This window comes from Kolteria novifilia (genome assembly GCA_007748055.1).
GTDB classification, from domain to species: domain Bacteria; phylum Planctomycetota; class Planctomycetia; order Kolteriales; family Kolteriaceae; genus Kolteria; species Kolteria novifilia.
This window is the reverse complement of record CP036279.1, coordinates 6,805,239-6,862,909: the sequence shown is the minus strand read 5'-3', so window position 1 is coordinate 6,862,909 and position 57,671 is coordinate 6,805,239. Positions and strand designations below refer to the sequence as shown.

The window sequence follows — 57,671 nt, the reverse complement described above, 5'->3', positions numbered from 1 at the left end:
TAGTTGCGCTGGTCGGTGACGAGCCAGAAGAAGGCGAAGACGCCGGCGCTGATGAAGAGGATCGACCACGCGATGGGAGCCAGCTTCGAGGAGCGATCACGGGCCAACAGGATCATGCCCCATGCGGAGAAGATCCAAATTGGCGTGAGCGAGAAGATGCCGTGGTGGCCGATTGTCATGTTCAGGAAGTAAACGACAAGGTGCTCGGGGTGGTCGTTGAGCGCGTCAATGCCCGACTTGGCGCTGGAGGTCCAGTAGCTGCCCGAGTAGTCGTAGAGGTTCTTTTGGATGTACGCGGGAAGGAGCGAGTCGACCGCGAGGTAGTTCGTCCAGAACATGGCGCCGATCACGAGGCCCAACGGCGGCAGGTAGCCGAAGATGGCCTTCTTGGGATCGCGAACCAATAGCAGGGCGAAGACCGCGATGATCAACAATCCCGCCGGCAGTTCGTTGGCGAAGGTCCAACCGGCGCAGAGCCCGGCCAGCGCGTAGCGCCACGGTTCCTCGGCCCGATCACACCAGATGCTCAGCACCATCGAGTAGGTCATGAATCCGAAACAGCCGGCGATGACGTGATTGTTGAGCGTGACGAGATAGCCGGTCAGCAGGGTGCCGAGCGCCGCCGCCAGCAAGCAGAAGACCCACCCAAAGTCGGTGGTCGCGTATTGGTCGAGGTAGCGGCGATAGAGGATCAGAAAGATCGCGAACGGCAGGAATTGAAAGAAGTAGAGGGTCGCTTTCGAATAGATCTCGAAGCTCCCCTTGGTCGGGTCTTTCTTGTCGCTTAGCGACCACTCCCGCCCGAAGACCAGACGCAGCGCGTGGACGTATCCGGCGATCAGCGTCGGCATCAGCGGTGGCTTGCTGGAGCGCAGACCATCCTCGGTGCGGACCTTGTCGATGGTCTTGAATTGTCGGGGCTTGCCGGCGGCTTTGGCTTCCTCGTCGGTGTCGTAGATCCGGTAGGTTCCGTACTCGACGAGGCTCCAGACGGTATTCCAGCGAGAGCGATCGTTGGGACTCCACGACGACTTCGCTCGCCAGGTGTATCCCGCTAAGAGGGCGAGCACGGTGATCAGGATGCCCCAGAACATCGCCCGGCGATCGAGCGAAAGGGTCAATGGATTCAAGGGCTTCGAATCGGCCTGACTCATCCTTCGTGATTCCCCCGCGTCATCCCACGGACGCGACCTTCCTCTTGTTCGCCGTAGAGCTTCAGTCGCAGCGGCGAGAGTCGTCGTTCGGCGACGCTGTAGACGTGCATCTCGTCCTGGCTACGGGCCGTGATCAGCTCGGCGATCAGGCCGATCGACAACATCTGAATTCCCAGCAGCAGGGTCGTGGCGGAGAACATCAGCAGCGGTCGTCTTCCGATCGGCCCGAAATCGAAGATCCCCATCCACGTGATCAGCCAAATGAGCGTCAAGTACGCAAGTCCCGAAAGCCCGAGGGCCGAGAAGATCAGGCCGCCGGTACCGAGCAGGTGCTGTGGTCGGTTCTGATAGGCGGTGAGAAACTTGACCGTCAGCAGGTCAAGGAAGCCCTTGATGAACCGTTGCCAGCCATATTTCGACACGCCGTGCTCGCGCGGTCGATGGTTGACGACGAGCTCGCCGACGCGAAAGCCCTTGGCGTGGGCCAGGACTGGGGCAAAGCGGTGAAACTCGCCGTAGAGCTTGATCTCGTCGAGGACTTCGTCGCGGTAGCACTTGAACCCGCAGTTGTGATCGTGGAGATGGACGCCGGTCATCCAGCTCACCATCCCGTTGAAGACGCGACTGGGGATGGTCTTGTGAAACGGGTCGTGACGCACCTTCTTCCAGCCGGAGACGATGTCGAACCCGGTCGCCATCTTCTCTAGGAATCGCGGAATCTCTCCAGGGTCATCCTGGAGATCGGCGTCGAGGGTAAAGACGAAAGCGCCCCGCGCGATCGAGAACCCGGCGGTCAGCGCGGCGGCCTTGCCGAAGTTGCGGCGAAAGCGCAACGAACTAATCCGGGAGTCGTGGCACTGCAACTCTTCGATGACCTTCCAACTCTCGTCGCTGGAACCGTCGTCGACGAAGATGATTTCCGACGGATTGGGGAGCTGGACGATCACCTCGTCGAGTTGGGCATGCAACTCGGGGAGACTCTCGGCTTCATTGAAGACAGGGATCACAAAACTGAGCAGTGGCGGCTCATCATGCTCGCGGCTCAACGACGACCTCCCAGATATAACACGGCGGCAAGTCCCGCCTCCACAAAGAGCGTCAAGACGCGAAACAAAAGCGAAGCCGCGACGGCACCTAGATTTCCAACGACCGGTTTGAGGGCCTCGATCAGGATCAGCTCCCGAACGCCGGCCTGTCCCGGAATCATGGAGAGAAAGCCTACCACGATCGAGAGCGCAACGCACGTGATTGTCATCGGCCAGGCTTCCAAGCCGAGCGGTTCGGGGAGCACGGCGTTGAGCGTCGCCAGATAGCTCAGCCCCATCACCGACCAAGCCACCAGGCCCACCGCGAACGCGCCGAGGACCGTGGCGACGCGAATGCGGCGATCCGCGAGGACGCGGGCGTCCTTGAACGGCGCGGTGACGATCTTCGAGAAGAACTGATATCCCCAGGGAGTGATCACGCCGAGGAAGCCGGCGCACATCCCCATGATGCCGAGGATGAGCCAAGGATGAGACGAGAAGGCTCCGGCGAAGCCCTCCGGTGTCGGCAACGCCAACAAGCAGACGATCGCCGCGCTCGAACCGCTGGCCATGGTGATGAACGTTTCGAAGAGGGTGGTCATGAAGACCGTCCCGAAACCGATTCCCAGGCTGCTGACCAAACCGTAACGAATGACGATGACCATCATCTTGCCGGGAACGTACTTGCCGACATGGCTCACCAGGTAGGCACGTTCGGAGCGGAGAAACGGGACTGGAAGGTCCCAGTCACGATTCACCAGAAACCACGGAATGCCCTGAATGGCGAACCCCACGAGATAGCCGAGCGAGGCAAGCGCGACCCAACCGACGTTGATGCGGAACTCTTGGTGCCGGAGCTCGTTGGCGGCTTGGATCACGTGTTGTCCGACCAGCACCACGGTGATGCCCAGGACGGCCAGATGCACGAGGCGTTTGATCCAAGGCAGCTTGTACCAGGGGATGGGGGGATTCGTCGATTCGCCGTCGACGGCGCTCATATCGCTTCCTTTTTCGGTCCGCACGCTGTTGGTGGACCTCGTCGCACCTGGTTGGAACAGAGGTACACCAACCCGCGATCACGTCGCGGCGAGCGAGCCCTTCGTTGACAGATAGCTTTCGGAGTCCACGACGACAAGGTGGGTCGGAAAGAGGCCTTGTTCGATTCCGGAAGGTCGACTCAAATGCGGCCGAAGGAGCCCCATAAGGCTCAAGATAGCTGTGCTGGCGTCCAACGGTAGTCAAAAAAGGGCTGGCACGCAAAATCGACCACTCATTTGGCGACGCAGTCCTTACCCTCGCGCCGACGGCACGGATGTCGGCCTATGGGAATCCCGGGACGTCGCCCGGAATGGCTCTCCATGGTTGGATTGGCTCGCCGATCGACGATGCGCGCATCCTTGACAGGGAGATTCCGCCTTCCCGCCCCGCTCATGACGGCGTTCATCGTCTTCTTTCTCGTTGTGGGTACGTACTACGTCGTCGTCAAGGGAACGCGTCGCAGCGCCATCAACCGCTGGAAACCAATGGTCGCCGAACTTCTCGCGGGTGAGGACATCTATCGCAAGTTCGCTTTTCCCACCCCGCCGATCATGGCTCTCGTCTTGGTTCCGTTCACGTCCCTGGCCGGCGCCTGGACGATGGGCGCCTGGTACCTGCTGCGGGCGCTGCTCGCGATCGCCGCGCTGATCCTCCTCCTCAGGATGGTCCAGCCGATCTACCCACGGTGGTCCCTCTCGGCGCAACTGGGCCTCTTTCTGCTGATCAGTCGTCCCATCATGGGCGACCTTCTCCACGGCAACGTCAATCTCTGGATTCTGTTCCTGGTCGTCGCGGGGTTCGCGGCGTTTCGCCAGGGATGGGACTGGACGGCCGGGGGGGCGATCTCGCTGGCGGCGGCTTGCAAGCTGACGCCGGTGCTCCTGGTTCCCTATTTCGCGGTCAAACGCCAGTTTCGCCTCGTGGCGATTGCGTGTGTCGGGCTCGTGGCGTGGACCTTTCTCGTGCCGGGCATGGCCCTTGGGATGGTGCGCAACGCCGAACTCGTTCGACACTGGGCCGAGGCAATGGTGGTTCCCTACGTCGTACGCGGCGAAGTCACCACCGAGCAGATCAACCAGTCGGTTCCCGCGCTGATTCACCGGTTCACCACGGCCAAGCCTGCGATCTTCCCCGACGATGGGCGGCCGCCGATCACCTTGAATCTGGTGGCCCTTTCCGGCACGACCGTCACTCTCGTGACGAAGGGAGTAAGCCTCACCATCTTTTTGGCGTTGCTATGGGCGTGCCGGACGAGGTGGCCGGAACGTCGTCATGTGGGCTACCTCCATGAGTTCGGGTTGGTTCTGATCGCGACGCTTTGGCTCAGCGAGCGGACGTGGAAACATCACTACGTGCTTCTCGTCCCATCCTTTGTTTTCTTGGTGGCGACCGTCGCTCGGTTGTTGGCCGAGGGGGATCGGCGTCGCGGCGTGTTCCTCGCGAGCGGCCTGGGTTTCGCGGGAATGGCGATGGCGTCGACAAGTAACGACCTGGCAAAGCCGCTCTTCGGGGAGGATGGCCCGAAGGTGATGCAGGCCTACGGCGCCTATTTGTGGGCGTCGCTAGCGGTGGCCGCCTGCCATTTGAACTGCATCGTCCGGCTTCGGGACCGCAAGATCAATCCTCCGGAAGGGTCGTCGTTTGAAAGAATTACAACGTGCCCGGTCGATACAGACCTCCCAGCGGACCGGTTGGTCGGGCGATTTCCGGGCTGCGGCTTGAGCAATCGTTCTTGTCAGACCCGTGCGAATACCCGTCAAGCCTCAGTCGAGACGGGATGGAACTCGAGAAAGTCCGAGCGAAGTTGATCGCCGAGCTTCGAGCGGCACGCGAGATGCTCTTACGTTGAGGTGCGGTAAGATCGTGTGCCTGGGTGTGCGAGTCGCGCCGTCCTCTGGTCCCGAACATGAGGAGTGATCGATTGATGCGAAGTGTCCTCGCTTGGCCGTTGCGAATCTTGATGAGTGGCTCGACCCTCGGCTTTCGCCTGACGGGTATCTGCATTATTGGAGCCTTGCTCGCGCCCGTGCTGGTGTTGCAGGCTGAGAACTCCTCCGAGGGGCCGGAAGTGGTGACGCGGGCCAAGCCACCCGCGCCAGCCCACGTGGTGACCTCGGCGGCGCTTCCGGCGGGGAAGCCGAACGTTGCCGCCGCGCCCGACGGAGCCCATCCGATCGACCAGGCTTTGTTGCTCCTTGGCAAGAGTGAAGAGCGGCTGGCGCAAGTCGCCGACTACGAAACCTTGTTCGTGATGCAGGAGCGGATCGGGGGAACGCTTCGTCCTCCGCAGTACATGCAGGCGAAGTTCCGCATCGAGCCGTTCAGCATTTACTTGAAGTGGCTCGATCCCGATCCCGGTAAGGAAGCGATCTACGTCGAAGGCAAGAACGACAACAAGATCGTCACCCATACGACCGGAATCGCCAAGGCTCTCACGGGAACGCTGCGGATCGATCCGGACAGCTCGCTTGCTCGCAAGGGCTATCGCCACTCGCTGCGGGACATGGGGATCGTTGACTTGGTCACCAAGCTCCGCCACCATTGGGAATTCGAACGTCAGTTCAACGTCGCCGACGTCAAGGTGACGCAAGCGACCCTGAACGATCGCGACTGCTACGTGGTGACGGTGGCTCATCCGATTCCCAACGACGGCCGGTTCATGTTCCATACCGCGAAGGTCTACTTCGACAAGCAGCAGATGTTGCCGATCCGGATCGAGGGTTACGAATGGCCTGCGCAGCCCGGATTGACGCCCGGACCGCTGCTGGAGTCGTACACCTATCTCGATCTGAAGGTGAATAACGGCTTAAAGGACTTGGACTTCTCGGCGACGAATCCCGAGTATTCCTACTCTCGCTTCTAAGGATCATCCGAGAGGTAGAGCTGGAAAGAGTCGAGCGCATGGCAAAGCCCACCGTTGGAGGTGGGCTTTTGGCGTTTTTCGTTCGAAGCCTGGAACCGCGCGGCGCGAGTCCCAACCTCTCCTGACTGGCTGGCAAGCAGCCAGCGTGACCCGAAACTCCGGTGACGACCGCTAGAAGCCTTTGACCAGCTCCGTGATCGTGAGATTGAGCGCCTTGCAGAGTTTAAGGAGCGTCGTCACCGACGGGGACGACTGTCGGAGTTCGATCTGGCTAACTTGCGAAGTCGACATGCCGCAGCGGGAAGCGACTTCCGACTGCTTGAGGCCCAGGGCAATACGTGCTTCACGGAGGCGGTGCGTGACGGTCTCCAGGAAGCGGTCCGAGAAGGACTCATCGCGTCCGAGCACCCGCTCAAGGGCGTCGCGAACCACGCGCGCCTCGAAGGGTTTGGGGAGGAAGTCGGCGATTTTGTACTGCAGCGTGCTGCGGAAGACTTCGTGATCGGAGTACCCGGTCATGACGATGACGGGGATCGCCGAATGCGACTTGCGCATCTCATGGAGGAACTCGAGTCCGTCCATGTCGGGCATGCGGATATCGAGGAAGACCGCGATTGGCGCGACTTCTTCCATGTGTTTGAGGGCGGTTTTCGCCGATTCGAAGGTACGGCAAGAGTATCCCTCGCCATCCAAAATACTCGTCAACGTGTCTCTGACGCTTTGCTCGTCGTCAACGATGACAATTTCTTCTCGACTCACCGTACGTCCCCCGTCGCGATTCCGTTCTGCATCTTGAGTCCTAACTCCTTGGCCATTGCTGATCTAGGTCAAGGAATCGATGCAAGTACCAATTGTATCCTAGCGTAAGCTACTAAGTAATATAGCTTTCCGTTTTCGCCCAAGTCGGCGTTGACCCCAAATGAAACAGAATCCCGCTGGAGACTGATACGCGATCTCGGCGCCGAATGGTCAATCTTGGCGAGTTTTTCTCAAACGGTTATTGTGTCAGAAGCTAGCCGCCCTGGGGAGCCTTCGTTCGCTTTCTGGGAAGATTTTCGACGAGCACGCATCGTCCGGTGGCTGGTGGCATCTTGTAAGTCCTTGTTGTCGTGTTGGTTACGGCTAAATCTCTTCGCGGCCATCCGCTTCGTTCGCGAGCCGAGAGGGCCGGTGACGAACGCGGGTGGCCACACTGGTGACCGAGGTACGTGGCGATGGTCTCCTCTGAAGGGCTGCGAAAGGCGGCCATCTTGATCGTCAGTCTGGACACAGAGACTGCCTGCAACCTGATGGCGCACCTGGACAAGGACACCATCGAACGCATGACGTTCGAGATCGCTCGGTTGGATGACGTCTCCAATGAGGAACGGGATCGGACCGTCGAGGAGTTCTACACCATCGTCATGGCCCGGCAGTACATCGAGCGTGGCGGTCTGCACTACGCTCAGGAGCTGCTCGAGAAGACCCTCCCGACCGACGAAGCCAAAGCGATCATCGATCAGGTCCGTCTTTCGCTCGAGGCGACGCCGTTCTCCTTCCTGAGAAAGACCCCCTCGGAGACCTTGGCGACCTTTCTCTCCGACGAGCATCCGCAGACGATCGCGCTGGTCCTGGCCCATCTTCTGCCACGCCAAGCGAGCGACCTGATCAAGAGCCTCTCCCCCGAGAAGCAACTCGAGGTCACGCGGCGGATCGCCAACATGGAGCAGACCTCGCCGGAAGTCGTTCGCGAGGTCGAACGCTCCCTGCAAAAACGCCTCTCCTCGGTGATCGGCGAGGATCTCGAGCAACTTGGGGGCGCTAGTACCGTCGCCGAGATCCTCAACTACACCGATCGGACGACGGAGAAGGCGATCCTCGAGAACCTCGAGGCGGAAGATCCCGAACTCGTCGAGGAAGTTCGCCGCTTGATGTTCGTCTTCGAGGATGTCGCGTTGGTCGATCAGCGTGGCATGCAGGAAGTGCTCAAGGAGATCGACAACGACACCTTGGCCTTGGCCCTCAAAGGGACCACGCAGGAGTTGCGTGAGAAGTTTTTCGCCGCGATGTCCAAGCGAGCGGCCGAGTTGGTCCAGGAGAACATGGAGTTCCTCGGCGCCGTTCGCGTCAGCGAGGTCGAGCGGGCCCAGCAAGAGATCGTCGACGTGGTTCGCCGACTCGACGAAGCGGGGGCGATTCATCTCCGCAAGCGTGGGGCCGAGGAAGAGGAACTCGTCGAATAACAGGCTGTGGAGATGAGCGGGCCGTTCCGGTCGTTCCAATTCTTTTCAGGTAACCGCGTGATTCAGCCCCCTATTGCGGGGTGAATTCCCCATCCTATCGCTGTATGCTAGCCAGCATGGGCCTCGTCGACGGCGACTCGACGGCCGAAGCAAGTGCTCCCTCCTCGGCGAAGGACCTTGATGATGAACATCACCTTTCTCTGTATCGGCCTTGCCGTGCTCCTGTTCGGCGTCTGGATCATCGTGGCGCGCTCACGCATGAGCGGCTCCGATTCGATCGTTCTACTCGCGGGACTAGCGCTCTGTTTTCTCGGGGCGTTTCTGCTGGCTCCCGCCGTCGAAGAGGAGTTCGAAGTCATCGAACAGGCGGTCAGCTCCAAGCAGGATCAGCCATCCAACGCGACGAACACGGATGAGCCGGACGGCCCCGCCGAGGCCAACTCGCCCGAAGAGGTCGCGGAACTCTTTGTGCCGGAAGTGGCTCAGCCTCCGATGAAGAAGGAGGTCGTGGAAGAGAGCGTCGACGTCACGGTCGCCAAGCTGTCGCCCTCTCGGCCGACGCCTGTCTCCAAACCCGAGGCGGTCGCCGAGGACAAGCCCGCGACATCGTCCGGCTCCAAACCCAATCCCGAGCCTGAGCCCGTGGCGGTCGCGGTTTCCACGCCAAAGACGCCGCCTGCCGCCAACGCCAAGAAAATGACGACTCCTCCGGCCGAGGAGCCGCGGACGCCCGTCGTCTCGACGCCGGCTCCCAAGATGAAGCGGCCTGACGCCGAGCAAGAGAAGGGCCCCACCGAGGCCAGTCTTCTGTACGTCAAAGGACTCGAGCACTATAAGGAAGGCCGCTACCCGGAGGCGATCGAGACGTTCGACCGCGTTCTCGAGCTCGACCCCAAGAATCCCAATGCCTTCTACTGCCGAGGACTCGCCCGTTATGTCACCGATCGCTACGCGCCAGCGATTCGTGACTTTAACAATGCGATTCGGCTGAAGCCCGACTACGTCGACGCCTACTACAACCGCGGTTTCTGCTTCTACGTGCTCAATGAGTACGAGCGAGCCATCGCCGACTACCAACGGGTCGCGGAACTGAAACCGAACGACGCTCAGGCCTACTTCTATCTCGCGCAAGCCTACGAAGCGATGGGCGATCGAGAGAGCGATGTCGAACGCAACCGCGCTCGTGTCCGCGAACTAAACCCGTCGTTGCTCGGCAACTGACGCGCTTCCGTTGGTTCATCGCGTTTTCTCTTCGCTCGCGCAATCGTTTGGATGCCGATGGCACCTTGTCGTTCCTTGTCAACGGGTGGCGATCGAGTCGCCGCGCCAATCGGTTGATACGTTGCTCGTACCCCGCCAAGACCTAGTGTTCGGATGCCAGTGGCTGCTTGTCAGCTAGTGAGAACGAGTTACGTCGCCGGCAGCCCGAGGGTAGACGTCTGATCGTGCACTAGGCTCCGTCTCAAAAGTCGGCTCTGGCTTCGGCTGGCTACGTTGCCGCGGGACTTTGTCGGTCTGCATCGACGAATCCAACGGATTCGGCTGTTTCGACCTCCTCGTCCTCCACCAACGCGCTGTGCCTCGGGCCGACGATCAACCTTTGAGACGAAGCCTACTCTCCTCTACCCTCGCGTCTTCGTAAGTCGCTCTATTTCGGCCATTTCTCTTTCGACAACTCCTGGAGAACGTGCGTAACAATCTTGTCAGGCACTCGTGCGTATTTCAGTAGTGTTGACACGGTGTTCTCTAGATCTTAAGAAAGCTTAATGTAATTCCTCTGTTGCTGGTTCGGACGATGTAAGGGTTTGGGGAGGTGGCCCGTGCATCCGTCGGAAAGACTCTTTCGTCGATGCCTCATGAAGTCGGCGGATGGGTGCGGATGGTGACCGATCGAGTCGGGGCCATACGGTGCAGTAAGTAGGGAAAGGATTCTCGAATGTCGCAGGAACGCGAGACCACGGTGTTGGTCATCGACGATTGCGAAGCGAAGCGCGATCTCGCCTCTCACATCCTCCGGAAAGCTGGTTTTCGTGTCTACGCGGCCGAGTTCGGCCAGGAGGGGCTCGAAATCAGTCGCCAGTGCGATCCGGACATGATTCTTCTCGACTTTCAGCTGCCCGACATCGACGGCGCCGCGGTGCTGAAGGGGCTCCGGCGCGAGCCGGCAACCAAGGATGTCCACGTCGCGTCGATCAGCGTCTCCTCGTCGTTGGTGGAGGAGGTTGACTATCGCTCGGTCGGGTACGATAGTCGGTTTGACATGACCAAGATTCGCGAGCTTCCTTCCTTCATCGAGGCCACGCTCGAACGGCGCGGGACTGACGCGGATCCTCTGGAAGCCGTTTGGGATCGGCGTTAGCCGGCTTTGCTCAAGACGGAGTCGGGGTGACCGACGCCGCCGCGAACACTCGCGACATCAGTGAGTGTCGACGACGCAAGGCGAGGTTTCGAGAAAGGGCTTCCACGAGCGGTAGCGTCGGTGGGAAAGCTTGCTGTTGACCACGGGATTGGTCTTCGGTTTGATTTCCTTGCGATGGAGTTTCATCCCCGCCTGTTCGGGCGTTCTCCCTCCTTTTTTGACATTGCAGCGGACACAACAGGTGACGACGTTCTCCCACGTCGTCTTGCCGTTCTGCGATCGTGGAACGACGTGATCGAGCGTCAGTTCGCCTACCGAGAAGTTCTTGTGGCAGTAGGCGCAGCGATACTCGTCGCGGGCGAAGATGTTGCGCCGATTGAACTTTACTGGATGTTTGGGAATCCGGTCGTAGCTCAAGAGGCGGATGATTCGGGGGGCTGGGATGTCGAAGGAGACGGCCCGGACCCAATCGGCCTCGGCGTCGGGCTCGTCTCGGAATTGGTCGCCGGCGTCGAGCCAACTGGAGAAGTCGTAGGTCTCCCATTGGCCGTCCTGGACGGAGACGACCTCGGCGAGATCTTTGACGAGAAGGATGAAAGCACGACGGACCGAGATGATATGCACGGCCATATAGAGCTTGTTGAGGACCAGGACACTTAGACGAAGACTCGAGGAGGGATGTGCCTCGACAATCATGGCCCGCGGTCTCCTTACGCATCACAACATCATGCGACGTCAAGAGGTTACGTCATCCGCCGCCACGTTGGCGAACGGTTCACTCACCCGCAAGTCAAGGACTCAACTAGGCCGCTGGCCTTCGCGCAAACTCCTTCCGGTTCACTCGCTCGTCGTCAAAACCGTCCAAACCGTCGATCATCGCCCCAAGCTGGCTGGCTTAGAGCGCCTCACACACCAGATCGCCGATTTGGGACGTCGAGTGTCCCATCCGGCCGGCGGCCATGCTTTGCATTTTCGTTCCGGTCACTTTTGTGATCGCTTGCTCGACGCGCTTGGCGCTCGCTTCCTCGCCGAGGAAGTCCAGCATCATCGAGGCGGCGGCGATGGCGGCGATCGGGTTGATCACGCCTTGGCCGGTGTATTTGGGGGCCGAACCACCCATCGGCTCGAACATGCTCGCTCCGCCCGGACGGATGTTACCGCCGGCGGCGACGCCCATGCCGCCTTGGATCATCGCGGCCAAGTCGGTGATGATGTCGCCAAACATGTTCGTCGTGACGATGGTGTCGTAGTACTCGGGATTCTTGACCATCCACATGCAACAGGCGTCGACGTGGTTGTAGTCGGCCTCGATGTCGGGATACTCGGTCGCCATTTCCTTGTAGGCCCGATCCCAAAGATCGTGGGCGTACGTCAGCACGTTGGTCTTCGCGACGAGCGTCAAGCGTTTCTTGTCGTTGCGCTTGCGGCAGAGTTCGAAGGCGTAGCGGAGGCAGCGATCGACGCCCTTGCGGGTGTTGACGCTGGTCTGGGTCGCGACTTCGTCGGGGGTGCCCTTCTTGAAGTTGCCGCCCACGCCCGCGTAGAGATCCTCGGTGTTTTCGCGGACGACGACGAAGTCGATGTCCTCGGGTTTCTTGTCGGCGAGCGGGGTTTCGACGCCGGGATAGAGTTTCACCGGACGCAGGTTGATGTATTGGTCGAGTTCGAACCGAAGGGTGAGCAAGAGCCCCTTTTCGAGGATACCGGGGGCGACGTCGGGGTGGCCGACGGCGCCGAGATAGGTCGCGTCGAATTGCTTGAGCAACTCGACGCCGCCCTCGGGAATGAGTTCGCCGGTCTTGAGGTAGCGGTCGCCGCCCCAGTCGAGTTCTTGAGTTTCGAAGGTGAAGCCTTCGAGATCGGCAACGGCCTTGATGACCTTGATGCCTTCCGCAACCACTTCGGGGCCGGTTCCGTCCCCACCGATTACCGCGATTTTGTAGTGTGCCATCGACGCGTTAGATCCCATCTCCACATGCAAGCTCGCGCGACGTGGCAACCTGTTAAGAGAAAGGGCGAAGTTTGCTCCGGCTGCTCGAATTCACAGCATTTCCGGACCGATTCGCGGTGCTATCGTCGCTTCAAGGCATCCATTCAATCTGGTTGTTCGTGCGGCCAATCCGTCGAGCCGTTCGCGTCGTTGTAGGAAAAGGGCGAGGAAACGGCTTCCCGGGGAGCGGAAGTCTCCAAATGCCGGTCTCCGCGGCTTGCGCCGGAATGTTCCCCCGCGAGGGGGGCGACGATGGTGCCGCGATCGGCCTGGCGCGCGAGGCTCCACGCCGCGACTATTGCTTGAGGGCGTAGAGAATCACGTTGGACGCGAGCTTCAGCGCCGCTTCGTGCGTGTAGCCCTTGCAGTCGCTCCCCTGGTGACGCTCGAGCGCGCAGCCGATGTCGTAGGGGCTGAAAATGATCGCGTAGCGACCATCGATCTCCAGGCCTTCGAGGACCGGAGCGACTTCGCGCGATCCAAGGGCCTTGCTCAACTTGACCTTCGACAGATCGTAGCCGATCTCTTGGGTGAAGAGTTCGTGCTCGACCGGAATCGGCTTCAGCTTCTGGCCAGGGAAGAGTTCCTCGACCATCTCTCGGAACGAGTCGGCAAATCGCTCGCTCCCGCAGCAGGCGTCCGCGAAGAGGACGCCGCCCGATTCGAGGTAGTCGGTGAGCGTCTCCTTTTCCTTCTTGGAGAGCGTGAAGGCGTTGCGGCCGTGCATGTAGACCAGGGGGTAGTTGAAGAAGTTGGGATCGAGAATCTCGATATCGCGCTGCTGGCGAATGACGTCGATCTTGGCGATTTCCTGAAGCGAGCTCATCAGGTTTTGGATCGCGCGCGGCGCCGGGTTCCAGTCGCCGTTGTGGCGAACTTTGGCGATGTGGAGGTAGCCTCGCTTAATCTCGTCCTCGGGGACATCGTCGAAGACCTTGCGGACGTCGAGCTTGTCGAGCAAGTCCTCCGGCCCCACGGCGTACGCGATGATGTTCGCCCCCAGCCGAAACGCGGGGAGCGATGCCTCCTCGGTCGGGAATTCCCAACGGCACGACATGTCCTTGGGGCTGTAGAAGACGCCCGTTCGACAACCGACGTCGATCCCGAAGAGGGGCCAATCGTCGGCGAGATTGCGAAGGTCGAAGAGGCTCGTCCAGACGGGGTGATCGGGCTCGAGTCGTTTTAGTTCCTGCCCCGGCCCGGGGAAGAGATCCTTGCAGAGGGTGCGGAAGCCTTGGTCGAAGCTACCACAACTACAGTTGGAATCGGCCATCAAGAGGCCGCCCTGTTCGACGAATCGGCGTAGCAGCGTTCGCTGCGCCACCGGCAGCCGGGGGGCTTCGTGCCCGCTCATTTGCAGGATGGGGGCCTGCAACAGCGCGGCGACGTCCGCGACCTTGAGGTCGACCGACTGCCAGTTGAGCCTCTTTTTCCAAACCGTCTTCGACATGAACTCCGTCAGGTTATTCACGTCGTTGGGGGCGTTGTTCCAATCGTCGCCCGCTCCCCACTGCGCCTTGTTGACCAAGATCGGGATGCGGCCGCGAGTGAGAAAGAGCAGGCTAAACGCGGTGTTGCAAAGGAGGTAGGGCCCTTGGGCGGCTCGCGGCGTCGACCACGACCCATCGAGTCGCTGCTGGGTGAGGAGAAAGCGGACACCGAGCCGGTACCAGTCGTGGTTGCCGAAGAAGCGTTGCCCGGTCAGCCGTCCGGCTCGTTCGAGCCCGTAGAGATAGTAGAAGAGCCAGACCTCGTTCCCGCCGGCGGGATTGCGACTGACGGAGAAGTTTCGCCCTATCCAGTCAATGGCCCGACGCAAGTTTTCATCGATGAGGGCGCCGTCACAACGGACGGCGCGACCATCGACGAATCCCTTTTTCACCGAGGCGAATTGCCGGCTAGTGATGATCAGGCTCGAGATGCCCGCGACGCTCATGCTCCCTGTCGCGTCGCCGATGCCGCGATAGCCCCAGGAGCCGACGTTCGATTGCGAGTTGACCCAGTGCTGGCGCGACTTCTTCCAGAACTCCTCGTTGATATTGACGCCCGCGTCGGCGGCCGCCTTGAGGCCGAGCAGCGCGAACTGCGTGTTGGAGTTGTCCCCGGCGCCCCCTCGTCGGCCGTAGCTCCAGTTGCCGGAGGGGAGTCGGGTCTCCATCAGCCACTTGGCGTTGCGGCGAATCAGGCCGAAGTCGGACTTGGCTTCGGCGAAGACCATCGTTTGCAGGGCCACGACGTAGGTGTACTCGGGGGGGACTTGCCGCAGATAGACGAGCGCCTTCTTAATGCGGTCGTCATCGGGAGAGACGTCGGCCAGTAGCATCGATAGGACCACGAGGCTGGTGACCCCGCCTTTGTAGTCCCCCATTTCCTCCCAGTTTCCAATGCCGTGGCGCTGCTTCGACTTGAGAAAGTCGACCGCGCGTTCGATCGCTCGATTGACGTCTTCGGGGGCTTGCGCCTGGAGCGTGCCGACACAGGGAAGGCTCAACAGGGAAAGAGAAAGGAGCAAGGTCAGGCCCGCTCGACGCAAGATCATGAGGATGGTTCTCCTTTTCGACGGATCGAGCCCGATGGGAATCTCCGGCGATGGGTGACCGGTGCCCCGAGTCACCCCGCCAGTTGGCCGGGACATGGCGATGCCGTCAGCCGCGACCGTCGTTCGATGCTCTCGTTACGTTGATGGTAAGCACTCGTCCAGCGCTTGCCCAGTCTGCTCGCGACGCGCATTCCCCGTCGGGGCAAGCGAGTTGCAGCGAGCGGGTCCAAAGGGCGTTCGCCGACGGCGGCAATTTGTCAGGTTTTTTAGTTGAGAATGGCGATGGACGTTGTTAGTTTTCTTTCACCTGGTTGTCACCCCTCGCGACGGACTCGCGAGCGACAGCCAAACTGGTCACATGGACGCGACCAGGACATCACGACACTCCACGGAAGGAGCCGCCATGAAGCCCGTCATTGGGATCTGTTCTGACCTCATCCAAACGAAGAAGTCAAATCAGCCTCATCTCGTACTCGATTCCGGGTACGCCGACGGAATCAATGCCGCGGGCGGTCTGCCGCTGATCATTCCTCCTTTCACCCGTGACGAAATCCTCGAAGAGTATGTCGGTCGTCTGGATGGTTTGCTCTTGACGGGCGGGGCCGATCTCAACCCCCGCAAGCTCGGCAAGAAGCCGCATCCGTCGGTCAAGACGATGCACATGCGACGCGAAGAGTCCGATCGCATCCTTTGCCATCTCGCGATCGACCGCAAGATCCCGACCCTCTGCGTCGGCGTCGGCATGCAACTGATGAACGTCATGTTCGGTGGCTCGATCTACACCCACCTGCCCGAAGACATGCCTCGCGGCATGCCCCACTGCGATCCCATCGAAGGGTCGCTTCGCCACGGCGTCTTCGTCACGCCCCGCACCCGGCTCGAGGACATCTACGGCGAAGGCGAAATCCGGGTCAACAGCAGCCATCACCAAGGCATTCGCACCCTCGGCAAGGGCCTTCGCAGTGGAGCGCTGGCTCCCGACGGCTTGATCGAGTCCATCGAGTGCACCGATCCCGATTGGTTCATGGTCGGCGTTCAGTGGCATCCCGAATCGGACACCGCCTCGGCTCTTGATCGTCAGCTCTTCGAAGGCTTTGTCGAAGCGGCCGCCGAGTCGATCGCCGAGCCGACCATTCTCCCGATGGCCGCGTAAGTCGCGCGTCAGACGACCGCCGACTCTTCTCAGGCGTGGACCATTCCCGACGTTGCGCCCTCGATGGCGCTGGCTGCTCGTCAGCCAGTGCCGGGAAGTCGGGACCTTGGCGGACACAAGCCTGAATCCAAGAACTTCGGCCAACTGCCAACAAGGAACCGACACCAGACCTCGGTCGGTTCCCTCGTCAACTCGAGAGCGAACCTCGACCCTCGTGTCCAAGGACGGACACTCGTCATGACGATCGAGATCCCCGTTTGGAGCACCGCTCTTCCCACACGGGTCTTTGCCGGCGCGAGCATTGGTCGCACCAGCAAACGGCTCAAGCTCGCCCTGCTGCGCTGCCGGGGGGAGGGACGGCAGCTCCGCGTCTTGGCCGTCGACGCACTCACGCTTCCCCCCATCGACAACAATGGTCGGCTCATCGCCGACGCCGTCGAGCGGGCCTTGCGGATGCTCGCCGAGAGGAGCGATGTCCCCCTAGAGGCGGTCGACTGCTTCGCCCTTGAAGGGGTCGCGCCGGCCAGTGCTCTCGGGCTGGTGGAAGCCCTTCTCGCGGAGCGGACGGGGCTGACCATCGTCAGCAATTTCGCCCTTCGCGACATCGCCGCGGGTGGCAGAGGCGGCCCGTTGAGCCCCGTTCCCGATTGGTTTCTCTTCCGTTCCCCCCGACTTCATCGACTCCTGGTTCACCTTGGGTCCGGGCTACGAACGACGTTCATTGAGGCCGGATCCTCGCCTTCGGAGGTAGTTGTCTTTGATGCCGGCCCGTGTTGTCGATTCCTTGACGAGCTGACCCGCCAGTTAAGTCGGGGCCGGCACGCCTACGATCCCAATGGCCGTTTCGCGGTTCAAGGGAAGCATCGCGATGGATTGATTCGGCAGTGGTCGAGTCATCCCTTTTTGCTTCGGCCCGTGCCTCGCTTTCTGGATGGCAACGAGTTCTCCGGGGGCTTCCTCGACTCATCGTTGACGCTCGCCCGCGAAAACCACTACTCCGCCCGCGACGTTCTTTGTTCCGCCAGCCAATTCGTGATCCAAAACCTTGAGGAGGCGGTTCAGCGCGTTCTGCCGGCGGGGGTGGAGATCGACGAAGTCTGGGTCAACGGCGGCGGGATACGCAACGGTTTTCTCTGGCGGCTGCTTCAGGACGCGTTCGGCCGAAAGCCGGTACGGCGCTCCGACGATCTCGGCTTTCCCTCCGAAGCACGCCGGGCGACACACGCGGCACTACTCGGTTTTTGCATGATGGAGAACATCCCGGGAAGTGTCGTCTCCGCGTCCGGTGCCACCGCGCCCAGGGTACTGGGCCAGATCACTCCGGGAGACCGGATGCATTGGGATCGCTGGGTCTGCCATGTCGCCGACCGCTTCGACGAGGAAGTCAGTCGCCAAGCGGCCTAATGCTTTGTCAGTTCGAAAAGTTCGGGTGGCATTGGCTGCTTGTGAGACCGTGAGAAGCGATCGTGGATTCACAATCCGAAATCGAGCCGGGTGCCATGCCCACGTTCGGCGTGGGCATGCGCGGGGAACGTCGTTGCACGGATCGAGCAATCGCCTTCGTATTACCGCTGAGTTGCCAGTCCTCGCTGCCTGGCTGGCCAGCAGCCAGCGGCACCTGAAGAATGATGTCGAATCAGGGTCGCCGCGGCGTTTGTGCCTAGAGGTGCATGACGACCATCTTCTCTTCGGTCATCTCGCGGATCGCGTAACTCGGTCCTTCCTTGCCCATGCCGCTATCCTTGAGGCCCCCGTACGGCATCAAGTCGACCCGCCAAGCCGGCCCCCAGTTGATCTGAAGCGTTCCCGCGTCGACCTCTTGAGCGAACTTCATCGCTCGCCCAATGTTCTCGGTGAAGATGCCTGCGGAGAGCCCGAAACGAGTGTCGTTGGCGGCGGCGATCGCCTCGTCAATGTCGTCGAAGGGCATCACGCCCACCGCCGGCCCGAAGAGTTCGTCGCGGAAAAGTTTCATGTCGGTCTTCATCCCCGCGATGATCGCGGGCTTGACCATCGCGCCGTCGCGCTCGGATCCGGTGAGGAGTTCGCCTCCTTGAGTCACCGCCTCACTAAGCCATTCGGTGACCCGTTCGGCGTCGCGTTGCCGAATCATCGGGCCCATTTTCGTTTCTTCGAGCAGGGGATTGCCGGTGACGATCCCCTCGACGCCCGCCTTGAGTCCGTCGAGGTAGTCGGCGTAGACGCGGCGATCGACGAGGACGCGTTGGGTGCTGATGCAGACTTGGCCGGCATTGCCGTAGCCGGTCACCAACGTCGCCGCGATCACTTTCTCGAGATCGGCGTCGTCCATGACGATTAGCGGCGAGTTGGACCCGAGTTCCATTGTCACCTTCTTCATCCCGGCGACGCGACAGATCTTGTCGCCCACCTCGAAGCTTCCCGTGAAGCTGATCTTGCGCACCCGTCGATCGCCGCAGAGGGGATCGCTTAGCGTTCCCCCCGATCCGGTGATGCACTGCAGCGCGTCGGAGGGAACGCCCGCTTCGAGCATCAATTCAACGAGCTTGATGCCCGATAGAGGCGTGTCCGAGGCCGGCTTGAGGATGACCGAGTTGCCTCCGGCGATCGCGGGGCCGAGCTTGTGCGCGACGAGATTGAGCGGAAAGTTGAACGGGCTGATCGCGACGACGATGCCGCAGGGGACGCGGATAGTGAAGCCGAAGCGGCCCTTGCCTCCGGAAGCCCCTTCGAGCGGAACCGCCTCGCCACAGAGTCGCTTGGCTTCCTCCGCGGAGAGGACGAGTGTTTCGACCGAGCGGGAGACTTCCGCGAGCGACTCGCCGAGCGTCTTGCCCTCTTCCAGGCTGATGGTACGGGCGAAGTCGTCTCGGCGCTCTTCGAGCAGTTGAGCGGATTTTTGCAGCCACTCGTAGCGTTCGTAAGCGGTCGTCTTTCGCAGGCGCACGGCGCCAGCCTCGGCGATCGACAACGCTCGTTCGACGTCTTTCGGCGTCCCTTTGGGGATGACGTCGACGACGCTGCCGTCGAAGGGGTTGGTCACTTCGATGTGCTCGTTCGCGTCGACCCGTTCTCCGCCCAGGATCATGGTTGCCATCGTCTTCCCCCTCGGTCGCTGGTGTCATGTGTTGTCGATGGTCGTTGTCGCCGTTGAGCCTCTCTCGAACCCATCGGGCCGTCAGAGCATCGTGTCGCCATGGCACGATACGAAGAGAGTTCACCGCTAGTTCGTACGAATCGGCGGCGCAACGATGTTGGCAATCGTATAGGAATTGGATCGCCGTCGCGCGCGGAAGGGTTCGCGCCGACGCTTGTTTTCGGACGAGTTTGGACTCCGTGCGCACGCGACATTTGTCAGTGGCGTGGGGGCGGCTTCGACAATCCCGGTGCCCCTGGCTGCTTGTCAGCCAGTGAGAACCATCGGGTTCGCTGTTGCCCGAGCGCTTGCGTTTCGCAGAACACTGGCGATCGATGACCGATGGGGTTGTTTGTTCGCGAAGCCCCGTCCTCCTTCACTGGCCCGCGAGCGGCCAGTGGCATCCGCAACCATTGGGAGGGTCAAGGTGCCAAGGCGAAAGCAGCATCGAGACCACGTCCTCGTCAGGGGGAGATGACACCGATGAAGTTCGTTCTCTTGGGGAGCGACCCGCATACCGATTCCTTTGTGCGGGCGGCCCAAGATGCGTCGCACGAGATGATCGCGTTCATGGCCGACGATGGCGAAACGCCCGAGGTTCCATCGAGCGCCCGCCGGCTCGACGGCCTCGCCGATGTCGTCCGGCTTACCGATGTCGGCTACGCCGTCTTGGCGGGCGACTTCGACTATCGCGCGGAGCAGGCTCTCGCCCTTGTCCGGCTCGAGCCGATGCCCCTGGTGTTGAGCGTTCCCCTCGCCGAGAAACCGGACGTCTACTACGAGCTTGGACTCTATCGCGTCGAGTCGAAGCTTCCGATGCTGACGCTCTTGCCCGAGGCGGCGCATCCCGGACTCGCGAAGCTCCGCGAATGGACCGGCGAAACCTCGCCGCAGTGGATGGAGTGGACACTCCCCTTCGATCCCGAGCAGAAGGGCTCGCTTCGGTTTCACGAGGGATGGAGTTGGATCCGAAGCCTCGGCGGTGAGATCGAGGAGATCTCCGCGACCGGGGGCGACGAGTCGGGCGGCGGCTCGCAACTCCTCGTCAGCGCCCGGCATCAGTCGGGTATTTTGACGACGATCCGCTGGCGGGCGCTTCCTTCGGAAGGCTACGGTTTTCGTTTGGAGACGACGGCGGGAACGATTGAGGGGACTTTCGAACGGGGCTGCCAGGGGCCCGTCACCCTTATCGATCGCCGTGGGGGCCAATTGCGAACCGAGACGCATGAGCCGTTCGATGTCGGCCCCACTTGGGTCGCCGAGTGGGAGGCGCTGAGGGAAAAACGCGACGACGAGGCGTGGCATCGCGGACTGCGTCAGATCGAACTGGCGTCGGCGACCAACGAGAGCCTCGAGCGACACCGAGCGGTGAGCCTCGAGTACTCCGACGTTTCCGAGCAGCAGAGTTTTCGCAGCATCATGACGCTCACCGGTTGTGGGATGCTGATGGGGCTCGTCCTGGTGGTGATCGTCGCAGCGATCATGACGTCGATGGGCGTCTTCGGGAATTGGCAGCCGCCGATTTTCCTGGGGATTCTCGGTGTGCTTGCGCTGTTTTGTTCGCTTCAACTCCTCGGGCTTCTCTTTCGACCCGCGAAGCCGCCCAAGCCCTCCCCGCGAGACGAGGACTCTCTCTCGCATCCCGATTGATCGATTCATTGCGAAAGGAAGACTCTTGGGTGGCATGCCCACGCTCGCCGTGGGCATGCGGGGAACGCCCTTGATTCAGCACAATCGCGCACAAGTCGTCGTCAACCGCCTTGCCGATCAGGAGAGTCGCGTTCCGATCTGTCCGCGGTCGATAAACCGTGGGAAGCTTACAGCGGCCACACGAAGTAGATGACGACGAGCGACACCAAGCAGCAGAGGACCGACAACGGCGCCCCGACCCGGACGTAGTCCATGAAACGGTAGCCGCCCGGCCCGCGAACCATCAAGTTTGTTTGGTAGCCGATGGGCGTCGCGAAGGCGGTCGACGCCGCGATCGCGACCCCGATGACCAAGCCGCGGGGATCGAACTGGAACTGGTCGGCGGTCGTGATCGCCAGTTGCCCCATGAGGGCCGCCGTCGCGACATTGCTCAGGAACTGCGACATGATCGAGGTCGCGAAGATGAAAACCGCGAGGAGTAGGAAGGGGCTGTTGGCCCCTCCGAGAGAGATCAGCATCTTGTTGATCAGTTCCGAGACGCCACTGGAGTCGAGCGCGCTGCCGACCCCGAGGGTTGCGGCGATCAGGATGAGGACCGGCAGTTCGATGGTGCGGATCACGTCGCGCGACGCCACGCACTTGGTGAAGATCATCAAGCCCGCCCCGACCAGCGCCGGGATGGCGATCCCCGCGTTGCCGAACGTGATCCCGAGGACCGTCAGACCGAAGATCCCCAACGCGAGCCAACTGCGCTCATAATCGACCGGCGCGCTGTCATCGACGCCCGAAACGAGCACGAAATCGGACGAATTGCGCCATTTCGAGACGAAATCGGGCCCCGCGTCGAGCAACAGCGTATCGCCCGGCGAGAGGACGATCTGCCCAATCTTCTGCTGTAGGGCGGTCCCGCTGCGATGCACCGCGACAATCGAGGCCTGGTAGCGAGCACGGAACTGGGAATCGCGGATGGTCTGGCCGACCAAAGGCGAGGTGGGAGCGACGACCGCTTCGCAGAGTTGGGGGCCGATCCGCGGCGCGGGCCGCGGAGGATCGGGGGTCGGGACCCCTTCGAGGGAGTCCAGCGACTCATGGATCCGCTGGGCGTTGGAGTGTTTTGGGTGCGAGCTGCCGTCGGCATCGACCGGTTCGAGGCCGCGAATCTTCTGCAAGTCGACGACGGTGGAAATGACGCCGGAAAAGTGAAGCAGGTCGCCGGCGAAGATTCGCTCCTCGGGGGCGACGGGACTGATGACGTGCGAGAAGCGTTCGATCCGATAGAGGTAGAGTCCAGGGAGATCGCGGAGTCCGGAATCGCGGACGGTCTTCCCCGCCAATTCGCAGTCACGCGCGACGAGCATCTCGACGGAATATTCGCGCAGATTGGCTCCGATGTGTTCGAGCAAGTCGGTGCGCTCGGGCAGCAAGCGTTGCCCGGCGGTCGACAGGTAGACCAAGCCGGCGATCGAGAGCGGCAGTCCGACCCAGGTCAGCTCGAACATGCCGAGCCCGCGTTGGCCGGAGTTTTGCAGGACTTCGTCGACCACGAGGTTGGTGGAGGTCCCGATCAGGGTACAGGTGCCGCCGAGCATCGAGGCGTAGGAGAGCGGAATCAGGAGCTTCGACGGCGAGATCCGCAGTCGTTTGGCGCGATCGACGAAGACCGGCACGAAGATCGCCACCAGCGGCATGTTGTTGAAGAAGGCCGAGAGCCCGCAGACCGGAGCGGTCAGTCGGTAGAGGGCTCCCCCCGGCCTCGGTCGCCCGAAGACCTTCAGTCCGATGTAGGCCAACGCTCCGGTCGAACGCAGTCCCGCCCCGATCACGAAGAGGGCCCCAAGGGCGACCACGCTAGGGCTTGAGAAGCCCGAGAGCGCATCGCCGACGCCGACGACGCCGAAGAGCATCAGCGCGGTCAGCCCCGCGAGCATGATGATCTCGGGGCCATGCTTCTCGCGGACCAATCCGACGAGGATTCCCACCAGAATGACAAGGGTCACGAACACGGCAAAGGTCAACGAAGTTCTCCAGTAGTCTGGTTCGACCCGCGCGAATGTCGGCACGCGTTTCGATCGAGCCTCACGTCTCGCGACGAACGAGCGCCCGTGGGTTCGAAGCCGGCACGTCTCGCTTCCTCTTGAGCGACCGAGGAGGCGGCTCGGCGGTTCGCGCCGCGATTCCTCCGAGTCCAGGTCGCACAATGGCGGCGCTGCGAATAATCTAGCAAGGGAGCCGAGGGAGCGACCATTTTTTGAGGTTCATCCGCCCAATCGTGGCGGAGAAGAGACGAAAGAGCCCTGGGGTACGCGGAAGGGTAGGCAGGCGTGGCGAGTGATGGTGCCAAGTCGAGAGTGAGCCGTTGGCGCTTTGGCGTGGCGTCTCGATTCGCGTGGAGTCTCGTCCTCTTGGGCGGGCTGTTCGCGCCGGATTGCCGGGCCAACGACGACTTGGGGGAGACGCCTCCACTCTCGCCGTTCGGTTCGCGGGCGGACGCTTTTCGCTATCTCTTCGCGTTTCATCGCTTGACTCCCTCCTCGCTGGAAGAGTTTCGGGCCGCGCCGCGCGAGGACTGGGATCGGTGGATCATCGTTCTCGTCGGAGCGCCGGAGCCGCTGGCTCGACTGACCACGATGCCGCTGGAACCGACGGACTTCGTGGAGAAGGGGGGGGCGCTCCTGATCGCCAGCGACGACGATTGGTCCCAGTTCGTCGTCGACATCGAGTCTGGACCGCTCGGCGTGCTCGATCCACGCGAAGCCTACATGGGCCGAACGAGTCTGCCGTTGATCGACGATTGGAACCTCGCCAACCCCGACGCGCAACGGCTGACCCAGGGGGTCGACACGATCGTGATGAACTTGCCCGGCTACCTCGCCGGGCTCAAAGCCAACGAGTGGGCGGTCGGCTATCTGCCCCCCTCGGCCGCGATTGGGCAGCGGCCGCTACGAGGCCATCGGCCCGTCATCTCGGCCGGAAGTCTCGGCAAGGGCCGGGTCATGGTGGTCGCCGATCAAACCCTCTTTCTCAATGAGATGATCCAGGAGGAGGACAATCTCACCTTCGCGCTCAACACCGTCGCGTGGCTGATCGGCGATCGCTCGCCTCAGGATCTCCACGTCCTCTTCGTCAAGGATGTCGATGTCATCGGCGAGTGGGTCGACCCTCGGTTTCGCGACGGCTCGTTCAATCTTCCCGGGATCGAGGAACTGATCGCCGTGGCGAACAGTCTCATCAGCGGGTTGGAGGACGAAGGGGTCTTCGACGAACAGATCCAGCGGGTGCAGTCGCGGCTGCCGATCGTCCCGTTTCAGCGCGCGGTGGCGATGTTGACAAGTCTGTTTCTGCTGTTGCTCCTCGGCTGGTGGCTGATGGGCGTGCGGGCTCGCCATCTGCCTCGCAAGCGATCCCGGCGGAGGAAGGAGCGGGCGCAACCGGTTCCGTTGGGAAACCTGCTGGAGCAGCGGCGGACCGATTTGGTCGGCACGGGCGACTTCACCGACCCGGTCGTGCGCTTGGCTGAGCAGTTCTTCTGCCATACACTGCGAGCGGACGTCCACGAGCCTAAAATGCCACCGGTTCGCGTTCGTGGGTCGCTTTGGCGGCGTTGGAAGCGTTGGTGGCAACTTCGCTATCTTTGGCGATTGCTGCGACGCTCGTCGAGCCGTCCCGTGTCGCGACGAGAGTTTCGGCGTGTGCAGATACTCGTTGGCGAGTTGGAACGAATGGTCCGCGATGGGTCGCTGACGCCAGTCGACTCGGAACCCTCGCGTCGGACCGGGCAACCAGGAAAGAGTTCCGTTTGACTACGACTCACGAACAACTCCCCGAAGAGGTCCGGGCCGAGATCCACGAGTTCGCCACGAAGGTGCAGGGCGCCGTCAGCGAAGTGGTCGTCGGCATGGAGGATGTCGTTCGCCAATTCCTCATCGCGATGATCGTCGGGGGCCACGTCTTGCTCGAGGGCGTTCCCGGCACCGCGAAGACGACGCTCGCCAAGGCGCTGGCCGGCGTGCTCGGCATCGATCATCAGCGGGTTCAGTTCACCCCCGACCTGCTCCCCTCGGACATCACCGGGACCTACGTCTTCGACCGCTCGTCCAACGAGTTCACGCTTCGCAAAGGGCCGCTCTTTTGCCAGTTGCTGCTCGCCGACGAGGTGAATCGTTCGCCCGCGAAGACCCAGGCTGCCCTCTTGGAAGCGATGCAGGAGCACCAAGTCACGATCGAGGGGACGACGCTTCCCCTGCCCGCTCCCTTCATGGTCCTGGCGACGCAGAACCCGGTGGAGCAGGAGGGAGTCTACCGGCTCCCCGAAGCGCAGCTCGACCGTTTTCTCATGCGCGTCGTGATGGACTACCCCACGCGGGAGACGGAGATCGACATCCTCAAGCTTCACGGCGGACCGAAGCGGATCGTGGTCGAGCGGGAGCATGAGTCCGACGACGGTGAGGAGAGCCACGGCTCGACGGTCATCAGTGGTCCTCCCATGCCGGAGTCGGTCTTTTCGACGGATATGATTCTTTCGATCCAGTCGCGATTGGGCGCGGTTTACACGGAACCTTCCTTGCTGCCCTACATTGTCGACCTCGTTCGCGAGACCAGACGCCATCCCGACATCGCGCTCGGCGCGAGTCCTCGCGCCGCGATCTATCTTCTCCAGTGTGCCAAAGCTCACGCGCTGCTCGATGGTCGTCACTACGCGACTCACGCCGACGTTCACGAGGTCGCCCCCTCGGTGCTGGGCCATCGCCTTATTCTTCGGCCCGAGGCTGAAGTGGAGGAGCGTTCGGTTTCCGAATTGCTCCCGGAACTGTTCGAACGGGTGAAGATCATCCCGGACAACGACGCGTTTCCCTCGTAGTGCTCTGTTCCAACTTGAATTTGGTGTTCGCGCAACCCTAACCCTTTGGCACTAGCTGACAAGCAGCCAGTGGCGTCCGAAACTTCGATGGACCAGTGCGGTAGCAGGGTGACGGGCTATTTGCTCCGGCCGACCGTCTAGTTTCTAGAATGGCGGCCAGGGGAGTCTTCTTGTCGCGTTTGGGCCGACAAGCAACAATCAATCCGATGCGAACGGCTCGACACGGATGCGAGACATCCTTTCGCTAAACTTTCGACCCATGATTTCTCGGGGTACACGATGCTACAGACAGGCAGCGCCACGGTCCGCGATCAATTGGACGAGCTGCTTCAGGAACGAATCCTGGTCCTCGACGGCGCGATGGGGACGATGATTCAGACCCACGGGCTCGAGGAAGCGGACTATCGGGGCAGCGAATTCAAGAGCCATCCCAATGCGCTCAAGGGCTGCAACGACCTCCTGGTCTTGACACAACCGAAGATCATCGAGGAGATCCACGGGGCGTTCTTCGAGGCCGGTTCCGACATCATCGAAACCAACACCTTCAACGCGACGTCGATCTCGATGGCCGACTACGGCATGGAGCCCGAGGTCTACCGGATCAACAAAGTCGCCGCCGAGCTGGCCAAGGGGGTCGCGGAGCATTGGACGGCGCGCAACCCGGACAAGCCACGCTACGTCGCCGGTTCCATTGGACCGACGACCAAGGTCGCCTCGCTGTCGCCCGACGTCAACGATCCCGGCTTCCGCGCCATCAACTTCGATGAGTTGGTCGAGTCCTACACCGAGCAGATTTCCGGGCTCGTCGACGGCGGTGTCGACTTGCTCCTGCCCGAGACGACGATCGACACGCTCAATCTGAAGGCCTGTCTTTTCGCGATCGATCGTTACTTTCGCGAGCACAAAGTCTCGCTGCCGGTGATGGTGTCGATGACGATCACCGACAAAAGTGGTCGTACCCTATCCGGGCAGACGATCGAGGCCTTTTGGAACTCGGTCAATCACTTCGACATGCTCAGCGTCGGGCTCAACTGCGCCCTCGGCCCGGAGGAGATGCGGGCTCACTGCGAGATTCTCGCGAAGCGCGGGACGGTCTACACCTCGTGCTATCCAAACGCCGGTCTTCCCAACGCGATGGGCGAGTTCGACGAGACCCCCGACGCGATGGCCGCCGTCCTCGCCGAGTTCGCCTCCAACGGTTGGCTCAACTTCGTCGGCGGTTGCTGTGGCACCCGGCCGGAGCACGTCCACGCGATCGCCGAGGCGGTCGCCAAATTGCCGCCGCGCACGCGTCCGGAGCCGACGCGCTACGCGACCTATACCGGGCTCGAACCGCTCGAGCTTCGCGAAGAGACGAACTTCATCATGATTGGCGAGCGGACCAACGTCACCGGTTCGCGCCGTTTCGCCCGACTCATCAAGGAGGGGGATTTCGACGAAGCGCTCGACGTCGCCCGTGGTCAGGTCGAGGGTGGCGCCAACATCATCGACATCAACATGGACGAAGGGATGCTCGATGGCGCCGAGGCGATGACTCGGTTTCTCCATCTGATCGCCGCCGAGCCCGACATCGCCCGCGTCCCGATCATGATCGACAGCTCCAAGTGGGAGGTGATCGAAGCGGGGTTAAAATGCGTTCAAGGCAAGGCGATCGTCAACTCGATCAGTCTCAAGGAAGGGGAAGCCAAGTTCCTCGAACAGGCGCGGCTGGTCCGTAGCTACGGCGCGGCGGTCGTCGTCATGGCCTTCGACGAGGAAGGGCAAGCGGTCGACAAGGACAACAAGGTCGCGATCTGCCAACGGGCCTATCGCCTGCTGACCGAGGAAGCCGGCTTTCCCCCCGAAGACATCATCTTCGACTCCAACATCTTGACGGTCGGGACCGGGATCGAGGAGCACAACAACTACGCGGTCGATTTCATCGAGGCGGTCCGCGAAATCAAGCGGCTCATGCCACGGGCGAAGACGTCCGGCGGGGTGAGCAACGTCTCCTTCTCCTTCCGCGGCAACAACACCGTCCGCGAGGCGATGAACGCCGCCTTTCTCTATCATGCGATCGCCGCCGGCCTCGACATGGGGATCGTCAATGCCGGCCAACTCGAGGTCTACGAGGAGATTCCCAAGGATCTGCTCGAGTACATCGAGGACGTCTTGCTCAATCGGCGTCCCGACGCGACCGAGCGATTGGTCGACTTCTCCGAGACCGTCAAAGCCAAGGGGAAGAAGGATGGCCCCGACTTGGCGTGGCGCGACACGACCGTCGAGGAACGACTCAAGCACGCGCTGGTCAAGGGGCTCGTCGAATTCATCGACGAGGACGTCGAGGAGGCCCGTGCCAAGCACGAGCGGCCGCTGCACGTCATCGAAGGCCCGCTGATGGACGGCATGAACGTCGTCGGCGACCTCTTCGGCGAGGGAAAGATGTTCCTCCCGCAGGTCGTCAAGTCGGCCCGCGTGATGAAGAAGGCCGTCGCCTACCTGATGCCCTTCATGGAAGCCGAGAAGGAAGCGACCGGGACCCATTCCGCCCGCGGCAAGGTTCTCATGGCGACCGTCAAGGGAGATGTCCACGACATCGGCAAGAACATCGTCGGCGTCGTGCTCGGTTGCAACGACTACGAGATCATCGACCTCGGCGTCATGACCCCCAGCGACGAGATTCTCAGCAAGGCGCGCGAGCACGAGGTTGACATGATCGGCCTCTCCGGACTGATCACCCCCTCGCTCGACGAGATGATTCACGTCGCCAAGGAGATGAAACGCGAAGGGTTTACGATGCCGCTGTTGATCGGCGGCGCCACGACCAGCGCGAAGCACACCGCGGTCAAGATCGCGCCGCACTACGAGAACATCGTGATCCACGTGAAGGATGCCTCCCGCTCGGTGGGCGTGGTCGACAAGATCATCAACCCGAAACTGCGGCCCAAGCTCGACGAGGAGAACCGGGCCAATCAAGAGCGCGAGCGTCAAAACTACGAACGCCGCGTCGAGCGGACTTATGTTCCCTACGCCACCGCGCTGGAGCAGCGTTTCCAGGTCGACTGGGATGCCTCGCCGATCGACACGCCGGAGTTTCTGGGAACCCGCATCGAGAAGGAGATCGACCTCGCCTCGATCGTCCCCTTCATCGACTGGTCTCCTTTCTTTCTCTCGTGGGAGCTGAAAGGGAAGTACCCGAAGATTTTCGACGACCCCAATCTCGGCGAAGAGGCTCGCAAACTTTTCGACGATGCCAAGCGGTTGCTCGATCGGATCATCACCGACAAGCTGTTGACGGCGCACTCGATCCACGGCTTCTTCCCCGCCAACAGCGTCGGCGACTCGATCGTCCTCTATACCGACGAGCAGCGTTCGGCCGAGCGTTGTCGCTTCCACATGCTCCGGCAACAGTGGCAGCGGAAGGGGCAGACGGAGTTCCGTTCGCTTGCGGACTACATTGCTCCGCTGGAGACGGGCAAGCTCGACTATCTCGGCGGTTTCGCGGTGACGACCGGACACGGGACCAGCGAGTTGGCGGCGAAGTTCCAAGCCGATCACGACGACTACAACTCGATCATGACCAAGGCGATCGCCGACCGTCTGGCCGAGGCGCTCGCGGAGAAGCTTCACAAGGAAGTGCGCGAGAGTTGGGGGTTCGGCAAGAGCGAAGGACTCAGCAACGACGACCTGATCGCCGAGAAGTATCGCGGTATCCGTCCCGCGGCCGGCTACCCGGCATGTCCCGACCACACCGAGAAGCGGACGCTTTGGAGTCTGCTCGATGTCGAGGCGGCCACGGGGATCACCCTCACCGAGAGTTGCGCGATGATGCCCGCCGCGTCGGTGAGTGGGCTCTACTTCGCCCATCCCGAGTCGCGTTACTTCGCGGTCGATCTGATCACGCGCGATCAGGTCGAGGACTATGCCGCGCGCAAGGGGATGAAGCTCGCCGACGTCGAGAAGTGGCTCTCGCCGAATCTTTCCTACGATCCCAAGTGAGCGATCCTTTCCCGTCTAGGCTCCGCCAAGACCTGGCTTTCTCGTGCCACTGGTGCGCTGTCAAGACCTGGGTTTCGGGTGGCACTGGCCGCTTGTCGGCCAGTGCCACCGAGTTGAGTGACCGTCAACTCGAATTTGGGACGCTTGACCGTTCGCACGCATCTCGCAAGGAGCCCACGAGTCGTCGTGGGCTTCTCCTCGTTGCTCATAGGATCGTGGCAAGTCGATACCTCTCACTGACGCCGACGAAATCGACGTGATTGGGTTGAAACAGACGCTTCCATCGCCTAATTACATTGTTGAGATTGAGACGGGTTCTCAATTCCTGCCGTACTCCCCGCCAGCTCTTCGCCAGCCACCTAGGACGGTAGTCGAACCGCCGTTCCGTGCTGTCGACAAGGCCATCCGCGGTATCGTCCCGACAACTTGAGAGATCTCGTCGAACGCCTCGCGCCCCCGTCATGGGAGTGGGAAACAACGTGACGGTGCCTCTTGTTGACTCGTTGAGGCCAGGGCCGTTTCGTCGTGATGGAGACTCGGAAATTCCCGCAGGAGTAGGTGCTTTCATGAAACGCCGTCATGCTTTTACGCTTGTCGAGTTGTTGGTGGTGATCGCCATCATCGGGGTCTTGGTCGCGATGTTGCTGCCCGCGGTCCAGCAAGCCCGAGAGGCGGCCCGGCGGATGCAGTGCCAGAGCAATCTCAAGCAGATTGGCACCGCGATGCACAACTACCATGACGCCTACGCCCGCTTCCCCATCAGTCAGAGTTGGGGTCAGCTTGGACCGCAGTACGAGATCTCCGCGTGCTGGGCACGGAGCCTGCTGCCCTACGTCGATCAAGAGCAGATCACGAGCAACTACAACGACAGGGTGTCGCACCTGCATCCCGACAATCGTCCGTTGGTGGGAAAGTCGCTGGGAGTGTTCAAGTGCCCTTCCTCGACGGCCCCAGGCGTCGTCGATATTACCGTCGATCATTCCAGCCTTCCGTTTGTCGACACGACCGATGGCGAGACGATCCCGCTCGGGATCAACGAGTATGCGTGTTCTTCCAATGTGTACGACGGCACGACCTCCGAGCACGGGTTGATGCCCTACAACAGCTACTCGACGAAGATCGCCGAAGTGACCGACGGCTTGAGCAAGACCATCCACGTGGTTGAGATCACCGGTGGCGGCGGCATCGCCCACGACCGAGCCCGCAACGTTCTCAGCGTGACGGGAACACCGCACTGGGGGATCTGGGCCGGGTTCAACCGCCTATCGTTAAGAGGCTTCAGCAGAGATGGCGTTACACAGTTTGGCGGAAACTGTGTCGTCAACTGCAATAGTGGTGGCAGCAACCCCTACAGTTTTCATCCCGGCGGCGCCCAAATCTTGTTCGGGGACGGGGCGGTTCAGTTCGTCGACGAGCAGATCGATGTGGGAACGATGGAACGTCTCGTCAAGCGTGCCGATGGGGAGAGAGTCGAAGGTCTCTAGGCTCATCGTGGGACGAACCACTTTCAACGGGAACGAACAACCTATGTACGCCAACATGCGAAACGCCGCGATCATCGCTCTTGCCACCACGACGATTCTCTCGGGGTGCGGTAGCGCGCCCGACGACGGGCTGATCAAGCATCAAGTGACCGGCCAAGTGCTGGTCAACGGCAATCCCGAAAAGGGCGTTGTCGTCCGGTTCAACCACACCGACCCCTCGGTGAAGAAGAACGCCGCCCGCCCGATCGCGGTTACGGACGAGGACGGCTGCTTCGTCCTTTCCACCAACGGCGAGGACGACGGAGCGGTCGCCGGGACGTATGATGTCACCTTCTTCTGGCCGGAAGGTGGCAACAGCATGCAGGAGTTCTTTGAAGGCAAGTACGTCAAGCCGAACGGGCCGGAGTTCCAAGTGAAGGTCGAGGATGCCGACGCCCTGATTCCTCCGTTCCGGCTAGAGGCCCCCGCCGCCACGGTCGAGAAGGCACACCAGGCGTTGAACAAGAACCGCGCGCAGCCGATCAACTAGGCTCCGTCTCAAAAGTCGGCTCTGGCTTCGGCTGGCTACGTTGCTGCGGGACTTTGTCGGTCTGCATCGACGAATCCAACGGATTCGCCTGTTTCGACCTCCTCGTCCCCCACCAACTCGCTGTGCCTCGGGCCGACGATCAACTTTTGAGACGAAGCCTAGAGCGCCTAGATGGAGACAGGGCCGTCAACGCGTCGACCGAAAACACTGAAGCGGGGGAGGACTCCGCCAAGCGCCGACAGCGATTCAACTACCGCAAACTCTTCTGGAGATGGCACAAGCTCGCGGGGCTCCTCGGTGGGCCCTTGCTGGTGTTGATCGCGCTGACCGGCGCGATTCTGGTCTTCTCCCCCGAGATCGACGACTGGCTCCGTCCCGACCTCAAGGTCATCGAGAGCCCGATCCCCAACGCCGAACCCATCTCCGATCAGGCGATGATCGACTTGGTTCGCGAACACGTCCCGGACAAACGCTTGCTCCTCTACTTCCAGGGGGAACACTCCCACGAACCCTACCAGTTCCTGCTGATCGGCAACCCGAAAGAGGGGCTCCACGACGTCTGGGTCAATCCCTACTCCGGGGAGATCGTCGGCGACCGCATGCGCGAGACGGCATTCGTTCGCATCGTTGAACAGATCCATCGTCGTTTGCTCACCGGCGAAGTCGGCAGTTCGATCGTCGAGTTCATTACCGGCTGGGGCATCGTGCTCGTGCTGACGGGGCTCTTTATGTGGTGGCCGCGAAACCTCAAGGCGCTACGGCACGGACTGACGGTCCCTTTTCGCGGCTCGGGCTACAAGATCAACTGGCGGCTGCACAACGCGGTGGGCGCTTGGATCGCGGTCTTCATCTTGTTGATGTGCCTGACCGGCATGGTCTTCTCCACCTACTCGGGGAAGATCTATCGCTCAATCATGCAAGCGACCGGGGGCGCGTTCGGCTCTTCCGTGACGTCGACGCCGACTCCCGGAACGGCGACGGTCTCGGTCGACAAGGTGCTCGAGGTGATTCGCAATGAGGTAGGCCAAGACGCACCGCTGACCGTCTTCTTGCCGAATGGGGAGAAGGCGTGCTACGTCGTGCAATCGCGGAGAGAGGAACGGCCGGTCTGGACGAACCGCCACGACTACCGGCGCTGGTCGTTCGATCAGTACTCCGGGGAAATGCTCAAACGCGAGACCTGGCATGATGTGCATCCGATGATGCGATTCTGGATCCTGAGTCTGACGATTCACTACGGCTCGTTCATCGGATGGCCGACGAAGATCCTTGCCATCGTCGCGTGCCTGACGCTGCCGATCCTGGCGGTGACCGGCTACCTGATCTGGTGGTGGAAGCGGCGAGCACGAGTGAACTCCGCGTCGGGGCCATCGGCGGTCTCCAATCGTGTCGCCGCTCGAGCTCCCGCGCCGGTTCCCAAGGGACTCATCGTCTGTCTCGTCGGCGTGGGAATCGTCTTTCCGACCATAGGAGTCTCCTTCTTGGCGCTCCTTGGCTGGGAGGGACTCGTTCGCGTCGTTCGCGGGAAGCCGGGACAGAGCTCGTTTCCTCCTCGTTCATGATGGCGACGAGTGGCCCGCGGCCGATCTCCGCGCAGTCGTCAACGGCAGCGTTGCGACGGCCTTGGCCGGTCGGTACGATACGGCCACATCTGAACCATTTTGTTCGAGGAGAGAGAGTTGATGAATCGCCGAAAGTTTCTCGCCGCTGGCGCGATGGCCGCCACCGCCCCGCTCCTTTGGAACTCCGCGCGGGCGGGGGACCCCGCCACCTCCACCGGCGCGAAGTTCAAACTCAAGTACGCGCCGCACTTCGGCATGTTCAAGGCGCTCGCGGGCAACGACCCGATCGACCAACTCAAGTTCGCCGCCGACCAAGGCTTCACCGCCTGGGAAGACAACGGCATGATGCGCAAGCCGGTCGAACTCCAGGAAAAGATCGCCAAGACGATGGGCGATCTGGGGATGACGATGGGCGTCTTCGTCAGCTTCTCCGGCTTCGGCAAGAGCGACTTCGTCTCCAACACCTCGAAGGACTACCAAAACACGCTGCGCGACTCGATGAAGAAGGCGGTCGAGGTCGCCAAGCGGGTCAACGCCAAGTGGTCGACCGTCGTTCCGGGCAACACCACCCAGAAGCTCGAGTACGACTACCAGATGGCCAACTGCGTCGAGAACCTCAAGGTGATGAGCGAGGTTTGCGAGCCGGCCGGGATGGTCATGGTCCTCGAACCCCTCAACTGGTGGGCGAACCACCCCGGTCTCTTCCTCACGAAGATCCCGCAAGCCTACAGCATCTGCAAGGCGGTCAACTCGCCCTCGTGCAAGATCCTCGACGACCTCTACCACCAGCAGATCACCGAAGGCAACCTCATCCCCAACATGGACAAGGCCTGGAGCGAGATCGCCTATTTCCAAGTCGGCGACAATCCCGGCCGCAAGGAGCCGCTCACGGGCGAGATCAACTACCGCAACGTCTTCAAGCACATCTATGACAAGGGCTTCGACGGCGTCGTCGGCATGGAGCACGGCGTCAGTGGCAAGGGCAAGGAGGGCGAACAGACCCTGATCGAAGCCTACCGTTGGTGCGACAACTTCTCTTGAGGGTCGTCGTTCTCGCCACCTCGGCCCGCTGACCCTGGGTGCCACTGGCTGCTGGTCAGCCAGTGTGCTGGTCGCATGAGCGGCACTCGAGGCGTTCGGCGTCCCGAGTGTTCGGCATGCTCCCGCGCGGTCACGGGCCGCCACCACATGAAGAATACTGGTCGATCGGGACACTAGAAGAGTCCGGTCGTCATCTCCAGCGCCTTGGTCGCGAGGTAGCAACCCTTGTCGAGATGGCGGCAGGCGATCCGATAGAGTCGATAGCCCTCTTCACTATCGCTCTGGGCCCGGTAGGTGTCGAGGCAGGAGTCGGCGATCATCCACTCCATCTCCGCCTCACGCAGCAGGTGCATGACCTCACTCTCACGCTGTGTCAGGGAGAGTTGGTCGAGGCGACACAACTGCTCGGCCAGTTGCGAGCGCAGGTCCGGTAGGGAACTGGGGGTCGCGTCGGCGAAGGAGGACGCCAGCTCGAAGATGGGGCTGAATTTCGTTTGGTCGATCCGGGAGCAGCCGATCCCGAGTAGGCCGATCATCGCGAACGCAAAGAGTCGGGGCGTTCCGTCGAGCCGCCGCCGTGGAGGCTCCGGGCGAGGTTGGGAACGGACCACTCGGTCCCGGTCTATCGCGTCGTCGATCATCAAAAGACCGAATTCCCTTCCGTCAACAGTCGGGCTTTCTGAACGTACTCGTTCGCTTTGTCCAGGTAGGCTTGGGCGTATCGCAGCCCCGCGAGACGGTGTTCCTCCTCGCGGCCCCTGCGGTAGTGGTCGAGTTGAACATCCGCCATCAACCATTCCGTCGCGGCGAGATCGAGCAAGCCGACCACCCGTCGCTCACCAGGAGTAAGCTCGTTGTACTCGAGTTTGGCCAATTCCTTGCTGAATTTGTTCCGCAGTTCCGTGATCGTGTCCGGGGTGGAGTCCTCGAGCGCCGCCCCAAGTTCGAGCAGCGGTGTGATCTTCTCGGCGTCGATCTCGGAGCAGCCGACCGCCAAGGGAAGACAGAGCACCAGCAAGGACCAGCGTACGTTCTTCATCTCGCTATCTCCGGGAGGGTGACGCCGACGTATCCGTTTTGGGGTTGGATACGGGGCCGCAAGCGAGGCGAAGATCGTCTTGGCGGGACCGATTCAAAAAAAGAACTGCCCGCTCAGATGTCGCCTGGCCTTGCGTATACAGTCGAGACCCTCTTGCAGAAACTCGTTTCCTTTTTCCAAGTGATCGGACCGTCTGAGGGGCTGCCTGGAGCCCCGGTAGCCGTCGAAACGGGCATCGGCGTAGAGCCAATGTGTTCCCGCCTGTTCGAGGATCGCCAAGACATGTCGCTCTCGCTTGGAGAGAGACTGCCGCTTGAGTCGCTCGAGTTCCTGATGGAACGTGTCCCGTCGTCCGGACAGGTTTTCTGGCTCGGCCGACTTGATCGCATCCGCGGCCGCCAACACTGCGTCGAATCGCCCCGGATCCAATGGGGAGCACCCGATGGCGGCAAACGCGATGATGGCGACAATCCAGTGCCGCGACATGTTCATTCCCTCGGTCCAGCGCTGACGAGTCGTCCCGCTTTTCCCGAGAGATGATCGCGACCGGCAAATCGACGATTCGAGGTACCGACATTCGATCACACGATCCATTGAACACCGCCCTTCCCGCGGAGTTTCTCTCGGAGAGAAAGTTTTCGGCTCTAAAAGCGCGTCGACTCCATCACCAGACGCCGGGCCCGACCAATGGACTCGGCTCCCTTGTTCATGCACGAGCGCCATTGCCGCAAGGTCACCTGCCGCTCTTCGGCGCTCCCGGAACGGTGGTACGCGTCGGCGCTGAGATCCGCGTACATCCATTGACTCGAGGCCTGACGAAGCAACTGCATCACCGTCCGTTCGGAACCGTGAGGCCGCTCTTGCTCGAGCTGTTTCAACTCCCGCTCGAACCTGGCTCGGTGTTCGGGCAACTCCGCGGGGGTTGCGGTTCGAACCGATTCGGCAAGGTCGAAGACTTGGGCAAACTTCTCCGGATCGATGCGCGAACAGCCGAGCAAGGCGATCGCTCCGATGGCAAGGAGAGGTGATGTTCGCATCTTCTCTTGTTTCCGATGGGGTAGGTTCCGGATTTGGGAGACCGCCTTCTTCTGGCGACCGCGATCGGGATTCTCTTCGGGGCGTCGGCTCTCGGAGTGGACGACTCCCGCGAACTGGTCGCGACGTATCGTCCCAAATGCTTCGAAAAGGATACCGGTGCATGGTCGAACGCCTAACGGCCCATTGATCAATTCGCTGCCGGCTACGAACGGCCCTTTTGGCCAATCTCCCCGTCGACGAAACTACGGATTCGCCTGTGTCTCTTCTCCTTGATCTTGGCCAACGTTGCTCATTCTCGCCTTGGCCCGCTTGGATCAACGGACTGCTAGCGTCGAGCTTCCGGTCATGTCGCTTGTTCTTACTGACAGGCAGCCTGAGACAACCGAACATCAGGTCTTGGCGGTGCACCCGTGTCCTGATTGGCAAGTTCCATCCCTGAAACCTCGTTCCCCAAATGCGGGAACGTGCTCAATGAGAGGCCTTTCACGCATGCCCAAGGCGAGCGTGGGCACGGTACCCAAGAGTCTCTTGGGCAATGAATGGACCTAGGCAAACGCCCATGAAGGGACCATCCGACTCAGAAGGCCAACCAGCCCCCCAGTTGGAAACGGGCGCGCGTGAGAATGGCGCTTCCTGACGCGATCAACTCCTTGGCGACCTCTTGGCACGACTCGCGGCCTTCTTCGCTCGTTTCCGATCGGCAGCGGTCGAGACAAATATCGGCGAGCCGCATCTCCGTCTCGGCTTGGCGAAGAATCGCTAGGATCTGCTTCTCCGACGTCGTCATCGTCACCGATTCCAGGGCCAAGACTTCGTTCGCGAACAACTCACGATACGACGTGAATGAGACGATGTCGGCCTGCTCCAAGGCTTGGGCAGCATCGAACGCCGCCTTGAACTTCTGAGGATCGGCGTCAGTGCAGCCGCAGGGCAGCGCGATGACGATCAGCGAAAGGATCCATGTCCTACGCATGTCTAAGGAATCTCCTGCGCGATAAAGTCGCGCCTATGATACCTCTTTGTGTTGGGGATGCCACTAGTGAATCGGTTCTTTGGTCCACTTGCTGGGCCGAGGACCGATGAAGAGCCGTTTGGAGTTCCTGGTGCCGCCCTCTCCTTCGCGCGGCTCTCCTTCCTATCACCTGTGGGATTCGCCGCGCCGCCCCAATTCTCAGGGAAATTTATCAACGGTTTGGCGAATTTGTTTCGTCGTGTCAGCTCGGTTGGTGTTGGCCTCTACTGGCGGCGAGGGATTCCTAGGGTTGACGGTGGCGTCGTGATCAACCGTCCTCTCGCGTCGACGAGTGGGGACGTTCGAGGGATTGCAAAGTCGGTGCCGCTTCGATGGGAGTTTTGGTGTGATGGGAGGAAGGACGCCGACCGATCCCGAGTCGTGCTCACATCGGGCAAGGGGTGATCGGCGTTGGCTGGCATGAGTCCGAGGCCCTGTTGCCTTGGGATCGAAGCCTCGTCGCATTGGCGAGCGATCCTCTGGGATTTAGGGGATTCTGCCATTTGCCGCTGGCGCGACACCCCACGCACAATGAGCGGAATGCGAGGAGAAGAAGGTCGAGGAGTCCGATGCCTCGTCATCCACCATTGGGCAGGGGTAAGGACGCTCGAATCGGTTCGCTTCCAGCTCGCTCGTTTCGCCGGGAGCCGGTCCTGACGTCGACGAAGTGAACATCATTGCCCACTGACTCGGCAGCGGGCTCGTTCGATCTTCGCTGAGGAAGGATAGCCGTCAAAGCGGACGTTGCGATGTGCTGAAGAACAGCCGGCAACGTGTGTTCGGCCAACGAGCGAACTTCCCGGGAAGTGTGAGGGGCGACAGTCCGCCAAGCGATTCGCCGCCAGTTAGGTAACGCCCGCTTCGATCGACTGTTCGCTAGCAGCCCATTGATCTATTCGCTGCCGGCTGCGAACGGTTCTTTGGACCAATCTCGGCGTTGAAAATCCTCGACGAATCTGCGGATTCGCCTGCGCTTTTCCTCCTCGATCTTGGCCAACATGGCTCGTTCTCGCCTTGGCCCGCTTGAATCATCGGACTGTCAGGACAAACAGTCCTCGAGACGCTCGAGCGACTCGAACGTCTCTTCGATCTCCCAACCGGACGAGAAGCTACGGACGGAGTGTTGGTGCTGGTAGACTTGGCGAATGAGGTGGAATTCGCTGGTTCCGAAACGGTTGGCGACAGCGCGGGTCGTGTCCAAGGGGGCCTCGGTGGCGAAGGCGAACCCGTCGCGACACCAGTTGCGGACCTGGACCCGTTGGGCGTGGAGAAAGAGAGTTGCCGTGCGATCGTGATGGGTCGGGATCAGAAGGGCGGCATCTTGGGTCGATTGGCGCTCGCATTTGCGACGATCGGGGCCGGAATTGGTCCAATCCGCGTCGGTTTCTGATGAAATTGGTTGAGAAACGTCGGTTTCGAGCCCGAACGGGACCTCTTCGGAGAGAACTTGGCTTGTTCGAAAGTTGAAGGGCATGACAATCGCTCCTCGCGTTCGAAAGTGGTATCAGCGTTCACGAACTGCGTGAGATCGACGGGGAGAACCGGATCCGTTCGATGCGAAGAGATCAGTTGCATTTGCCGTGCCGAGACGTTGGGTAACACTGGGCGTGAGGCCGTAACGCTTTTCATGCTAATAGATTACGGCGACAACAGTGCATTCGGAGGGAGAGAGGCGACTATCAAAATGACAATCGAAGGGCGGTCCGCTTGATGGAAGTCGTGGGGCGAGTTCTCATCGAGAGAAACCGCCCCATTCTTGGGGAAGGCGAAGATTGGTGAACGGACGGGCTAGCTCTTGCTGTCGTCCTTCTTGATGGTCAGCAACTTATCCTTGGGGTGCTTCTCCAGCGAGAGGTTCTTGAAGCGAACTTCCTGGGGCACCTTATTCGAATGTAGTTGCAGTCCGATCGGGGCCTTCTTGATTCGCTCGGGTTCCGGTTCGCGCCAGTCGGAGATGAGCTTTCCGTTGAGGACGTAGCGGATCCGATTTCCTTGGGCGAGAATCTCCATCGTGTTCCAGTCGTGTTGCTTGCCGAGCGGCTTGGCGATCTTCGCGTTGCGATGAATGCCGCGACGGCCGTAGAGATCGTAGAAGCCGTAGTTCGACGGAAACATCACCAAGTGCCCCGCGTAGGTGTAAGGATCGCCCTTGTCGGGAGCGACCCGCCCCCACATCGCGATCCCCGAGTGCATTTCCGACTCGGCCAACATGAAGTCGAAGACGAGCCGAAAGTCGTCATACTCCTCTTCGGTGAGCAGGTAGGTGCTCACGGGAACGGGTTCGTCGTTGCGGCCGACGATCACCCCGTCCTTGACGGACCAATACTTCTCGTGGCCCTTCCAACCGTCGAGATTCTCGCCGTTGAAGATTTCGACGACTTCCGTTTCGCCCGACTTGGGAGGAACGACGGGGGCGGCTTTGGCCTTCGGCTTGGCCTTCTTGTCGGCGGCCTCCGCGGGCAACGCGGAGAAGAGCGTCAGGGTTGTCATCGCGACGAGAGCGGTGCTCGCCCATCGACCGTATTGGTTGTTCATCCCAGGTCTCCAGCTTGAGGGTTACGAAGTCGCGCCGCGACGTTCCGCGGAGGCCATGCCGAGCGAGGAAGCCCCCGTCGAACCGCGACAAGTGACGACTTCCGGGGGCGGCGCGATCGGCGGCATTATCTTGGCCCGCGAAGAGCTCAGCAAGCGCCGAATGGTCACGATGGCGATTTTCGTGGTTCGCTTTCATTCGCGAGTACGCCCTCAAACGTCGGGCGAACGCGGCAATGCGTGGATCTTTTCGCATGCCCACGACAAGCGTGGATCTTTTCGCATGCCCACGACAAGCGTGAGCATGGTACCCGGCCGGCTGAACTTATTGTTCTCTCTGGCTCGTCGAGGGTTCCGCAAGGGGCTAACGATTGACTTTGGTGACATCCATCAGTTATTCTTGAAAGACCTACCAGAGCAGCGAGGCTTCGGTTCCCCGGGGGGTGGCGGGAAGCGGGCCGTGGGCTCGTTGCAGCGATTGCCAGCCATTGTTCCAAGCGGGCCGGACGAGTCATGCAACGCAACTTCACCCATGTTCTGTTGTTCCTTGGTGCGCTCCCAACATCCGTCGCTTCCGCCGAGGCGCCGATCGACTTCAACCGCGATATAAGACCGATCCTCTCCAACACGTGCTTTCACTGCCACGGGATGGACGAGGCGACGCGCGAAGCGGACCTGCGTCTCGACACCAAGGAGGGGGCCTTCGCCGACTTGGGCGGCTATCACCCGATCGTGTCGGGAAAGAGCGACAAGAGCGAGCTCTTCCGCCGCATCGTCTCCGCCGACGATTCCGAGAAGATGCCTCCCCCCGACTCCGGGAAAGAGCTGTCCGACGCTCAAATCGAGTTGATCCGACGTTGGATCGACCAGGGAGCCCCTTGGAAGGGACACTGGTCGTTCGAGGCTCCCAAACGCCCGACGGTTCCCGAGGTGAAGCCGACGGCGACATCGGGCAACGCGATCGATCGCTTCATTCACGAGAGGCTTGCCAGCGAGGGGCTCGAGCCCGCGGAGGAGGCGACGAAGGAAGCGCTGCTGCGGCGCGCGACCTTTGACTTGACCGGGCTCCCCCCGACGATCGAGGAGATCGACCGCTTCCTCGCGGACGACTCACCCGACGCCTACGAGAAGGCCGTCGACCGGTTGCTCGAATCACCACGCTATGGCGAGCACATGGCCCGATACTGGCTCGACGCCGCCCGCTACGGCGACACCCATGGCTTGCATCTGGACAACGAACGTTCGATCTGGCCCTACCGCGAGTGGGTGATCAAGGCCTTCAATAACAACATGCCCTTTGACCAGTTCACCGTCGAGCAGCTTGCCGGCGACTTGCTCTTCAAGCCGAACCGCGACCAGATGATCGCGACCGGATTCAACCGCTGCAACGTGACAACTAGCGAGGGCGGGGCGATCGCCGAGGAGTTCCGCGTCCGCTACGCGATCGACCGCGTCGAGACGACCGGGACCGTCTTCATGGGGCTGACCGTCGGCTGTGCGGTATGCCACGACCACAAGTATGACCCGATTTCGCAGAAGGAGTTCTATCAGCTCTTCGCGTACTTCAACAATCTGGCCGAGCCGGCGATGGACCGGAACAAGCCGCTGCCGCCGCCGACACTGATGCTCCCGACGCCCGATCAGCAGGAGGCGGTCGAACGCTACAAGAGGCAAATCGCCCTCCTGGACAAAGCGATCGATGCCGAGTTGGCCAGCATCGACTACAGCGACCCGGCCGAGTTGGTTGCCGGGGAGCCCGAACCACGCGAGTACGTCTGGTTCGACGATTCCCTCCCCGAGGGCGCCAAGCCCCTGGGCAACGAGAACGAGAAGAGCTGGCGCTTCGTCGGTGGCCCGAAGTATCCCGTCTATTGCGGCAAGTCGGTCGCGACCCGAAAAGCCAAGTCGCGAAGTCAGCATTACTTCCAAGGCGTCGAGAAGGGGCTGCTCATCGGCGAGTCGGACAAACTCTTTATCCACGTCTACTTGGACCCCCAGGATCCCCCGCGGCAAGTGATGCTCCAGTTCAACGACGGGACGTGGGAGCATCGCGCCTACTGGGGCGAGGACCTGATCGAGTGGGGCGAGGCGGGAACGGTGAGCCGCCATCACGCCGGTCCGCTTCCCAAGCAAGGGGAGTGGGTCCGTCTCGAGGTCGATGCCCGGACGGTCGGTCTCAAGCCGGGGACGATCATCAACGGCTGGGCCTGCACGCAGTTCGATGGGACGGTCCACTGGGACAAGGCGGGCATCGTCAGCGCGATTCCTCAAGGCGAGGAACAACTGGCCTCCCTGGCCGCGTGGGAGAAGGTGCTCAAGGGTGACAAGAAGAAGCTCGCCGCGTTGCCCAAGGATCTCCAGAACGTCCTCAAGGTCGCTAAGGAGAAGCGAAGCGACGCGCAGAAAAAGACGCTCACGAACTACTTCATCGCTCACGTTCATCCGGACTATCGCGACTTCTTCGGCCCGTTGGCCAAGCAGTCCAAGGAGATCGCCTCGCGACTCGACAGTCTCGAGAAGTCGATCCCCGGATCGCTGGTGATGAAGGAGGCGCCCACGCCGAGAGACGCGTTCGTGCTGATTCGCGGCGAGTACGACAAGCACGGCGAGAAGGTCTCCCACGGCGTCCCCGCGGCGCTGCCGCCCCTCCCCGAGCACGCTCCGAAGAACCGCCTCGCGCTGGCCCGCTGGCTCGTCGATCCCTCGCATCCGCTCACGGCTCGGGTGACGGTCAATCGCTACTGGCAGCACCTCTTCGGAACGGGCATCGTCAAGACCTCCGAGGACTTCGGCTCGCAGGGCGAATGGCCCTCGCACCCCGAATTGCTCGATTGGCTCGCGGTCGAGTTCGTCGAAAGTGGTTGGGATGTCAAGCAACTGCTCAAGTTGATCGTGACCTCGTCGACTTATCGGCAATCCTCGCGGATCACGCCCGAGAAGCTCGAGAAGGATCCCGACAATCGGCTCCTTTCGCGGGGGCCGCGCTTCCGCCTCGACGCCGAGATGATTCGCGATCAGGCTCTCGCGCTGAGTGGCTTGATGATCGATCGCGTCGGTGGGCCGAGCGTCAAACCGTACCAACCCTCGGGTGTTTGGAAGGCGGTCGGTTACACCTCGAGCAACACGGCGGTCTTTAAACAGGACAAGGGGGACGCGGTCTATCGTCGCAGCCTCTACACCTTCTGGAAGCGGACCGCGCCGCCCCCCTCGATGGCGACGTTCGACGCGCCGACGCGCGAATCGTGCACCGTGCGGCGTTCGCGGACGAACACGCCGCTGCAGGCGCTGGTGTTGCTCAACGATGTGCAATTCGTCGAAGCCGCCCGCAACATGGCCTATCGCGTCATGGTTGAGGGAGGCGACAGTCCCGACGAGCGGATCGTTCACGCGTTTCGTCTCGCCACGGGACGGCGTCCCGACGAGAGCGAAGTGAAGCTGCTGCGCCAAGCGTACGAGTCGCAGCTCGCCGACTATCGGAGCAATCCCGCGTCGGCCGAGTCGCTGACCAAGGTGGGGGACTCGCCTCGTCCGACCGATGTCGACGTGGCGGAACTCGCCGCTTGGACCACGGTGTCCAACCTGATCCTGAACCTCGACGAGACCATCACCAAAGGATGATTGCGATGGACCCGATCCAAGAGTTCCAGCACCTTCAGACCCGCCGTCATTTCTTCGGCAAGACCGCGACCGGCATCGGGGTCGCCGCTCTCGCCTCGTTGCTCGATCGAGACGGGGCTCGAGTGACCGCCGCCGAGACCAAGCCTGGGGAAGGGGTGCTGACGAAGCCGCATCTTCCTCAAAAGGCCAAGCGGGTCATTTACCTCTTCATGTCGGGAGGGCCGTCCCAGCTCGACTTGTTCGACTACAAGCCGACGATGAAGGAGTGGTTCGACAAGGACCTGCCCGAGTCGGTGCGAATGGGACAGCGACTGACCACGATGACGTCGGGGCAGAAGCGATTCCCGATCGCGCCGTCGATGTTCAAGTTTAAGCAACAGGGACAGAGCGGGGCGTGGATCAGCGAACTGCTCCCCAACTTCGCGACGGTGGCCGACGACGTCAGCTTCATCAAATCGGTTCACACCGAGGCGATCAATCACGATCCCGCGATCACGTACATCCAGACCGGTCATCAACAGCCGGGCCGTCCAAGCTTAGGGGCGTGGCTCTCCTATGGTCTTGGCCGGATGAACGACAGCTTGCCCGCGTTCGTCGTGCTGCACTCCTCCTGGTCGGCGCGCCGTGACGCGCAGGCGCTCTACTCGCGACTTTGGGGAACGGGCTTTCTCCCCTCGGTGCACGCGGGGGTCTCGCTGCGTTCCAAGGGCGATCCGGTGCTCTATCTCTCGAACCCTCCCGGGGTCAGCCGCAAGTCGCGCCGCAATGTGCTCGATGCCCTGGCGCAGCTCAATCGAAAGCAGGAGGAGGCTTTCGGTGACCCGGAGATCAACACCCGGATCCAGCAATACGAGATGGCCTACCGGATGCAGGCGTCGGTTCCCGACCTGGTCGACATCAGTGGCGAGTCGAGCAAGGTGCGCGATCTATACGGGCCCGAGGTGACGACGCCGGGGACGTTCGCGGCGAACTGCCTCTTGGCTCGCCGGATGATCGAACGCGATGTCCGCTGCGTGCAGATCTTCCATCGCGGTTGGGACCAGCACGGAGCCCTTCCACGCGACATCCGCCTCCAGACCCGGGACATCGACCGGCCGATGACGGGACTGATCAAGGACCTGAAGAGTCGGGGCCTGCTCGAGGACACTCTCGTTGTCTGGGGCGGCGAGTTCGGACGCACGATCTATAGTCAGGGAACGCTAACGAAGTCGAACTACGGCCGCGACCATCATCCGCGTTGTTACACGATGTGGATGGCCGGCGGCGGCATCAAGCCGGGAGTGACGCACGGCAAGACCGACGAGTTCAGCTACAACGTCGTGGAGAACCCGGTTCACATCCACGATCTCAACGCGACGATTCTTCACTGTTTGGGGATCGACCACGAACGACTCACCTACCGATTCCAAGGCCGCGACTTCCGCTTGACCGATGTTCACGGCCACGTCGTCAACGAGGTCTTGGCGTAGTCGATTTCCGGCCCCGCCGCGGACCTCGTCTCCGTTGTCCGTTTGACTCCGCGGGACTTTCGTCTGGGATGTCTGTTCGTCAGGGATGTCATGCCCACGCTTGCGTGGGCATGCTGTTGTGCTGTCGTATGACCAACCAGCGGTCTCTGACCTCGTGTCCGATGCCCACGCTCACGTGACCCTCTTGGCATGGCACCCAAGGCGGGAGAGAAGTGAACGCTAGGAATCCCCGCGGGCGATTGTGACGGTCGCGCTGAGTTGGTCGACCAACGCGTCCCACTGACGGGGACCGAGTTGATCGACGAACTGACCCTGGGCCTTCTTCCAGAACGGGATCGCCTCGGCGAGTTTCTTCTCGCCCTCGGTCGTGAGGGTCACCAGACGCGTCCGGCCTCGGTCGTTGTTGACGGAGATCAGGCCGAGTTTTTCGAGTGGACGGAGGTTGCGCGTCAACGTACTTCGATCCATGACGAGCGCTTCGGCGAGTTGGGTGATATTGGTCGGCTGCTCGGCGGCGACGACGAGCACGATGATCAGTTGGGTCGAGCGTAAGCCGATCGGCTGGAGCATCTCGTCGAAGTATTGCGTGACCGCTCGCGCCGCTTTGCGAAAGTTGGCGCACGCGCACTGTCCCGCGGCGGCTCTCAGGGCATCCCGATCGAAGTTCATGCCTTCTTACTCATCGATTGACGTCGTGTTCAACTACCGCCCCGTTGCGGTCGACTCACCGGCGTGGGGGCGTTCCATCATGGATTGGGGAAAAGAGAACTCGCCGGGAGATCACTCGAACGACCACGGGCGATCGTTGCGGACATAGGCACCATGGGAAAAGGCAAGAAAGAACAGCTCGATCCATGGATGATCGATGGGAACGCTCAGGTCATCCCGCGACAGGTTTTCTTCGGCGGCGTACGTGGTGTGCTGCCCTTTGTCGACGAGGACATGGTACCATGGTTGATCGCGACTCGGTTGCGTTTTGTTCTTTTGGTACCACGCGTCGTCGGCCATGCAGCGAAGATCGACGGCGACCACGACGCCGCGATACCCGTAGCGTCGGTGTTTGACCAACGCGCCCGGTTGGAAGCGGGCGTCGCGAGCGCTTTCGTCGGAGAGCCCGTTGGCGGCTCGGATCATGTTTGCTCCCTCCACGGGCTGGCCGCCAGACTTGGCTCACCCAGAGACCGCCCCATGCTCCCACCCCAAGGGATCTGCACCACGTGAAGAAGTTTCGATTCGACAAAGCCTATTATGATCGTTTTTATGGCAATCGGGAGACGCGTGTCACCACCCAGCGAAGCATCCATCGCTTGGGGAATTTCGTGTGCCACTATTTGAAGCATTTGGCGCAGCCGGTACGGAACACGCTCGATCTCGGCTGTGGGTTGGGCTATTGGCAAGCGGTGGTCAAACGCCACTTTCCGAGGTCTGATTACCAGGGTGTCGAGGTCAGCCCCTACCTTTGCCGAGAGTTTGGCTGGCAACGAGGTTCGGTGGTCGACTACGACGCGCCGGAAGCATTCGATTTCGTGATCTGTCAGGGCGTGCTTCAGTACCTTCCCGCCGCCGAGGCCCGCCGGGCAATCGAAAACCTAGGGTTGCTCTCTCGCGGGGCGCTCTATCTTGAAGTGCTTACACGCCGCGATTGGGAACTCAATTGCGATCGTTCCGTTACCGACGGGGATGTCTATCTTCGAGAAGGGGCGTGGTATCGCCGCGAGCTGGGGCGTTACTTCGTTCATGCCGGTGGAGGCGTTTGGCTATCGCTACGCTCCCCGGTGGTCTATTTCGAGATGGAGATCGCCGAATAGCGCAGCGTCGGTTCCAGAATTTCGGGGGCACGGGCGACGGACCGGCCCGTGAGGCGACGTGGGGTCGCCGTTCGCCGAACACTTGAAGCGATCGGGCGCGAGTCGAACGTTTGACGGAACACCCGCGAAGGGCCGACATGGCGCATCGCGATCAACCAACAGGCTAGCTAGCCGCCCGCCAGTGAATGAGTTCGGAGCACCAGCAACCCTGCCATCGTGCCCGGAACTTGGGGAGACCACGACCATCGACCTACCAATGATCAATGTGGAGTCTTTGTCGAAGACGTTTTCCCTGGCGAGCGGGAAGGAACTCAACGCCGTCGACGGGGTCTCGTTCGAGGTCCACGCGGGGGAAGTCTATGGGCTCCTGGGTCCCAACGGCGCCGGGAAGACCACGACGCTGCGCATGCTCTTGGGACTGCTCCCCTCGTCGGGCGGATGGGCTTCCGTCGCGGGCTTCCGATCGGATATCGAACCCGAGGAGGTCAAACGGCGCGTCGGCCTGGTCACCTCCGGAACGGGTGTCTACCGCTGGCTTAGTCTTCGCGAAATGCTCGCTTTTTTCGCCGATCTCTACGGCGTCGCCCCCGACGTGACCAAGGGACGGATCGACGAATTGGCGGGGCTGCTCGGGATTTCGCATCTGCTCGATCGCTCCTGTTCGACGCTCAGCACGGGCCAAAAACAACGGGCTTCGCTGGCGCGGGCGCTGATTCACGACCCTTCGGTGGTCCTCTTGGATGAGCCGACCGCGGGATTGGACGTGATGGGGTCGCAGCTCGTGGCCGCCTTCATTCGCCATCTGCGCGAACTGGGCAAAGGGGCGATCCTCTGTACCCATCGTTTGGAAGAAGCCGAGCGGCTTTGCGATCGGTTTGGCCTGATGTGTGGGGGCCGAATCATCAGCGAGGGAACGCTCGAGGAGCTGCAAGCGCGAACCGGATGTGAAACGCTCACCGACATGTTTCTGCAGCTTTCGGGAGAGGCTCCGTTTCTCGAACCGAAGGATCTGGCCGAGGTCAAGGAGGTCGCTTCGTGAACGATGGCAAGGATGCACGGGTGCCGTCGCTTCCCAGTGGGCTTCCAGCGGTGTCGACCAAGCGGGGCGAACTGCTGCGCTGGGCGCGGCTGGCTCGCAAGGAACTGCGCGAAACGTTGCGTGATCGCCGGACGATCGTGACCCTCGTCGTGATGCCGCTGGTGCTCTATCCGTTGGTGACGATCGCGTTTCAGACCTACTTGCTCAGCAACGCGCCGAGGCCCGATCGCATCGTGTACCACCTCGGGTTCGTGTCGCCCGAGGACCGGGCGATCTTTCTGAACCTGCTCAATGTCGCGGCGCAGTTCGAGCCCTACGTCCCGGAGGAGGAGCCCCGCGTCGAGCAGGCCAACGCGCTGCTGCCGAACTCGACCGAACCGGTCAAGGAGGCGATCGGGCGACTCTACCTGACCGAGGATGTCGAGGATGCGGTTCAGGGGATCAACGTCGATGTCGGCGTTCGGCGCGGCGAGTCGTCGCCCCAGCTCGACGAGTCGTCGAAGACGATCGAGATCGACTGGGAGTTCATTGTTCGCGAAGGGAACCCGCGCGGCCGAAAAGGGGTCGACTTTCTCAAACGCAGGCTCTCGCTCGCCAACCAGGCGATGCTCCAGGCCCGCTTGCAGTCGCACGGGGACTTGCAACGGGTGATGCCCGTCCAGAGCAAAACCATCACCGTCAAGTCGGAAGAGGAGGAGGCGGCGATTCCGTTGGCGGCGGTCCTGCCGCTGATCCTGCTGATGATGACGATCACCGGGGCGGTCTATCCCGCGATCGACTTGACGGCCGGGGAACGCGAACGGGGGACGCTCGAAGTCCTCATGGCCGCGCCCGTGCCCCGCGTGAGGCTCTTGCTGGCGAAGTACTCGGCGGTCCTCACCGTCGCGCTGCTCACCGCGAGCGTCAACCTGCTGATGCTGCTGATCACCCTCCGGCTCAGCGGGCTGGGCAAGACCCTGCTCGGCTCCCAGGGACTGACCGGGTCGACGATGGTGGCGCTGGCGCTCTCGCTGTTTCTGTTCGCGGCGTTCTTCTCCGCGGTGCTGCTGGCGGTGACCAGCTTCGCGCAGAGTTTCAAGGAAGCGCAAGCGCACCTGATCCCGCTGACACTGGCCGCGCTGGTGCCGGGGGTCGCGAGCATGTTGCCGGGGATTCAACTCAAGCTCGGTTTGGCGGTCGTGCCGCTGCTGAATATCTCGCTGTTGGTGCGCGACCTGCTCAACGGGGCAGTCAAGCCGTCGATCATGGCGGTGGTGATCCTCTCGACGTTGCTCTATGCCATCTCGGCGATCGCGCTGGCGGCGCGCGTCTTCGGGTCCGACCAGATGCTCTACGACACCGAGACCCGTTGGCGTGATTTCTGGCGGCGGCGCCGAACGCCGATCGACGCGCCGACGCTCAGCGGCGCGATGGGGTGTATTTCGCTGATCTTCCCGCTCTTCATCTTGGCCAATGGGGGGATCGCCCAGAGTTCGCTTCAGGCCCCGTGGCGACTGTTTTGTGCCGCCGTGGCGCTGTTGATCGTCTTCGGACTCTTTCCGTTGCTGGCGGCGTGGATGGGGAACGTGACGCTGCGAAAAGCCTTCGCGTGGCGCGGTGCGAGTCTCCTCGGATTTCTCGCCGCGATCCTCTTCGGGCTTTCGCTGTGGCCGCTGTGTCATGAGCTCGTGGTGGCGACAAACCTGCTCGGCTTCGAGACGGTCGATCGGTCGATTCTCGAACGCGGCGCGGTGACGGTAATGCGGCTGCGAAAAATGCCTCCTTGGCTGGTGATCGGGGCATTGGTCCTCGTTCCCGCGATTGCCGAAGAGTTCTTCTTTCGAGGATACTTCTATCGAACACTCGAGCCCCGACTAAGTGCGGCGCGGACGATTCTCGTGACCGCGGTCCTCTTCGGGCTATTCCACGTCGTCAGCGCCCAGGGCATTCTCGTCGAGCGGCTCTTCCCGAGCCTGCTGATGGGCTTGGCGCTCGGCTGGGTCCGCTACCGAACGGGGAGTATCTTCCCACCGATGTTGCTGCACGCGTGCCACAACGGGCTTGTCGTCTTCCTGTCGTTTCGGTCGGATTTCCTGTCGAAGATCCAGTTGCTGACGGTCGACTCGGCTCACTTGCCACTCTCGTGGTGCGCGGCGGCGGTGCTGGTGTGCGTCGGTGCCGTCATCGTGATGGAACGCTCCCGACCGACACCCATGCCCACGGAATGTACCTGATACCGCTCCGATTGATGTTCGTGGAACCTCGCTCGCGGCCGCGCCCGCGGGTCCGCTCGGGGTTCGCGCTGGCCGAATGGTGGTCGGTCTTTTCAAGAACTCGCTGGACATTTTGGATCAGTGTTGGAGAGTAGACCTGTTGGGGGGCGAATCCGCGTGTCGCGTGGTGTTCGGCCACGCCACCAAGGGCGAGGAGCGTTCGAATGGCGAGTTTGATCCGAGTGGGTATCGTCACGCTGGTGGCGGTTGGGGTTGGACTCGGCATCCTCGGCTACGTCTTCGTCGCCGAAACCGGTGCCTTCAGCGATCCGGTCACGCTCGGACCGGGCAAGCCCTTGCCGAAACCCAAGCCGGTCGACCCGCCGGAAGTCGGGGCTGGGATTTGGCCGCCAAGCGAGGGGGAGCGCTACCCCGACTTCACGCTGATCGACACGCGGGGGAACGAGGTCCAGCTTGCGTCCTTCTCCGGGCAGCCGCTCTTGATCGAGTACGTCGGCATGCCCTGTCCGGGCTCGCAGGGATTGGCGGGGGGCAGTCTCTGTGGCGGCTTTGGCGGGATGCAGCCTCAGCCGCGCTTGGCCTCGATCGACACACTGCTCCGACGATACGGGAAGATCGAACCGACCGATGAACGGCTACAACTCGTCTCGATCATCTTCTACGACATGAAGATGAAGCCGCCGACCGCGGAGAGCTTGCAAGCTTGGGAGAAGCACTTCGGGCTCGACAAGTTCGACAACATGATCGTCCTCGGGGGAAGGAAGGAGCACCAGCACCCGACGATTCGCGGGATGACCCCTGGGTTCCACTTGGTCGATCGGGAATTCAACCTGCGAGCCATCGTGACCAACGGTTCCGAGACGAAGATCTGTGACCTCTTGCGGGAGGCGAAGCGAGTCGCGTACATCGAGGCGACGCCGGAGGACTGGTTCCGAACCCCCAATCCCAAGGTTGTCGGCAAGGTCGCCGAGGCGTTCCGCGACCATCCCTCGCGCCCGCTTCCCAAGGAAAGTAGGCGGCTCAAGCGGGAACTCGACCGGCACTATCCCGCTTATGTCGCGCGTTTGATGGTCGATCCGTATCTCCAGCAAGACGACGCCGACAAATCGAAGGATAGCGATGAGCTGGCGCTGCTTCAGCAAGTCGCGCAGCTCTACCCCAAGCAAGGGACTTCGGAGCAAGTCGAACTGGCGTTTGAGCACGGCCGGCGCGCCGTCGAGTCCGGCGGCCGCGACCCACTCGTCCTGACTGCGTACGGTTACGTCTTGTGGCGGAAGAAGGTCTATCATCGCGCCGAGGAGGTTCTTCGCGACGCGGCCGAGCTCTTTCCGAAGAGCGATTACCCCATCCTCACGCGGCGTTTGGCCCCCTTGTTCCTTGGCAAAGTCTTGGTCGGCACCAACGATCTGTTCAAGCAGCGCGAAGCCGGGAAGTGGAATCGGCAAGCGTGCCATGAGTATGTCGAGGCCGCGAAAGGCCCCTTCACCCCGGAGGAGAAGCGTTTCTACGGCTACGAACGCGAGAACATCCTTTACGATCACATCCCCGATCGCAACTACCTCATCGCCAAAGCGATCGTTGCTGATGGGCGGGCCGACCCGTGGATTCGCGACCTTGTCCTCGGCGCTTACCATCAAGAGATTGCGTGGGCCGCGCGCGGCAGTGGCTACGCGCGGACGGTGACCGACGAGGGGTGGCGCTACTTTGGGCTTCATCAGGAGGCGTCGCGAGCCTACTACCTCGATGCGTGGGATCGTCATCCCGAGCTTCCCGAGGGGGCCCGGCAGTTGGCGAGGCTCTCGATCTCCCGTGGTGGAGTCGCCGACGAAACGATGCGTTTCTGGTTCGATGAAACGGTCGCGGCCCAGTTCGACTACTATCCGGCATACGAACACATGCGCTGGGGGAAGCGTCCCCGTTGGGGGGGCACGCATCACGAGATGATCGCCTTTGGAGTCGAGTGTCTCAACACCCATCGCTTCGACACCTACGTGCCGTTCTGCTTCTATGACGTCATCAATGACATCGGCGGCGAGTTGAGCGAGCGTTCCGACGCCTTCCGCATGCCGGGCATCTACGAGAACTTTCGCGACCTCTACGAAGGGGCGCTGGCGGAGCCTTCCTTCGACGTCCAGCAACGCTTCAATCTGAAGACGAAGTACGCCGGGATTTGCTGGCTCTGTGGCGAGTATGATGAAGCGGCGCGACTGCTCTTGGAACTGGGGCCGAACATTTCGACCAAGTCGCTCGAGGAGATCAAGGTCCCGCTGGTGAAGATGCTCGCCGATTTGCCGGAAGTCGCTCCCCCCAAGCCGGCCAAGGACGAACGCGTCGCCATCCCCTAGTGTCGCATCGATTCGTTGGCCAAAACTCTTGGGGGACACAAGGATCACGCTTGCGTGGGCACAAAGAGGATCACGCTTGCGTGGGCACAAAGAGGATCACGCTTGCGTGGGGATCCTGGAACGCCGTCGGCCCCATTGACTCGGCATAGCTCCTAGGAGCAGCAGATGAGGCGCGAGAACAGTTCGCGGCCCGCTCCGAATCGCTCAACGTTCCGCGAGCGGACCATCCCGAGATTCGGCCGTCACCGGAGACCGATCAGCACGTAAGAATCATTGGGAGTCCCGCCGACGCGTGATTCATGTGGTGGTCATGAGCTTGCGTCCGCGGAGTCCACGGGGTGGGAAACGATGTCAGTCGACGAAGTATGGCGATTCATCCTCAGGGTTCACGACGATTACCGACTGCGCAAACGGCTTACGTTCGTCCAAGCCAGCGGCGACGATGTCTTGCCCATGCTGGTCGAGATCGCCAACGATGAAGGCTTCGCGATCACCGCCGACGACTATCGGCAGGCCTTCGCCAACGAGATGAAACGACAGTACCGCCAAGCGGGGTTGGAACCGCCGGAGGTCTCCCTCGAACAACTCGCCGGGGTCAAGGGGTTGCCGGTGGTCCCGCTACTCTTTGGCGAGCGCTCCGGCAGCTTCGGCTAGCAGTCCGATCATCCAAGAGGGCCAAGGCGAGAACGAGCCCTGTTGGCCAAGATCAAGGAGGAAGCACGCAGGCGAATCCGTAGATTTGTCGAGGTTATTCAACGCCGAGATTGGTCAGAAGATCGGTTTGCAGCCGGCAGCGAATAGACCAACGGGATGCTAGGTTCGGTCTCAAAAGTTGGCTCTGGCTTCGGCTGGCTACGTTGCCGCGGGACTTTGTCCGTCTGCATCGACGAATCCAACGGATTCGCCTGTTTCGACTTCCTCGTCCCCCACCAGCTCGCTGTGCCTCGGGCCGACGATCGACTTTTGAGACGAAGCCTCGTGTCCTGATTGGCAAGTTCGTTACATTGAATCTCGGCCCTCAGTTCGTGTGGAAGATTGCCCAATCATAGGCGTGTTCCGCATGCCCACGCCAGCGTGATCCTCTTTGCATGCCCACGCCAGCGTGATCCTCTTTGCATGCCCACGCCAGCGTGGAGCATGGCACCCAAGCCGAAACGGAGCCTCGCGCTCCTTTGGCACTGGCTGACAAGCAGCCAACGGCACCAAGAAATTCGATGGACCAGAGGACTAGGGCTAGGACGTGAGGACGGTGGGAGAGCCGGCGCCGGTGGCGGTGGTGACGGGGACTCCGCTGGCGGGATTGACGCCCATGACCGGCGTGCTCAGCCGGTTGACGGGACGGCCGCAGGCGAGGACGGTGAAGCTGCCGACGCCGACCGTTCCGGTGCAAGCGGCTCCGGTGACCGCGTCGCCGGTACACGAGACGGGGGCGACGCCGATGATGACGGTGGGGGCTCCGGGGCCGACGATCGCGTCGCCGGTGAGCGTTGGAATTCCGAGAAAGGCTGTCGGGAACATTCGCTTGGATCCTCTTGCCGGGGAACGAGTACCCGCCGACGCTGTTCCTCTTTTACGATCTTCGCGTGCCCGATGGCGAACGAAAGCCGCAAGTTTTGGCCGAGTGTTCGACGACGACGCTCGCGTCGGTATGCGGGAACGACGCGATTTGCGCGGCTCGCATGAGTCCTCGGACCTCCTCGGCGAAGGAAACGTCCGAGATCACGACACGCCGGCGAGGGCCATCTCCAGATCCTCGATCAGATCGTCGGGATCCTCGAGCCCGATCGAGAGCCGAATGAGGCTGTCCTCGATGCCGTGAGCAAGTCGGTCCTCGCGATCGTAGCTCGCGTGCGACATCGAGGCGGGCTGCTCGATAAGTGATTCGACCGCGCCGAGACTGACGGCGAGTTGAAAAAGTTTGGTCCGGCCGACGAATGACTGGGCCGCCTCGAAGTCGGCATCGAGCTGAAAGCTCAGCATCCCGCCATAGCCACCCTTCATCTGCTTGGTCGCCGTCTCATGCCCCGGATGATTGGCCAGTCCAGGGTAGAAGACCTTCGAGACCTTCGGATGTTCATCGAGGTAGGTCGCGATCCGCAGCGCCGAGCGGCAGTGCTCGCGAACGCGCAGTTCGAGGGTCTTGATGCCGCGCGAGCAGAGGAAGGATTCGAACGGGGACATCACCGCGCCGGTCGCGTTCTGGACAAAGTAGAGTCGATCGAAGAGATCGCGATCCTTGACGACGAGGGCGCCGCCGAGCAAATCGCTATGGCCGCCGAGGTACTTGGTCGCCGAGTGCATCACGATGTCGAGACCCAACTCGAGCGGTCGGGTGAGGACGGGACTGGCGAAGGTGTTGTCGACCGCCGAGAGGATGCCGTGTTTTTGGGCGACGCCGGCGCAGGCCTCGAGGTCGGTGATCGTCAGCAGCGGGTTGCCGGGCGACTCGAGCCAAAGGAGCTTCGTCTTCGGGGTGATCGCCTTTTCGAAGGCCTCGACGTCGTGCGGCGGCACCAGGGTCACCGTGATCCCGGAGCGATTGATGATCTTGTGGAAGAGGCGATAACTGCCCCCGTAGATGTCTTGACCGGCGACGATGTGATCGCCGGCTTCGAGCAGCATGGTCACGGCGTGAGTCGCGGCCATGCCGGTGGCGAAAGCCAGGGCGTTGGTGCCGCCCTCGATCGCCGCGAGGGTCTCCTCGAGGCGCGCGCGGGTCGGGTTGCCGCTACGAGCGTAGTCGAACTTGCCCCAGTCGCCGGCGCCGGGTTGGACGTAGGTCGAGGCGACATGGATCGGGGGAACCACCGCTCCGGTCTCGGGGTCCTTGTGATTGCCGGCATGGATCGCTTGAGTTCGGAAACGCATGGTGGATCTCGTCGAAGGTGATCGGGTGCTGGACCGCGGCGACCGCTGGTGTCGTGTCTGTTGTAAGTATTCGGGTGCCACTGGCTGCTTGTCAGCCAGCGAGAACAGCTTGCATTGATATCAGTCGAATGTCGGCGTTTGACAAAACACAAGTGTTCCGTCTAATCGTCGACAGCAGGTATGTTTGGTCGTTCTCTCATGACTCGAGCACTGGCTGACAATCAGCCAGTGGCACCCGTCGCTCGATAGCCGATAGCCGATCGGCTAGATCGCGTCGAGGGCGGTCTTGAAGTCGTCGAGGAGGTCGTCGGTGTCTTCGATGCCGAGCGACACGCGGATCATCGCGTCTTCGATCCCGACGGCGGCGCGCTCTTCGGGGGTCATGTTGAAGTAGCTCATCAGCATCGGCTGCTCGATGAGCGACTCGACCCCGCCGAGGCTCGGGCCAATCCGAGGGATCTCGACCTTGTCGATGACTCGGCTGGCGGTCTCCGCGTTTCCCTTGACGGTGAAGGTCAGTAGGCCGCCAAATCCCTTCATCGTTTGGCGGGCGATGTCGTGGTAGGGGTGGCTTCGCAATCCCGGGTACCAGATGCGTTCGACCTTCGGGTGATCGTGGAGGAACTCCGCGAGGGTGGCTCCATTCTGGTTGTGTTGTTGCATGCGAAGCGAGAAGGTCTTGAGGCCGCGCTGGAGCAGGAAGCCGTTCATCGAGGAGTTGACGGCTCCCATGATACCGCGCAGATAGCGAACCGACTCCATCTTCTCGGCCGAGCCGATCACGACGCCGGCCAGGAGATCGTTGTGGCCGCCGAGGTATTTCGTGGCGGAGTGCAGAACGTAGTCGATACCGTAGTCGAGCGGGCGGAGGTTGTACGGCGTCGCCAGCGTCGCATCGATCATCGACTCGACGTTTCTGTCGCGGGCGATGGCGATGAAGCGCTCGAGATCGACCACCGAGAGGTGCGGGTTGGTCGGCGATTCGGAGACGAGCATCTTGGTGCGATCGTCGATCGACCGTTCGAGGGCCTCGTAGTCCCCCGTGGGGATCTGGCGCGACTCGACGCCGAAGCGCGAGAGATGCTTGACGCAGAACTCGCGACTGCGGTGGTAGCACTCGTCGAAGAAGACGACGTTGTCGCCTGCGCTGACTTTGGACATCAGCAGGCCGACGAACGCGGCCATGCCGGAGGAGAAGAGGACGGCCGCCTCGCCTCCTTCGAGGGCCGCGAGCTTCCGCTCGACGACGCGCTCGTTGGGGCTGCCGTAGCGTCCGTACTCCTCTCGCTCGGTCTTTTTCTCCGCGAAGGCGCGAACGTCGTCATTGGTCTCGAACGTATAGGTCGAGGTACAGAAGATCGGATCGGTCATCGCGTCGCCGAATTTTTGACGCTGCTCGCCGGCATGAACACTGACGGTCGAGAGACCAGATCGTTTCGTCATGGTGGTGCCTGAGTTACAGAAGGGGCCGTGACTCGAACACAGTGAAGACTGCGTTGGGAGGGGGATCGCTCCACGGACTCCGTTTCGGGTTCCTGCCGCCGCACACGGGCGTTCGGCTTCTGGTTTCACGGCCGCGTGCCGCCCGAGGGTCCGCGACGGCATCGCCAATCATGTTGGTGTTTTAGGTTTGCGGATTCTCTCTTTCAACTTGGCCGGGGCGCCCGCGGCCGACGTTCTTGGGCGTCGCAGGCACGATGACCGAGCGAAGTTGCGCGGGAGATCGGCGCCCTGGGCGACTATAATGGCCGAAAGCGAAACAATGCCGCCCTCCACGGAACGATCCATGAGTCAGTCACGGGAAACGATCGCCTATTTGACGGCGGGCGCCGCCAACATGTTCTGCGGCAGTTGCCTGCGCGACAACGCCCTCGCGGGAGCGATCCAGCGGCTCGGGCGCGACATCGTGCTCATCCCGACCTACACGCCGCTGCGCACGGACGAGGACAACAACAGTCAGGAACAGGTCTACTTCGGTGGCATCAACGTCTACTTGCAGGAGAAGATTCCCTTCTTCCGCTACCTGCCGCAAGCGTTCGATCGCTGGCTCGATCGGCCGGGGCTCATTCGCTGGCTCGCGAGCTTCGGCATTCGCACCAACCCGGAGAAGCTGGGGAAACTGACCGTTTC

Annotated in this window: 44 protein-coding genes (2 of these 44 cut by a window edge); 23 read left to right on the top strand and 21 right to left on the bottom strand. The window is 61.7% G+C overall.

The features are described from left to right. The 3 genes in view from Pan216_RS25230 to Pan216_RS25220 are tightly spaced (each overlapping or abutting the next) and all read right to left on the bottom strand, a layout consistent with a single transcriptional unit that may run on beyond the window. Window positions 1–1,154, bottom strand: the 5' portion of a protein-coding gene (locus Pan216_RS25230; protein WP_145262560.1) for a hypothetical protein. 226 nt of this gene lie to the left of the window's left edge; the window shows 1,154 of its 1,380 coding nt (coding positions 1–1,154); it begins with the start codon at window positions 1,152–1,154; its stop codon lies beyond the left edge, outside the window. Beyond that, window positions 1,151–2,200 (bottom strand): glycosyltransferase family 2 protein, encoded by a 1,050-nt coding sequence (locus Pan216_RS25225; protein WP_419192977.1) that lies wholly within the window; start codon window positions 2,198–2,200, stop codon window positions 1,151–1,153. The genes Pan216_RS25230 and Pan216_RS25225 overlap by 4 nt, the downstream gene beginning before the upstream one ends. Next, a complete protein-coding gene (locus Pan216_RS25220; protein ID WP_145262559.1) occupies window positions 2,197–3,177 on the bottom strand; it encodes a lysylphosphatidylglycerol synthase transmembrane domain-containing protein in 981 nt (326 codons plus the stop codon). The genes Pan216_RS25225 and Pan216_RS25220 overlap by 4 nt, the downstream gene beginning before the upstream one ends. A 399-nt stretch (window positions 3,178–3,576) precedes the next feature. Here Pan216_RS25220 and Pan216_RS25215 point away from each other — a divergent pair, with 399 nt between their 5' ends. Continuing rightward, window positions 3,577–5,025, top strand: a complete 1,449-nt coding sequence (locus Pan216_RS25215; protein WP_419192976.1) for a glycosyltransferase family 87 protein — start codon at window positions 3,577–3,579, stop codon at window positions 5,023–5,025. Window positions 5,026–5,141: 116 nt separating this feature from the next. Next, the gene (locus tag Pan216_RS25210; protein ID WP_419192975.1) at window positions 5,142–6,080 is read left to right on the top strand and encodes a DUF1571 domain-containing protein; all 939 of its coding nucleotides are present in this window, start codon (window positions 5,142–5,144) and stop codon (window positions 6,078–6,080) included. 171 nt (window positions 6,081–6,251) lie between these two features. Here the strand turns inward: Pan216_RS25210 and Pan216_RS25205 are convergent, their stop codons facing one another. Then, window positions 6,252–6,839, bottom strand: coding sequence for a response regulator (locus Pan216_RS25205; protein ID WP_145262554.1), 588 nt, complete (start codon window positions 6,837–6,839; stop codon window positions 6,252–6,254). 455 nt (window positions 6,840–7,294) lie between these two features. Between Pan216_RS25205 and fliG the strand changes: the two genes are divergently transcribed. From fliG to Pan216_RS25190, 3 genes are all read left to right on the top strand, one after another. Further along, window positions 7,295–8,302: a flagellar motor switch protein FliG gene (gene fliG / locus Pan216_RS25200; protein WP_145262552.1), complete on the top strand. Its 1,008-nt coding sequence runs from the start codon at window positions 7,295–7,297 to the stop codon at window positions 8,300–8,302. Between the two features lie 180 nt (window positions 8,303–8,482). Next, window positions 8,483–9,523, top strand: coding sequence for a tetratricopeptide repeat protein (locus Pan216_RS25195; protein WP_145262551.1), 1,041 nt, complete (start codon window positions 8,483–8,485; stop codon window positions 9,521–9,523). 715 nt (window positions 9,524–10,238) lie between these two features. Further along, window positions 10,239–10,661, top strand: coding sequence for a response regulator (locus Pan216_RS25190; protein WP_145262549.1), 423 nt, complete (start codon window positions 10,239–10,241; stop codon window positions 10,659–10,661). Between the two features lie 57 nt (window positions 10,662–10,718). Here Pan216_RS25190 and Pan216_RS25185 read toward each other — a convergent pair whose 3' ends face one another. The 3 genes from Pan216_RS25185 to Pan216_RS25175 form a co-directional block, all read right to left on the bottom strand. Beyond that, on the bottom strand, window positions 10,719–11,357 hold the full coding sequence (locus tag Pan216_RS25185; RefSeq protein WP_145262547.1) for an HNH endonuclease: 639 nt from the start codon (window positions 11,355–11,357) through the stop codon (window positions 10,719–10,721). A gap of 199 nt (window positions 11,358–11,556) precedes the next feature. After that, window positions 11,557–12,612, bottom strand: coding sequence for a 3-isopropylmalate dehydrogenase (locus Pan216_RS25180; protein ID WP_145262545.1), 1,056 nt, complete (start codon window positions 12,610–12,612; stop codon window positions 11,557–11,559). Window positions 12,613–12,946: 334 nt separating this feature from the next. Next, complete coding sequence (locus Pan216_RS25175; RefSeq protein WP_419192974.1) at window positions 12,947–15,190, bottom strand: DUF4159 domain-containing protein; 2,244 nt, start codon at window positions 15,188–15,190, stop codon at window positions 12,947–12,949. A 403-nt stretch (window positions 15,191–15,593) separates the two neighbouring features. Between Pan216_RS25175 and Pan216_RS25170 the strand changes: the two genes are divergently transcribed. Further along, the gene (locus tag Pan216_RS25170; RefSeq protein WP_145262542.1) at window positions 15,594–16,343 is read left to right on the top strand and encodes a gamma-glutamyl-gamma-aminobutyrate hydrolase family protein; all 750 of its coding nucleotides are present in this window, start codon (window positions 15,594–15,596) and stop codon (window positions 16,341–16,343) included. Between the two features lie 237 nt (window positions 16,344–16,580). Next, window positions 16,581–17,747, top strand: a complete 1,167-nt coding sequence (locus Pan216_RS25165) for an anhydro-N-acetylmuramic acid kinase (protein WP_419192973.1) — start codon at window positions 16,581–16,583, stop codon at window positions 17,745–17,747. 256 nt (window positions 17,748–18,003) lie between these two features. On the opposite strand, the gene Pan216_RS25160 is transcribed toward Pan216_RS25165, so the two are convergent. Then, window positions 18,004–19,419, bottom strand: coding sequence for an aldehyde dehydrogenase family protein (locus Pan216_RS25160; protein ID WP_419192972.1), 1,416 nt, complete (start codon window positions 19,417–19,419; stop codon window positions 18,004–18,006). Window positions 19,420–19,941: 522 nt separating this feature from the next. Here Pan216_RS25160 and Pan216_RS25155 point away from each other — a divergent pair. After that, on the top strand, window positions 19,942–21,108 hold the full coding sequence (locus Pan216_RS25155) for a hypothetical protein (RefSeq protein WP_145262539.1): 1,167 nt from the start codon (window positions 19,942–19,944) through the stop codon (window positions 21,106–21,108). A 167-nt stretch (window positions 21,109–21,275) separates the two neighbouring features. Here Pan216_RS25155 and Pan216_RS25150 read toward each other — a convergent pair whose 3' ends face one another. Then, complete coding sequence (locus tag Pan216_RS25150) at window positions 21,276–23,123, bottom strand: SLC13 family permease (RefSeq protein ID WP_145262537.1); 1,848 nt, start codon at window positions 23,121–23,123, stop codon at window positions 21,276–21,278. 306 nt (window positions 23,124–23,429) lie between these two features. On the opposite strand from Pan216_RS25150, the gene Pan216_RS25145 reads away from it, so the two are divergent. From Pan216_RS25145 to Pan216_RS25115, 7 genes are all read left to right on the top strand, one after another. Further along, window positions 23,430–24,908: a DUF4350 domain-containing protein gene (locus tag Pan216_RS25145; protein WP_145262535.1), complete on the top strand. Its 1,479-nt coding sequence runs from the start codon at window positions 23,430–23,432 to the stop codon at window positions 24,906–24,908. Further along, the gene (locus Pan216_RS25140; protein WP_145262533.1) at window positions 24,905–25,966 is read left to right on the top strand and encodes an AAA family ATPase; all 1,062 of its coding nucleotides are present in this window, start codon (window positions 24,905–24,907) and stop codon (window positions 25,964–25,966) included. Before Pan216_RS25145 ends, Pan216_RS25140 begins: the two co-directional genes overlap by 4 nt. Before the next feature lie 279 nt (window positions 25,967–26,245). Further along, window positions 26,246–29,944 carry a methionine synthase gene (metH, locus tag Pan216_RS25135; protein WP_145262531.1) on the top strand — a complete coding sequence of 1,233 codons (3,699 nt, stop codon included), beginning with the start codon at window positions 26,246–26,248 and terminating at the stop codon, window positions 29,942–29,944. 566 nt (window positions 29,945–30,510) lie between these two features. Further along, entirely contained in the window at window positions 30,511–31,428 is a 918-nt protein-coding gene (locus Pan216_RS25130) for a DUF1559 domain-containing protein (protein WP_419192971.1), read from the top strand. A 43-nt stretch (window positions 31,429–31,471) separates the two neighbouring features. Further along, the gene (locus Pan216_RS25125) at window positions 31,472–31,957 is read left to right on the top strand and encodes a hypothetical protein (protein WP_145262527.1); all 486 of its coding nucleotides are present in this window, start codon (window positions 31,472–31,474) and stop codon (window positions 31,955–31,957) included. 146 nt (window positions 31,958–32,103) lie between these two features. Further along, window positions 32,104–33,519 carry a PepSY-associated TM helix domain-containing protein gene (locus Pan216_RS25120; protein WP_419192970.1) on the top strand — a complete coding sequence of 472 codons (1,416 nt, stop codon included), beginning with the start codon at window positions 32,104–32,106 and terminating at the stop codon, window positions 33,517–33,519. A gap of 120 nt (window positions 33,520–33,639) precedes the next feature. After that, window positions 33,640–34,560 carry a hydroxypyruvate isomerase family protein gene (locus Pan216_RS25115; RefSeq protein ID WP_145262523.1) on the top strand — a complete coding sequence of 307 codons (921 nt, stop codon included), beginning with the start codon at window positions 33,640–33,642 and terminating at the stop codon, window positions 34,558–34,560. Between the two features lie 173 nt (window positions 34,561–34,733). On the opposite strand, the gene Pan216_RS25110 is transcribed toward Pan216_RS25115, so the two are convergent. The 7 genes from Pan216_RS25110 to Pan216_RS25080 form a co-directional block, all read right to left on the bottom strand. Beyond that, a complete protein-coding gene (locus tag Pan216_RS25110) occupies window positions 34,734–35,201 on the bottom strand; it encodes a hypothetical protein (protein ID WP_145262521.1) in 468 nt (155 codons plus the stop codon). Beyond that, window positions 35,201–35,599, bottom strand: a complete 399-nt coding sequence (locus tag Pan216_RS25105; protein WP_145262519.1) for a hypothetical protein — start codon at window positions 35,597–35,599, stop codon at window positions 35,201–35,203. The genes Pan216_RS25110 and Pan216_RS25105 overlap by 1 nt, the downstream gene beginning before the upstream one ends. A 93-nt stretch (window positions 35,600–35,692) precedes the next feature. Further along, on the bottom strand, window positions 35,693–36,085 hold the full coding sequence (locus tag Pan216_RS25100; RefSeq protein WP_145262517.1) for a hypothetical protein: 393 nt from the start codon (window positions 36,083–36,085) through the stop codon (window positions 35,693–35,695). 158 nt (window positions 36,086–36,243) lie between these two features. Beyond that, window positions 36,244–36,636 (bottom strand): hypothetical protein, encoded by a 393-nt coding sequence (locus Pan216_RS25095; RefSeq protein ID WP_145262515.1) that lies wholly within the window; start codon window positions 36,634–36,636, stop codon window positions 36,244–36,246. 578 nt (window positions 36,637–37,214) lie between these two features. Then, window positions 37,215–37,610 (bottom strand): hypothetical protein, encoded by a 396-nt coding sequence (locus Pan216_RS25090; protein WP_145262514.1) that lies wholly within the window; start codon window positions 37,608–37,610, stop codon window positions 37,215–37,217. 1,078 nt (window positions 37,611–38,688) lie between these two features. Continuing rightward, complete coding sequence (locus Pan216_RS25085) at window positions 38,689–39,123, bottom strand: hypothetical protein (RefSeq protein ID WP_145262512.1); 435 nt, start codon at window positions 39,121–39,123, stop codon at window positions 38,689–38,691. A gap of 314 nt (window positions 39,124–39,437) precedes the next feature. Then, complete coding sequence (locus tag Pan216_RS25080; RefSeq protein ID WP_419192969.1) at window positions 39,438–40,184, bottom strand: 3-keto-disaccharide hydrolase; 747 nt, start codon at window positions 40,182–40,184, stop codon at window positions 39,438–39,440. Window positions 40,185–40,694: 510 nt separating this feature from the next. Between Pan216_RS25080 and Pan216_RS25075 the strand changes: the two genes are divergently transcribed. Both Pan216_RS25075 and Pan216_RS25070 read left to right on the top strand, forming a co-directional pair. Beyond that, on the top strand, window positions 40,695–43,799 hold the full coding sequence (locus Pan216_RS25075; protein ID WP_145262510.1) for a PSD1 and planctomycete cytochrome C domain-containing protein: 3,105 nt from the start codon (window positions 40,695–40,697) through the stop codon (window positions 43,797–43,799). A gap of 5 nt (window positions 43,800–43,804) precedes the next feature. Continuing rightward, the gene (locus tag Pan216_RS25070) at window positions 43,805–45,268 is read left to right on the top strand and encodes a DUF1501 domain-containing protein (protein WP_145262508.1); all 1,464 of its coding nucleotides are present in this window, start codon (window positions 43,805–43,807) and stop codon (window positions 45,266–45,268) included. A gap of 219 nt (window positions 45,269–45,487) precedes the next feature. Here Pan216_RS25070 and Pan216_RS25065 read toward each other — a convergent pair whose 3' ends face one another. Both Pan216_RS25065 and hspQ read right to left on the bottom strand, forming a co-directional pair. After that, window positions 45,488–45,937, bottom strand: coding sequence for a MarR family winged helix-turn-helix transcriptional regulator (locus Pan216_RS25065; protein ID WP_145262506.1), 450 nt, complete (start codon window positions 45,935–45,937; stop codon window positions 45,488–45,490). A 111-nt stretch (window positions 45,938–46,048) separates the two neighbouring features. Further along, window positions 46,049–46,402: a heat shock protein HspQ gene (gene hspQ / locus Pan216_RS25060; protein ID WP_145262504.1), complete on the bottom strand. Its 354-nt coding sequence runs from the start codon at window positions 46,400–46,402 to the stop codon at window positions 46,049–46,051. An 83-nt stretch (window positions 46,403–46,485) separates the two neighbouring features. Here hspQ and Pan216_RS25055 point away from each other — a divergent pair, with 83 nt between their 5' ends. From Pan216_RS25055 to Pan216_RS25035, 5 genes are all read left to right on the top strand, one after another. Then, window positions 46,486–47,076, top strand: a complete 591-nt coding sequence (locus Pan216_RS25055) for a class I SAM-dependent methyltransferase (protein WP_419192968.1) — start codon at window positions 46,486–46,488, stop codon at window positions 47,074–47,076. Window positions 47,077–47,332: 256 nt separating this feature from the next. Then, a complete protein-coding gene (locus Pan216_RS25050) occupies window positions 47,333–48,115 on the top strand; it encodes an ABC transporter ATP-binding protein (RefSeq protein WP_145262503.1) in 783 nt (260 codons plus the stop codon). Further along, window positions 48,112–50,328 (top strand): ABC transporter permease subunit/CPBP intramembrane protease, encoded by a 2,217-nt coding sequence (locus Pan216_RS25045; protein ID WP_145262501.1) that lies wholly within the window; start codon window positions 48,112–48,114, stop codon window positions 50,326–50,328. The genes Pan216_RS25050 and Pan216_RS25045 overlap by 4 nt, the downstream gene beginning before the upstream one ends. 203 nt (window positions 50,329–50,531) lie before the next feature. Next, a complete protein-coding gene (locus Pan216_RS25040) occupies window positions 50,532–52,673 on the top strand; it encodes a thioredoxin domain-containing protein (protein WP_145262499.1) in 2,142 nt (713 codons plus the stop codon). Window positions 52,674–53,021: 348 nt separating this feature from the next. Continuing rightward, entirely contained in the window at window positions 53,022–53,327 is a 306-nt protein-coding gene (locus tag Pan216_RS25035) for a Nif11 family protein (RefSeq protein ID WP_145262497.1), read from the top strand. Window positions 53,328–53,906: 579 nt separating this feature from the next. Here the strand turns inward: Pan216_RS25035 and Pan216_RS25030 are convergent. The 3 genes from Pan216_RS25030 to Pan216_RS25020 all read right to left on the bottom strand — a co-directional run bounded on the left by Pan216_RS25030 (window position 53,907) and on the right by Pan216_RS25020 (window position 56,984). Next, window positions 53,907–54,191: a PaaR repeat-containing protein gene (locus tag Pan216_RS25030; RefSeq protein ID WP_145262495.1), complete on the bottom strand. Its 285-nt coding sequence runs from the start codon at window positions 54,189–54,191 to the stop codon at window positions 53,907–53,909. A 201-nt stretch (window positions 54,192–54,392) separates the two neighbouring features. Continuing rightward, on the bottom strand, window positions 54,393–55,541 hold the full coding sequence (locus Pan216_RS25025) for a trans-sulfuration enzyme family protein (protein ID WP_145262493.1): 1,149 nt from the start codon (window positions 55,539–55,541) through the stop codon (window positions 54,393–54,395). Between the two features lie 264 nt (window positions 55,542–55,805). After that, the gene (locus tag Pan216_RS25020; protein WP_145262492.1) at window positions 55,806–56,984 is read right to left on the bottom strand and encodes a trans-sulfuration enzyme family protein; all 1,179 of its coding nucleotides are present in this window, start codon (window positions 56,982–56,984) and stop codon (window positions 55,806–55,808) included. Window positions 56,985–57,327: 343 nt separating this feature from the next. Between Pan216_RS25020 and Pan216_RS25015 the strand changes: the two genes are divergently transcribed. Then, window positions 57,328–57,671 carry the beginning of a glycosyltransferase family 4 protein gene (locus Pan216_RS25015; RefSeq protein WP_145262490.1) on the top strand. It continues 1,051 nt past the right edge of the window, so 344 of the gene's 1,395 nt are visible here — the first part of the coding sequence; its start codon is at window positions 57,328–57,330; the stop codon falls past the right edge of the window.

What these genes read in the sequence shown, in the direction of transcription:
- Pan216_RS25065 (WP_145262506.1), bottom strand. Translation starts at nt 45,937, where the DNA reads ATGAACTTCGATCGGGATGCCCTGAGAGCCGCCGCGGGACAGTGCGCG.
- Pan216_RS25020 (WP_145262492.1), bottom strand. Translation starts at nt 56,984, where the DNA reads ATGACGAAACGATCTGGTCTCTCGACCGTCAGTGTTCATGCCGGCGAG.
- Pan216_RS25035 (WP_145262497.1), top strand. Translation starts at nt 53,022, where the DNA reads ATGTCAGTCGACGAAGTATGGCGATTCATCCTCAGGGTTCACGACGAT.
- Pan216_RS25100 (WP_145262517.1), bottom strand. Translation starts at nt 36,085, where the DNA reads ATGTCGCGGCACTGGATTGTCGCCATCATCGCGTTTGCCGCCATCGGG.
- Pan216_RS25115 (WP_145262523.1), top strand. Translation starts at nt 33,640, where the DNA reads ATGAATCGCCGAAAGTTTCTCGCCGCTGGCGCGATGGCCGCCACCGCC.
- Pan216_RS25095 (WP_145262515.1), bottom strand. Translation starts at nt 36,636, where the DNA reads ATGCGAACATCACCTCTCCTTGCCATCGGAGCGATCGCCTTGCTCGGC.
- Pan216_RS25180 (WP_145262545.1), bottom strand. Translation starts at nt 12,612, where the DNA reads ATGGCACACTACAAAATCGCGGTAATCGGTGGGGACGGAACCGGCCCC.
- Pan216_RS25165 (WP_419192973.1), top strand. Translation starts at nt 16,581, where the DNA reads ATGACGATCGAGATCCCCGTTTGGAGCACCGCTCTTCCCACACGGGTC.
- Pan216_RS25185 (WP_145262547.1), bottom strand. Translation starts at nt 11,357, where the DNA reads ATGATTGTCGAGGCACATCCCTCCTCGAGTCTTCGTCTAAGTGTCCTG.
- Pan216_RS25195 (WP_145262551.1), top strand. Translation starts at nt 8,483, where the DNA reads ATGATGAACATCACCTTTCTCTGTATCGGCCTTGCCGTGCTCCTGTTC.
- Pan216_RS25170 (WP_145262542.1), top strand. Translation starts at nt 15,594, where the DNA reads ATGAAGCCCGTCATTGGGATCTGTTCTGACCTCATCCAAACGAAGAAG.
- hspQ (WP_145262504.1), bottom strand. Translation starts at nt 46,402, where the DNA reads ATGATCCGAGCCGCCAACGGGCTCTCCGACGAAAGCGCTCGCGACGCC.
- Pan216_RS25090 (WP_145262514.1), bottom strand. Translation starts at nt 37,610, where the DNA reads ATGCGTAGGACATGGATCCTTTCGCTGATCGTCATCGCGCTGCCCTGC.
- Pan216_RS25040 (WP_145262499.1), top strand. Translation starts at nt 50,532, where the DNA reads ATGGCGAGTTTGATCCGAGTGGGTATCGTCACGCTGGTGGCGGTTGGG.
- Pan216_RS25160 (WP_419192972.1), bottom strand. Translation starts at nt 19,419, where the DNA reads ATGGCAACCATGATCCTGGGCGGAGAACGGGTCGACGCGAACGAGCAC.
- Pan216_RS25030 (WP_145262495.1), bottom strand. Translation starts at nt 54,191, where the DNA reads ATGTTCCCGACAGCCTTTCTCGGAATTCCAACGCTCACCGGCGACGCG.
- Pan216_RS25025 (WP_145262493.1), bottom strand. Translation starts at nt 55,541, where the DNA reads ATGCGTTTCCGAACTCAAGCGATCCATGCCGGCAATCACAAGGACCCC.
- metH (WP_145262531.1), top strand. Translation starts at nt 26,246, where the DNA reads ATGCTACAGACAGGCAGCGCCACGGTCCGCGATCAATTGGACGAGCTG.
- Pan216_RS25220 (WP_145262559.1), bottom strand. Translation starts at nt 3,177, where the DNA reads ATGAGCGCCGTCGACGGCGAATCGACGAATCCCCCCATCCCCTGGTAC.
- Pan216_RS25085 (WP_145262512.1), bottom strand. Translation starts at nt 39,123, where the DNA reads ATGCCCTTCAACTTTCGAACAAGCCAAGTTCTCTCCGAAGAGGTCCCG.
- Pan216_RS25175 (WP_419192974.1), bottom strand. Translation starts at nt 15,190, where the DNA reads ATGATCTTGCGTCGAGCGGGCCTGACCTTGCTCCTTTCTCTTTCCCTG.
- Pan216_RS25130 (WP_419192971.1), top strand. Translation starts at nt 30,511, where the DNA reads ATGAAACGCCGTCATGCTTTTACGCTTGTCGAGTTGTTGGTGGTGATC.
- Pan216_RS25105 (WP_145262519.1), bottom strand. Translation starts at nt 35,599, where the DNA reads ATGAAGAACGTACGCTGGTCCTTGCTGGTGCTCTGTCTTCCCTTGGCG.
- Pan216_RS25190 (WP_145262549.1), top strand. Translation starts at nt 10,239, where the DNA reads ATGTCGCAGGAACGCGAGACCACGGTGTTGGTCATCGACGATTGCGAA.
- fliG (WP_145262552.1), top strand. Translation starts at nt 7,295, where the DNA reads ATGGTCTCCTCTGAAGGGCTGCGAAAGGCGGCCATCTTGATCGTCAGT.
- Pan216_RS25110 (WP_145262521.1), bottom strand. Translation starts at nt 35,201, where the DNA reads ATGATCGACGACGCGATAGACCGGGACCGAGTGGTCCGTTCCCAACCT.
- Pan216_RS25210 (WP_419192975.1), top strand. Translation starts at nt 5,142, where the DNA reads ATGCGAAGTGTCCTCGCTTGGCCGTTGCGAATCTTGATGAGTGGCTCG.
- Pan216_RS25080 (WP_419192969.1), bottom strand. Translation starts at nt 40,184, where the DNA reads ATGAACAACCAATACGGTCGATGGGCGAGCACCGCTCTCGTCGCGATG.
- Pan216_RS25125 (WP_145262527.1), top strand. Translation starts at nt 31,472, where the DNA reads ATGTACGCCAACATGCGAAACGCCGCGATCATCGCTCTTGCCACCACG.
- Pan216_RS25070 (WP_145262508.1), top strand. Translation starts at nt 43,805, where the DNA reads ATGGACCCGATCCAAGAGTTCCAGCACCTTCAGACCCGCCGTCATTTC.
- Pan216_RS25075 (WP_145262510.1), top strand. Translation starts at nt 40,695, where the DNA reads ATGCAACGCAACTTCACCCATGTTCTGTTGTTCCTTGGTGCGCTCCCA.
- Pan216_RS25050 (WP_145262503.1), top strand. Translation starts at nt 47,333, where the DNA reads ATGATCAATGTGGAGTCTTTGTCGAAGACGTTTTCCCTGGCGAGCGGG.
- Pan216_RS25155 (WP_145262539.1), top strand. Translation starts at nt 19,942, where the DNA reads ATGAAGTTCGTTCTCTTGGGGAGCGACCCGCATACCGATTCCTTTGTG.